This window comes from Bacillus sp. JK62 (genome assembly GCF_053663455.1).
This window is the reverse complement of sequence record NZ_JBSJQA010000001.1, coordinates 346030-403700: the sequence shown is the minus strand read 5'-3', so window position 1 is coordinate 403700 and position 57671 is coordinate 346030. Positions and strand designations below refer to the sequence as shown.

The window sequence follows — 57671 nt, the reverse complement described above, 5'->3', positions numbered from 1 at the left end:
ATATTGGCGCCGCCGAGCGATGCCTGATGATAAAACATGAGCGACAGGCCGAACCCGATCAGCGCCCCGCCGCAAATCGCCCCGGCAAGCGGTGAAACAGAGACCGGCGGCAGCCAGTGATCCGCGCCGGTAAACAGAGTCAGCACTGTGACTGCAAAAACGGTGGATAGAGTGAATTTGATTCCCATTCTGATGAGAGAAAATATATAAAACGGGATATTGATCAGAAAGAAGATAATCGCAAACGAGGAATGAAACAAGTACGACAGGCTTAGTGACAGTCCCGCTGTGCCGCCGGTTAATACATGAGAATGTCTGAGTGTCAGGACGCCGGCGCTTGTCATCAGACAGGCGGCTAAAATGAGGAAAATCCGCTTCATTCTTCACTCTCCTTTTGTTGAGGTTATTTCCAAATAAAACATAACAGGAATCCCCGCCGCCCAGCCATTACCTTGGCAGAAAATATCTTATGTTTTTATTTTCTCACCATAAAAAATCCCCCTCTTGCAGGGGGATTTTTACGTGCGTTTCCGATAGACAACATAGCTGCGGGTCAAATACTTGAGGGGCAGGCTGAACACGTGAACCAATCTTGTAAACGGCCAGAGGATAAAAACGACGTACCCTATGATGATATGAAACTTAAACCATAGCGGGACACTCTCCATCAAAGAAGCGTCAGGCCGGAACAAAACAATTTCCCTGAACCACGGCCCGACTGTTGCCCTGTAATCAAATCCTTTCGAGTCAATGTTGAGAAACGTGGCCGCAACGCCCGACAGCATCATGAACAGCAGCAGAATAAGCGTCAGGATATCCGATGGCGAGCTGGTTTTGCGGATTCTTTTGTCAAACAGCCTTCTGTATGTCAGGATCACTAGTCCGGCACAAGCCGCGATCCCCGCCGGCAGGCCCGCGCCGATCGCCATTTTGTGATACGTATGCTCTGAAATGCCAAGTGCAGTATACACGCCTTCCGGGATCAGAATTCCCATGACATGTCCGCCGACAACGCACAGCAGTCCCCAATGAAAAAGTGTGCTGCCCGCCGCGAGTTTTTTCTTTTCTAACAGCTCGCTTGATTTCGCCGTCCAGCCGAATTGGTCATGCTGATAGCGGTAAATATGCCCGCCGATAAAGATCGTCAATACAATGTACGGCATAATCCCCCACAGGATCTGCCCGCTCATGCCTGAACAGCCCCTTCTTCAGTGCTTTCACGTACACCGATGCTTTCCAGCGCGGCCTGCAGCACGTGCAGCAGCTCAGCATAGAGGCTGTCATTTTTTTCGAGGCGGGAAGCCAGCTCCCTCACATTGGACAGGTATTTCTCAAACACGCTTCTCACCGCTTCAATCTCCGCAACTGCGGCGAATTCCAGCATCAGCGGCAGGTAATCAGGCAGTTCTTTCTCTGTCGGCAGGAAACCGGATTGCTGGTAGGTGTTTTTTAAATGCAGCAATTCGATGCCGCGTTCCCTTTGTTCGCCTGAGTTAAAGTAGGTGACGTACATATTCGTTTTTTTTCCGAAATCGAACGTATACACATAGTGTTCAATCAGCGCTTCTCGAGAAAACCTGGCTGCCGCCTCGAAAAATTGCAGCAGTTTCTCACGGATTTGCTGATTGGTGACGTCATGGATAAGAGCCTTCCAATCAGGAAGCCCGGCTCTCCACTCTTCATCCGGATAAGAGAGAAGAATGGAAAGAGCTGCGAACGTCATTTGCCGGTCTGTGGTGTTCATCTTGTTCCACCTCATTTATCAAAAGTTAGAAACAAGAGCCGGGGCCGCCTGAAAATGACAAGCCGCAGCTTCCTTGTTCAGCGTATAAATCAGACACTTCTTCACGATGGCTGCTCGGGATCACAAAGCGGTCATCATATTTGGCGATTGCCAGCAGCCGATACATGTCTTCAATTTGCTGTTCTGTTAAACCGACACCGGAGATCAGTGCCGGGTCGATGGATTTATTCGTCTGAACCGCCCTCATATACTGGCGCATGACGGACATTTTCTTTAACGTTGACCGAATATGATCCGTATCACCGGCCGTTAATAGCTGCGCCAAATAGTCAATCGGAATTCTCATTTGGTCGATAGCCGGAAAAATCGCTTCCGCCGTTTGCCGGCTCCCTTTTCCTTCAAAGAGATTCATAATCGGGCTGAGCGGCGGAATGTACCAAACCATCGGCAGCGTACGGTACTCAGGATGAAGCGGAAGCGCAATCTTCCAATCGATGATCATTTTATAGATCGGCGATTGCTGCGCGGCATCTATCCATTCAGCCGGGATGCCTTGTTCTTTTGCCAGTTTGGCAATCTCAGGATCATTCGGATCAAGAAAAACGTCCAGTTGAGAATGGTAGAGATCCTTTTCATTTTCAACGGAGGCCGCTTCCTCCACTTTGTCCGCGTCGTACAGCATGACGCCGAGATAGCGGATTCTGCCCACACACGTTTCGGAGCAGATGGTCGGCATCCCCGCCTCCAAGCGCGGAAAGCAGAGTGTGCATTTTTCCGCTTTGTTCGTCTGCCAGTTAAAATAGACTTTTTTATAAGGACAGGATGAGACGCAATATCTCCATGAACGGCACGCGTTTTGATCAACGAGTACGATGCCGTCTTCCTCACGTTTGTACATGGCGCCGGACGGGCAGGATGACACGCATGCCGGATTGATGCAGTGCTCACAAATACGGGGCAGATACATCATAAAGACCTCATCGAATTCTGTTTTGATCGATTCCTCCATTTTTTGAACGTTTGGATCTTCAAGCCCTGTAATATGGCCGCCCGCGAGATCATCCTCCCAGTTCGGGCCCCATTCGATATTCATAAAATCGCCCGTCAAGGACGATTTCGGCCGCGCCACCGGCTGGTGCTTTTTCTGCGGACTGTTTGTTAATGTTTCATAATCATAGTTCCAAGGTTCATAGTAATCATCAAGCGTCGGCTGGTTCGGGTTATAGAAAAGGCCTGCAAGCCGATTCGTTTTCGGGCCTGATTTCAGTTCAAGCTTTCCTTTTTTCAACGTCCAGCCGCCTTTATATTTGTCCTGGTCCTCCCATTGCTTCGGGTAGCCGATGCCGGGCTTTGTTTCTACATTATTAAAATACATATATTCCGCACCGGAACGATTTGTCCACGTGTTTTTGCAGGTGACACTGCACGTGTGGCAGCCGATGCATTTATCCAAGTTCATGACCATCCCGATCTGCGCTTTAATCTTCAAGCCAATCGACCTCCTTCAGCTTGCGGATGACGACATTCAGATCGCGCTGATTCCCCGTCGGACCGTAATAGTTAAAGCCGTAACTGAGCTGTGCGTAGCCCCCGATCATCTGGGTCGGCTTGACGTGAATCCTTGTCGGGCTGTTATGGGTGCCTCCGCGGTTATTCGTCAGTTTTGTGCCGGGCACGTTGATGTGGCGGTCCTGGGCATGGTGCATAAACGCCATTCCTTTAGGAATCCGGTGAGACAAAACCGCTCTCGCCACGACAACGCCGTTTCGGTTGAAGCATTCAATCCAATCGTTGTCTTTGATATCCGTGTCCTCTGCGTCATCTTTATTCATCCACACGGTTGGTCCGCCGCGGAACAGCGTCAGCATTGGCAGAGAATCAAAATACATGCTGTGGACAGACCATTTATTATGCGGCGTCAAATAATTGAGGACGATTTCTTTTCCCTCTTGATCAGGCCGCTTGCTTAGAAACGGGCGATGCTGGAGGATCGGTTTGAATGTCGCCATCGTTTCACCGAATTCCATCATCAGTTCATGATCGACATAATAGGATTGTCTGCCTGTCAGCGTCCGCCACGGAATTAATTTTTCAACATTCGTCGTAAACGGCGAATACCTGCGCCCTCCTTTTTCAGAGCCGGTAAACGCCGGAGACGTGATCACCGTTTTCGGCTGGGCTGTAATTTGCTCGAACGTAAAGCATTCTTCCTCGCGTTCTTCCGCCAGGTCTTTCAGCTTCAGGTTTGTGATGTTTTCAAGCGATTCCCATGCTTTTACGGCGACCTTTCCATTTGAGGTGGACGACAGGGTTAAAATCGCTTCCGCCGCCTGCTTTGCTTCACTTATATTCGGGCATCCTTTGGCAACGCCGTATGAATCGGTTTCTCCCAGTCTCTTTTTGAGTGATTCATATTCATCCGCAATCGACCAGCTCATCCCTTTTGTTCCGCTCGGTTTTAAAGCCGTATGAGGGCCGAGCGCGGTCATTTTATGAAAAATGTGTTTGTAATCCCGTTCAGCGACATGGATGTTCGGCATCGTTTTTCCCGGAATGGCTTCACATTCGCCCTTGCTCCAGTCATTGATTTTTCCGAACGGCTGGGCCAATTCCTGCATCGTGTCGTGGAGGAGCGGCGTCGCGACTACCTCTTTCACCGGCTCCATCTCGACTTCTTCCGCCAGATCGGAAACGGCTTTTGACAGCGCCTTAAAAATATCCCAGTCTGACCTCGATTCCCACGGCGCCGAGATCGCCGGAGCAAAAGGATGAATGAACGGGTGCATATCCGTGCTGCTGAGATCGTGTTTTTCATACCATGTTGCCGCCGGCAGCACGATATCGGAATACAGCGCCGTACCGGCCATTCGAAAGTCGAGATTGATTAACAAGTCGAGCTTGCCTTCCGGCGCCTGTTCCCGCCATTTGATTTCTTCAGGGCGGATGCTGTCGCTGTCGTCATTCATCAGACCGTTCGTCGTCCCCAGCAGATGCTTGAGAAAATATTCATGCCCTTTTCCTGAGCTTGAGATCAGATTTGCCCGCCAGACGAAGAGATTCCTTGGGAAATTCACTTCATTGTCCGGGTCTTCAATCGCGAATTTCAGCTTTTTGTCCTGAAGCTGTGAGGCTACATACGCACCAACGTCTTCAGGTGTCGCCGCCCCCGCTTTTTCAGCTTCTTTGTACAGGTCAATGCCGTTTTGATTGAATGTCGGATAGGACGGCAGCCACCCTAATCGCGCTGCCAGCACATTGTAATCGGCGTGATGCTTGTAGCGGGATGACGCGGCTATCGGTGAAGCCAAGTCACTGATCGGCTGGTCTTCATAACGCCACTGGTCTGTCGCAAAGTAAAAAAATGAGGTGCCGTTTTGCAGTTTAGGCACGCCTTCCCAGTCCTTTGCGGTTGCAATCGTCTGCCACCCTTCAGCAGGACGGAGCTTTTCCTGCCCCACGTAATGGGCCCAGCCTCCGCCGTTTACGCCTTGGGCGCCGACGAGTAAAACAAGATTTAACACCGCACGGTAAATCGTGTCGGAGTTGAACCAGTGGTTGATTCCCGCCCCTACGATAATCATCGATCTGCCGTCTGTATCGATCGCATTTTGAGCAAACTCCCTGGCAATCTGTATAACGGCTTCTATTTTAATTCCCGTGATCTGTTCCTGCCAGGCAGGTGTGAACGGACGGGGATCATCATAAGATGCGGCTGATTGTCCGCCGATGCCCCGGTTCACGCCGTAGTTTGCCAATATCAAGTCAAACACGGTCGTGACGTACGTCTCTTCACCATTCAGATCCAATTTTTTAATAGGAAGATCCCGCTCAAGCACTTTGTTTCCGTCATTTGAAAAATACGGAATGCGCACCGAGCCGATTTCGTCCTCTATTCCGAGCACGGAGAGACGGGGTTCAATCGGTTCCCCAGTGTCTTCATCGATCATATGCAGGTTCCATTTTTGCTGTCCGTCCCAGCGGGAGCCCATTGTTCCTTGCGGTATAGCAAATTCGTTTGTTTGTTCATTCCAGACCGCAGGCTTCCATTGATCATGCTTTGTCTGCCGCCCGATGTCCTTCGCATGCAGAAACCGTCCCGCTGTGTATACGCCATTTTCTTTTGACAGGGTGACGAGGAATGGAAAATCCGTGTATTGCTTTGCGTATTCAATGAAACGTTCCGTCTCTTGATTCACGTAAAATTCCTGCAAAATGACGTGACCCATCGCCATCGCCAGGGCTCCGTCAGTCCCTTGGCGGATACTGAGCCAGTCATCCGCGAACTTTGAGGACTCCGCAAAATCGGGACTGATTGAAATCACCTTGGCGCCTTTATAGCGGGCCTCCGCCAAAAAGTGCGCGTCAGGCGTTCTCGTTAACGGAACGTTGGAACCCCATGTGATGATATAGCCTGAATTGTACCAATCACTGCTTTCCGGAACGTCCGTCTGGTCGCCCCAAATTTGCGGGGACGCCGGCGGAAGATCCGCATACCAGTCATAAAAACTGAGCATTGGGCCGCCGATTAAAGACATGAATCGCGAACCTGATGCATGGCTGATCATGGACATGGCGGGAATCGGAGAAAAACCGACATTCCGGTCAGGCCCGTATTTCATCACTGTATACAGCAGAGAGGCTGAAATCAGCTTCAGCACTTCCGGCCATTCCGCGCGGACAAAGCCGCCTTTCCCTCTTGCCTGTTTATAAGACTTCGCTTTTTCAGGGTTTTCAACGATCGCTTTCCAGGCATCCAGCGGATTTTGATGCGCCTGCAACGCTTCCCGCCACAAATTGATCAGCACACCTCGCACATATGGATATTTCACACGGAGCGGGCTGTAGATGTACCATGAAAAACTGGCCCCCCGCGGACAGCCTCTCGGTTCGAAATCAGGCATATCCGGGCCTGTTGATGGATAATTCAAGTTTTGTCCTTCCCACGTGACAATTCCGTTTTTCACATAAATATTCCAGCTGCAAGAACCCGTGCAGTTGACGCCGTGGGTGGAGCGAACGACTTTGTCGTACTGCCATCTGTTTCTGTATACATTCTCCCAATCACGATCTTCGCTTGTCGTTTGGCTATGATGATTTGAATGATGTTCGATAGGAGAAAAATAGTTTAATCTCCTGAGCAACGGACTCATTTTCTTTTTCTTCATGATCGTTCACTCCTTCCGAGTCAGGTGATGCTATGTACACTATAAACAGAGACGGCGCATCACCTTGTGAACTATGTCACACACTCTGCTTTTTTCACAAAACGTTCACACAGAGCAGCAGGAAGGATTTTCAAACGATATAGGGACGCCCGCGTCATCAAAAAAACCGGTTCTGTTTAAGAACCGGGTTCGGCGTTTTCATCCCGTGATGTATGCAGATACCTCAAAAACAACTGATAGGAACAGAAGACATTTTGCTGAAGCATCGCCAAAAAGTTCATTTGCAGCCGCGGATGGTAAGACATCATTTGCTTAAATACGGAATATGGAATATGGAGTACCAGAATATCCGGTGAGGCATTGACTGAGATAAAAGGCGATAAAGAGAGCCCGCCTTTTTCATCAATCGGAAACACATCGCCTTTTTCCCACAGCGCAACGGTTTGCGACCCTTCAGGGAGCCTGCTGTCCGTAAAACGGATATTGCCTTTTAATACAATATAAACGGATTGTGAATGAAGAAAGGATGGAGATTGGTCAGATGAGCCGCGGATAAACGTCCCGTTTTTCAGCAAGGTTTCGACAATGGACAGAGGCACTTCATTAAACATAGGAAGTTGTTTCAGAAATAATAAATAGTCACACTGATTCATAGGAAAGCCTCCTGTGCTATTGATAGCTTTAGTGTAGCCCGATTGAGCCCGCGCGGCAGTGATGTATTTCACAGCTTGTATGATAAAGGTCACTTATCAGGAGAGTGTTTGCACTTATAATGAAATAAAAAGGAGGGTTTCGATGAAAGCGATGATTCCGAAGCAGCACGGCGCATGGGCGATGCTGCTGATTCCATTTTTACTCGGCATGGTTAAGGGAGGCCCGGTTTTCTGGCATATTCCGCTCTTTCTGGGCTGGCTGTTCCTTTACTTGACGGTTTATCCCGTTTCGCTCGCTTTGAAAAAGAAACAGCTTCAGCCCTATCAAAAGTGGATATGGTATTACGGTTTTCCGGCCTGCTGCTTTTTGATCATTTCTGTCTTTCATAAGCCGCAGCTCGTCTGGATCGGCGTTTTTTTATTGCCGCTGTTTCTCATACATACGCATTATGCCCGCCGAAAAAACGAACGGGCGCTTACGAATGATATTGCGGGTGTTCTGTTCTTTTGTTCGGGCGGACTTGCGAGCTGCTGGCTGGGAACGGGAATCCTTGACGGCTGGGCTTGGTTTCTATTCTTGCAATCCGCTTTATTTTTTGTCGGGAGTTCTTTTTATGTGAAATCGGTCATAAGGGAGAGAAAAAACAGAAGGTTTGCTTACTGGTCGTGGGGATATCACCTCTTGCTCCCCTTTTTATCGGCCCTTCTCGGGGCAGGCTGGGCGTTTCTCGCTTTTATCCCAAGCAGTCTGCGGGCCTGGTTTTTTCATGGAAGAGACTGGCCGGTGAAAACGATCGGCATTCTGGAAATCGTAAATGCCGGCTTCTTTTTCGCCGTCATGTGTATATGTATCACAAGCTGAAAAACAAGGACATCGGCTGCCCTTGTTTTTTCAGTCAATATTGCAGATCTCAAGCGGACAATTTTCACACTCGATCTCGCATCGTAAATAGTCCCGCTTGTGCAAAATAATTTTTCCGGTTTCGTCTATCGAAATAACCCCTTGTTTGCGGAGGTCTCCCAGCATGCGGTTGACGCTCTCCCTTGCCGCCGCGCAAAACTTAGCCAAATCCTGATTTGTCAGCACAATGTTAATCAGAATCCCGTCGCTTCGTTCCACCCCGTAGCTGTTTGATAAGCGGATAAGGGTGGAATAGAGCGCCCCTTTTTTGCCGTGAAGAAGCAGATCCCTGATCTTAGACTGGATTTTTCGCAGATGGGTGCTCATCCATTTCATAAATTCAAACGTCAAAACACCGTTTTGGATCAATTCCTTTTCCAGCCTGTTTTTATTAATGACGAGCACCTCCCCGTCCTCTAACACTTTCGCACTGAGCATATATCTCGGCTCATCTGTGAATAGCGTCAATTCTCCGACAATATCGTGTTTTTGGCAGATTCTAAGTGTCAGGTCTTTTCCGTCAGATGTCAGCTTGCCGATTTCAATGAGTCCTGATTGAATCAGATAAAGCTCTTCTGCATCCATTCCTTCTTGAAACAAATACGTGTGTTTTTTCATTTTCCTTTTCGTACTGATCGATTCCAGCAATTCATGCAGTTCGCGGGAAAGAAGTTCTTTATCAGATTTTCGGACAGAGAGAATATTCATGAGCTCACCTCGAAGAAAGTCACGTTGCGTATGTATATTGTAACGTGACTTGATTTGCACTCGCCCAGAAAAAATTAACAATCTTGTGAATGGATCATTATGAATCAAGGCTATGACTGTTTCTCTCCGTATGTGTTTTCATTCTTTCCTGCCAATACATCCAGATCACAAGGACAAAGCTGGCTAACGCAACCTCTGAAAGCGCCATAAACCCGATCGCGTATTGGCCTGTCGCCTGAAATACACTTGCCAGAATCAGCGGAGGGAAAAAACCGCCCAGTCCGCCCATGGCAGACACAATACCGTTGGCAATCCCCGCTTGCTTCGAAAAATAGAAAGGCACCAGTTTAAATACCGTCCCGTTTCCAATCCCTGAGCAGACTGCCACCGTCAGCGATCCGAACGCATAAAGGCCGATCGCCGGGGAGAATGACAGCATGACGCCTGACAGCGTAAGCCCTGCGAAAACAAACATCAGAATGCGGAGCGGGCTCAGTTTATCTGCAAGAAACCCTCCCACAGGCCTGAGCAGCGTAGAGACCGCTATAAAGCCGGCCGTCCGCAGACCGGCATCCGCAGGGCTCAGCCCAAAATGCTCAACCAAAAAATTCGGAAGATAGATGGTAAAGGCGACAAAGGCGCCGAACGTAATAAAATAAAACAGGCTCAACATCCACAGCACATGATTTCGGTAAACGGCTTTCATTTGTGTCTTTATGGAAACTTTGACTTTCTTCTCATGCCGGTCGCCGAACAAAACGTGCAGTAATGCGAAAACAGCCAGCAAAACAAGATACATCTGCACGGTTGCTTTCCATCCCGCGGCTTGAGCGATAACCGGCGCCGCAAAGGTAGTAACGGCGGTCCCGATGTTTCCGGCACCGTAAATCCCATTGACGACACCGTGCTTTTCTTTCGGATAATATTTCGGTAGGGACGTCACTCCGATGGAGAATACCGCTCCGCCGATCCCTAAGAAAAAGCCGCCCGTGATTAAATCAAATAAAGAATCCGCGATACTGATCCAAAATACGGGAAACAAAAGCAGGATGAAGCTGATCATAAACATCAGCCGCGCGCCATACCTGTTCGTTAAATATCCTAAAGGAATACGGAGAAGCGATCCGAGAATAACGGGAATCGCCGTCACCAATGAAATCTCGCCTTTGCTTAAATGAATATCTGATGTCATTTGAGAAATGAGCGATGAAATCAGCACCCACACCATAAACCCTGCCACTAAGCTTAAAGACTGCAGCGATAATTGAATATGTTGACGATTGATCATTCGGCTTGCCCCTTTCACTGATTCAATATCAGTCTTATCATACAAAAACTCAGTGTGCGGGATTGTGAATTACATCACACGCTTTATATGCAAAAAAAAAGAACAAAGCCCGAAGACTTTGTCCTTTGATCATCATTACATTTTTTCCGGAGCGGATACGCCGATCAGCTGAAGCGCATTGTTCAGCGTAATTTGCGTCGCCTTCATTAAAGCGAGACGCGCGCGGCTCTTCTCTTTATTTTCCGGATCGATGACTTTCTCCGCATTGTAGAAGCTGTGCAGAGCGGAAGCCAGATCATAAATATAGTTTGTGACACGGTGAGGAATGCGTTTTTCCGCCGCTTCTGCCACTGCCTCAGGGAAGCCGCCGATTGTTTTCAGCAGGTCATATTCTTTTTCTGATTGAATATGGCTGAAATCAAGATCTGCCGCCGGTTTAAGTCCCTGCTCCTCCCCTTGGCGAAGCATGCTGCAAATACGTGCGTGTGCGTATTGCGCATAATACACAGGGTTTTCGTTAGATGTGGATACGGCAAGATCCAAGTCAAAATCCATGTGCGTATCAGCGCTGCGCATCGCGAAGAAATAACGGACCGCGTCAAGGCCGACCTCTTCAATCAGGTCGCGCATCGTTACGGCTTTCCCCGTACGTTTGCTCATCTTCATTTTTTCGCCGTTTTTGTATAAATGAACGAGCTGAATGATCTCAACTTCCAATGTGCCTTTCTTGTAACCGAGCGCTTCAATCGCCGCTTTCATACGCGGAATATACCCGTGGTGATCCGCGCCCCATACATTGATGAGCTTGTCGAATCCGCGGTCAAGTTTGTCTTTATGGTATGCGATATCCGGCAGCAGATAAGTGTATGAGCCGTCTTTTTTGATCAGCACACGGTCTTTATCGTCGCCGAACGTTGTGGAGCGGAACCATGTCGCGCCGTCCTCTTCGTATACATGGCCCTTTTCGCGAAGCGCCTCGAGCGCCTGATCAATTTTTCCGTTTTCGTACAGTGACGTTTCAGAATACCATACGTCAAACGGCACGCGGAAATTTTCCAGGTCGGAGCGAAGTTTATCAAGCTCGTACTTTAAGCCGTATTCACGGAAAAACGCCTGACGTTCGCTCTCCTCTTCATGTACGAAACGGTCACCGAAATCTTCGGCAAGTTTTTTCCCGATGGCGATAATATCCTCGCCGCGGTAACCGTCTTCCGGCATCGGTTTCTCGAGGCCGAGCGCTTCAAAATAACGGACTTCAACGGAAAGCGCCAGGTTGTTAATCTGGTTGCCCGCATCATTAATATAGTATTCACGGCTCACATCATAGCCCGCTTTAGAAAGCACGCTGCACAGCGCGTCACCTACCGCTGCGCCGCGCGCATGGCCTAAGTGAAGATCTCCCGTCGGGTTGGCCGATACGAATTCGACCTGAATCTTTTCGCCTTGTCCGATGTTTGTCTCTCCATAATGTTCACCCGCTTCAAGCACGGACGGAATCAGTTTTGTTAAGTAGCTGTTGTTCATGTAAAAGTTGATAAAGCCGGGTCCCGCAATATCCATCTTTTCAATGGAAGCTTTGCCTTTATCAAATGACGCCACGATCTCCTCAGCGATTTGGCGCGGCGCTTTTTTTGCGATTCTCGCCAGCTGCATCGCCATGTTTGTGGAATAATCACCGTGTGTTTTGTCTTTCGGCGTTTCTAACAGTACGCTTGGAATCTGGCTTTCGTCCGCCAGGCCCGCTTTCAGAACGGCCGCTTTGATCTCTTCCTTCAGCACGTCCTTCATTTGTTCCGCAATATTCATGCCTTTGTTTCCTCCTTATATTGGATCGTCATGTTATGTACATGTTCTTGGTTTTCGCCTACAGTCATGTTATATGTCAGTTTGACGGAGCCTTCCGAACCGCCGACATCAGATTGAATGTTTTTCGTTTCCGTACGGAGCTCCATTTGTCCGAACGGCAGTTTATATTGAGTGAGTGTCGATGCCCCCGGAATGAACCGCTGTTTCATTTGGATGGCGCCCGATCTCATTACGAGAATCTCTTTTTCTGTGATCTTGACGACCGTTTTAATCTTGCCCAAATCATGCTCTTCGTGATAGGAAAGATACGTTTTGCCGTTTCTCACGTAATAGAATCCACTCGATGTAAATTCAACCGACTCTTCTTCAGAGCCGTTATGAATGAATGATTGCACATGAATGGCTACTGGTGTCTCCTGTCTCATGCTGACACTTCCTTTTCATCATCCCGCTTAACCTGAATAGTATAAGTTTTCAAGGGAAAAAGTTCAACCGCTTCCTCCTATCTTACCATCTTTGCTGATTGGTTTTGAAGATAAACATGATTTTTAAGGAAAATGAAAAAACCGGAAATCCTAGGCTGCGGGATAAATGCGGTTCCTTCGGCGGACGGCTTTGTCAAAGGGGAAAAGTTTGCGGTATTTTTGCGCTATCCTTCCGAATGAAAATGATAAAATATGTCATATACATAACGTGGAAGGGAGGGATTCGGAATAGTGGCGAGTGTTTTATCGTCTTCAGCGATTGGAGAAAAAATCAACGAATGGTATATGTACATTCGAAGATTCAGCATCCCGGACGCCGAGTACTTGCGGAGAGAAATCAAAGAAGAACTTGCAGGCCTGGAAGATGACCAGGATCTTCACCTGTACTATTCTCTCATGGAATTCCGCCACAATCTGATGCTCGAATACCTCGAACCGCTGGAATCGCAGCGGATAGAAGAACAGCCGAGACTATCGGATCTGCTCGCGGATATTGATAAAAAGCAGGCCCGGCTGACCGGACGGCTTGATTATTATTTTAATTTTTTCCGGGGGATGTATGAGCTGGAATGCCGTGAATATCTTTCAGCGATTCAGTTTTTTAAGAAAGCTGAATATAAGCTGGATTTTGTCAAAGATTGTATCGAGAAAGCTGAATTTTATTTTAAGATGTCAGAGTCCTACTATTATATGAAGCAGACTTATTTTTCTATGGATTATGCCCGGCAGGCTTATAAAATTTATCATAAGCAGGAGGCATATAATATAAGGGTGCTTCAGTGCCATTCATTGTTCGCTACCAACTTTCTTGACTTAAAGCAATATGATGAAGCAATTCAGCATTTTAAAAAAGCTTATGCCATGGCAGAGGCAGAACAGCAGCCTCAATTAATGGGCCGGACTCTATATAATATCGGACTTTGTTTTAACAGCCAAGGAAATTACAAACCAGCCATTGATTACATAAAACGGGCAATAGCTGTTTTTGAAGATGGGAACATTATCACTTCTCTCCCGCAAGCCTATTTCTTAATCACACAAATACATTATAAAATCGGAAATATGGCCATAGCCAGACAATATCATGACAAAGGGGTATCTTATGCAGAGGAGGCAGAAGATTCCCTATATATAGTCGAATATGAATTTTTAGAATCTTTGTATGTCGGTGAGCCTGATGAAGAAGCAATCATGGAATGTTTTGACTTTCTCAGAGATAAAATGATGTATGCTGATCTTGAAGATTTTGCCTTAGATGTGGCAAAATATTATCATGAAAGAGAGAATTTCGAGAAGGCTGCTGCATATTTTTTAAAGGTGGAAGAAACAAGACAGCAGATTCAAGGAGGTGTGAAGTTGTATGAAATTGAAGTATAAATTAGCACTTACTTGCTTGGCAGTAAGCACTGTTTTTGTTTCAGCCGACATCGCAAGTGCACCGGAACATCAATTTGAAATTGCTCAGCGCGGAATGATTTAAATGATAATTACTTTTAGGCTTGCAGGTTAAACTGCAAGCCGTTTTTTATATAAACAACTAATTTACAAAAACAAAAAACATACCTTAGAACTCAAATGTGTAAAAAGTATTTGACACTTATACATATATTATTTAAAATAAATATATATAAATTTGAAAATTTAAAATAAAAAACAAAATAAGTTAAGGAGGGTTTTAGTGGATAACAATATAAAAAATCTTAGAACAGCAGCTGATATTTCACAAAATGATCTGGCTAAGCTCTGCAATGTGACCAGGCAAACCATCAATGCAATTGAAAATAATAAATATGACCCGACTTTAAGTCTGGCTTTTTCGATAGCTCACGCTTTAAATACGGGAATAGATAAAGTATTCAACTATAACGCCAAAAAAAATTAAGGGAGCGGTTCTTATGAAGAAAATGGATGAGATGCAAAAACACCAATCGGGTACAGCCGCCAGAATAGCATTTAGTTTTTATACTGTCGCTTTACTGATATGGTCATTAATAGATTATTTTAAAAACGGAAATACAGGATGGCAATTTCCGATTCTTTTAATAGGCTGCGCGCTCTATTTATGGATTCAAGTTTATCAAAATCGAAAAACAAGGTAACGATTCCAATACACTTCCGGAGGATTATACAGCAATGTACGAATACAAGTTCATAAAAGCAGAAGTAAACCGATGGAAAGGAAAACCTAAAGAAGACTATAAATAAATTATTGAAAAGTATTCGCAACAAGGGTGAAAGCTGGTTCAAATATTTGCTCCTGCTATTTCAGGCTATGGGGCAGCCGATTATTTTGATATTATTTTTGAAAAAAAAAGTATAATGTTTCAGTACCAAAGAAAGCCGGATCATATATATGGTCCGGCTTTCTTTGTACGAAATAAGCCAGCAGATACTTTTACGGATTTCACCTCTTAACTATTATTTTTTCGGAAATCCGCAATTCAAATAGATTCCAATATATTTTATTATTTAACTTGCTGGGGATATTGAAAAAATTGGAGGAAAAAATGAATCTACTTTTAAAAACACAAAATAGTAAAGCGATTTTTACATTAGTAGCATCAGGAATCATTGTTCTCGCTCTTTTCAGTATGAAACATAATCATTTAAGCATGGATGTTATCGATATTTTAAACAGAGCTGGAATTATCGCTCCTAGTTGGATTGTCAGTGCTATCACCGCAACGGGTTCAGTTCTGGCTATCATTACTGTTTTAGGATCTCTTGGTGCGGGCTTACCATTGGCCGTTTTAGAACAATTGGCTGCAGCAAGTACAGCAGCAGCATAATATAAAACATTAAATTCAATATCCCTGGCAGTCCCTTTAACGAATGGATGAAAATACATTGTTTAAAAAGAATGTTTTAGTCAAATTGTACATACTCTGTCTGATCTTATTTTTAATTGCTTTATTTACAGCATATTTTTATACAGATTCCGCTTCAAATGTAAATAATCTAAATCGAAATATCCGTCCGGATTTTTTTCAGATTTTCTTTAATAATATTAAAGTAGCGAGTCTGCTTGTTTTTTTAGGCCCGTTGACGCTGTCGCTTGGCACGGTTGCTGTTTTAATTATTAATGGATTAATTTTAGGAAATGCGATAGGAAACATTAAAGACAATTTAAACCTTTTACTGCTTGTTATACCCCATGGAATAATTGAAGTGCCGGTATTGCTTCTTGCAGCCTCTGTAGGAATGAAATTAACTTTAGATTTATTACTCCTCAAAATAAATTTGAAATTCACTTTTAAATATATTGGTATTATATTTCTCGGTTTAATGATAGCAGCTATGTTAGAAACATTTATTACACCTATCTTTATAAAAGGAGCCTCTTAGGATTATGCAAATTGAATTATCTTCATTTAAGGAACGAAACATTAATTTTTTGCCCTCGTTTTTGTTTTATATTATCGGGTTAGCTTTTTATTTAAGTTCCCTTTTACCTTTTATGAAAAGTTTAATTCCCAAAAACATCCCTATACAAGTTGTTGAGCAAGTAAAACATTTAGATTACATCATTGCAATAGCCGCACTGTTTCTTTTAATGTTCGGGGTCATTTTTGAAGGATTCGTATTATTTCTCATTATAAATTTTCTTGGCGCTCAAATTAAGATCAAAACTTTTTATTCCCTATTTATGTTTTCTAACATCCCGGTCGCAATTAAGTTTTTTCTTATATCATTCAAAAATATTTTCGCAGAACATCCAAACACTAGTTTATTTTTCACAAGTAATCATTTGATTTTTTCTATCTTTGATTTGTTCAATATTGCATATTTATTTCTTTTGTTTATTCTTCTGAAATGGAGAACAAATTTGAACTACCTGACAATCTCAGTTTTTATTTTTACGGCATTCCTGTATAGAATGTTTTTTTAGCATATATAAATAAACCCCCTCAATAGGGGTTTTTCTTTCATTTCGTTCACTGTATACAATTCCTTTTATATGCTTCCGAAACAATACCGACTCTAGTACTCACATTCCACTTTTTACAAAGACCGGCTATGATATATTCGACATTACGCTGCGAGTAGTTTAATGACTTAGCGATCTCTTTATTAGGCTTTTCAGCAATTATCAGTTTAATTACTGAAATTTCAATCTTTTTTAATTCCAATTCATTTTCTATTGCTGTTTTCATTCTAACTTCCTTTCTAAAGATGTATTTACTAAATAATACCCTATTATATAATTTTTATCAATAACATCAATTATTAATAGTAAAATAATATAGCTTTTACTAACTTCTAAGTAGTTTATATACAATATAAAAATCCCCCGCCATGTTTCAAGCGGGGGAAATTCTTTCTATTTCACAAACCCAAGCAGCATTTCACGGATCATCTTGCTTGCCGTGTTTGCGGTTTGTTCTGAGTGGTCATAGACCGGTGCCACTTCTACGAGGTCGGCGCCTTTTACGCTGACTTCTGAGCGCGCGATTTCATGGATGGACGCGAGCAATTCTTTAGACGTGATGCCTCCCGCGTCAACCGTGCCCGTTCCCGGCGCATGAGCGGGGTCAAGAACGTCGATATCGATCGTGACATAAACAGGGCGTCCCGCAAGCTGCGGCAGCACTTTTTTCAGCGGCTCAAGCACTTCAAACTTAGAAATGTGCATGCCGTTTTCTTTCGCCCATTCAAATTCTTCCTTCATTCCGGAGCGGATGCCGAATGAAAATACGTTTTGCGGCCCGATGAGCTCGGCCGCTTTGCGGATCGGAGTAGAGTGGGAAAGCGGTTCGCCTTCATAATCCGTGCGCAGGTCGGTGTGCGCGTCAAAATGAATGATGGCAAGGTCCGGAAACTTCTTATACATGGCTTTTATGACAGGCCATGATACAAGGTGCTCCCCTCCCATGCCGAGCGGGAACTTGCCTTTTTCTAAGATGCCGTCCACGTATTCTTCAATCATATCAAGGCTTCTTTGCGGATTGCCGAACGGAAGCGGAATGTCGCCGGCGTCAAAGAAATTCAAATCAGCCAAGTCACGGTCGAGGTACGGGCTGTATTCTTCAAGACCGATAGACACCTCGCGGATTCTCCCCGGGCCGAACCGTGAACCCGGACGGTAGCTGACCGTCCAATCCATCGGCATGCCGTAAAGGATGGCGTCCGCCTCTTTCCAGTCGGGGCGGCTCGCGATAAATACTTTTCCTGAATAAGCTTCATCAAATCTCATCAATAATACCCTCGCTTTCCTGTAAAAAAGCGCAAGATTCGCTCCTGCGCCGTACGTTTTTATTTGATTAAGTCGCTCACAAATTTCGGAAGAACAAATGCCGCTTTGTGAAGCTCTTTCGTGTAATATTTCGTGTCGATGTCAAAGAAACGGCTGTCCTCCACTTCAAGGGGATCGTACTTTTTAGAACCGATCGTAAATGTCCACAGGCCGCTCGGGTACGTCGGGATATTAGCCGTATACAGACGGGTGATCGGGAAGATTTCTTTCACGTCACGCTGTACGTTTGTAATCAGTTCCGGTGTAAACCACGGGTTGTCCGTCTGCGCGACGAAGATGCCGTCTTCTTTTAACGCCTTGGAAATTCCGGCATAGAAGCCTTTTGAGAACAAATTGACGGCCGGTCCGACCGGTTCTGTTGAATCAACCATGATGACGTCATACTCATTTTCTGATTTCGCGATGTGCATGAAACCGTCATCGACTCTCACGTCGACGCGCGGATCATCAAGCTTGCCCGCAATGGACGGAAGGAATTTTTTAGAGTATTCAATAACCTTGCCGTCAATGTCGACAAGCGTCGCTTTTTTTACGCTTGGGTGCTTCAGAATCTCTCTGATGACACCGCCGTCTCCGCCGCCGACAACGAGAACGTTTTCCGGATTCGGGTGCGTAAATAACGGGACGTGCGCAACCATTTCATGATAGACGAATTCGTCTTTTTCAGAAGTCATGACCATTCCGTCTAAGAACAGCATGTTGCCGAATTCTTCTGTCTCCACCATTTCCAGATGCTGAAATTCCGTCTGTTCCGTATGTAATGTTTGTTTCACCTTTAATGTAATGCCGAAATTCTTCGTCTGCTTCTCCGTATACCAAAGCTCGCTCAATTGTCATCTCCCTTTCAAGGCTTATTTCATTTATTGTAAGCGTCTGTATCGCTTTTATTCCGGTTAAAATCTCATTTTCACCTAAGGAAAAAGTATAGAGGATGGAGGGGAAAAAGTAAAGAAGTGTCCGGTTTGATATGTTTAAAAAACCCCCTTTTTTCACATAATAATAGAATCATGAAAAAGGGGGTTCCCAAAAGTGGATAAAGTATCTGGAAAACAGCTCAGAATCACGTTCAAAACCATCCGCGCCTGCATCTTTCTGACACTGATCGGCGGAATGCTGGCCGGCGTCTGCTTCACATCCGTTCTTCTTGCAGCGAAATGGCAGGGCGCCCCCTCCGTCCGGGTTCCTCAGTCTACGATTCTTTATGCAAATGACGGCTCAAAGCTAGGTGAGACCGATTTCGGGGAAAAGCGCTACTGGGTCCGGTTAAAAGATATCAATCCGACAGCGGTGCAGGCCGCGATTGCGGTGGAGGATCAAAACTTTTACAATCACCACGGTTTTGATTACCGGCGGATGGCCGCCGCCGCGCTGGCTGACATAAAGGCAATGGCCAAGGTTCAGGGCGCCAGCACCATCACCCAGCAATACGCGAGAAATCTCTACCTTGAGCATGATAAAACATGGAAACGAAAATGGAACGAAGCATTTTACACGATCCGCCTTGAACAGAACTATTCTAAAAACGAGATTTTAGAAGGTTATGTAAATACGATATATTACGGCCACGGCGCATACGGAATTGAAGCCGCCTCCCGCCTGTATTTCGGCAAACACGCCAAAGATCTGAACGATGCGGAAGCCGTGCTTCTGGCGGGCATACCGAAAGGCCCGTCCGGCTATTCGCCATATGTCAGTGAAAAGAAGGCCAAACAGCGCCAGGAAACCATTCTCCGTCTGATGGCCGGACAAAAAATGATCTCAAAAGAAAAGGCGGAAAGGATTAAGAAAACGCCGCTTGCCTATCAGCCGCTGAAAAGCAGAACCGCGGCGAAAACGGCTCCTTATTTTTACGATGATGCGATGAAAGAACTCGAGAAAAAGCTCGGCATGACGCGCGAACAGCTCGCAACGAGCGGATTGCGTGTTTATACAACGCTTGATAAGCGCATGCAGCGGATTGCGGAAAACACTGTGGCACATACGATCCGTACCGGCTCTGACATTCAGGTCGGCTTTTCCGCGATTGATCCGGCAACAGGGCGCGTGCTTGCGCTTCTCGGCGGACGTGACTACGAAAAAAGCCCGTTTGACCGGGCGACACAGGCGAAACGGCAGCCGGCTTCCACGATCAAGCCGCTTTTGTATTACAAAGCGATTCAAAGCGGCTTTACACCGGTCACGCTGATGAAAAGCGAAGCCACTGAGTTCCAGATTGACGAAAACGGAGATACCTATTCTCCAAGCAATTACAACGGCTACTACGCCAATAAACCGATTACGCTGCTTCAGGCGCTTGCGTTATCAGACAACATCTATGCCGTGAAGACCCATCTCTTTCTCGGCATGAATAAGCTCGTGTCGGCGGCAAAGGAATTCGGCATCAGCGAACATTTAAAGCCCCTTCCGTCTCTGGCGCTCGGAACTGAACCCGTGCGCCCGATTGAGATGGTTAATGCCTATGCGATGCTCGCAAACGGGGGAAAACAAATCTCCCCTTCCTTTATCACAAAAGTGACGGATACCGCCGGCAACATCTTGTATGAACAGCCGCGCGGACATCAGCAGACGCTTGATAAAAAAGCCGCTTTTGTGACGGCGAGCATGATGACGGGCATGTTTGATCAGGATTTAAACGGCTATACTTCCGTCACGGGACGCACCATTTCTGACCGGCTGACCCGAACCTATGGCGGTAAATCAGGCACGACCAGCGCAGACAGCTGGATGATCGGCTTTAATCCCGCTCTTGCCGCCGGTGTGTGGACAGGCTATGACAAAAGCAGCACGATTGATTCAGTAGAAGAAAAAAGCTATGCGAAGACGATTTGGGCGGACTTTATGGAGAAGGCGCTCGAAGGAGAACCGGAAATAGCGCTTAAACCGCCGAAGGGCGTCACGGGCGTCTATATCGATCCCGCTTCCGGCTACACTTCGGGACCCGGATGCGCCGCAAAGCATTATACGTATTTCATCGCAGGCACTGAGCCCGCGGATGTGTGCTACGGACCGGAACCGTCTAAAAAAGAAAAGGAACACGTCCCCGCCCGTAAAGAAGCTCCGCGCAAAAAGTGGTGGGATAAGTGGCTCGGCAAAAAAGACTGAGCCCGGTGCATTGCGCGCCGGGCTTTAATCCGAGTCTTCCTCAAGCACCCACGGGAGCAAGAGTGAAAAGTCGAGATGGATAATAGGGTCAGGAAAACCCTTCGGTATAAAAAATGTTGCACTAGGCAAAGAAAACGAAAAGCGGGTATCTCCCGCTCTCTCAATATGAAACTTCGGCCAGCCTTCCCTAAGCATGCCGACAATCGGATAGCTGCCCGCATAATGATGCAGGCCGTTTTCCTTTCCATGCTCCCCCAAGTCGTGACAGACAGCCGGACGAATCCCAAACTGCGTAAACAATCTTGTTTTCTCGGCGGGAAGGAGATTCACCGCCTCGGAAAAGTTCCGGCAGCTCCCGCAATCGCAGGGATCAGGCCATGATTTTTCATATTGTTTTCTCGTTTCCGCCGTATCTGCTTCAATGACCCAAGGCCCGATGTCAAAGACGGTGAACATGATGAATCCTCCGCGTAAACATGAAAAACCCCGAGTCTTGGTTCGGCTCGGGACTTTCCATGTCCTGATTCTGTATCAACAGTTTACTCAGTACAATTGCGAAATAGTGCAAATATTTATAAAGTTCATAAAAAGTTCACAAATTATTTTTCGCCCGGAAGCAGACCCGTTTTCAATTCATCGGATGAACGTTCCCAGAGCCCTTGGTCATGCTTCTGCAGAAATTCAGCAAGCACCTGCTTTGAGCTGGCGTCCATTTTGTCCACGATAATGCGGCGCTTCATTGATTTATCCATTAAATTCACATGCTCCGGCAATGACTTATAGCCTCTGCGGATACTTCTGTCCACGGTCATTTCACAAGCCGTCACACCCGCGTAATAAGGGCCTTCTTCTTTTCTGTCGATGGTGACCCACACGAGCCAGTACGGTTTTCCGTTCGGCACTTCATCTTTGTTCGGCAGGAATTTGATGCCTTTTTCAACGACACTGCGGGCATGCATTGCGCCGATGTCAACGAAAGCTTCCTTCTCTTCCACATCAACAAATACCGGAGAAATATTATCAAGGCTCAGCGACCCGGCGCCAAAACCGCCATGTCCGTCGGTCGGATCACTTTTAATAATATTAAATCCGATTGTTTTCTTCTTTTTTTCTTCCATGAAAATACCCTCCTACAAAAGCGGTTGAAATATAATGGCAAATGCCTTAAGAATCCAGTCTCTCCCCTCGCTTAACAGCGGCCACACGACATAGGAGCCGACCGGTGTCACAAACAGCACGAGAAACACGATAATCCCGTAGCTCTCAAACTGAGTCATTTTGGCGCGCACCCGCGGCGGCACGAGATCCTCAATAATCCGGTAGCCGTCAAGCGGAGGAAGCGGCAGCAGGTTGAATAAACACAGCGCGAGATTCAGCTGAATCCAAATAGAGAAAAAGCGGTCAAGCCCCATGCTGAATGCAGAAAGCAGCTCCATTCCGTAAGCATGCATCAACACTAGCAAAAAGAAACCGATAAAGGCAAGAAGCAGGTTGCTTACGGGCCCGGCGACGGAAACCAGCACTCCCGCCAGCCGCGGTCTTTTAAAGGCGCGGCGGTTCACCGGCACCGGACGGGCCCAGCCGAAACCCGCGACCAAAATTAGAATCGTTCCGAAAACATCAAGATGTTTAATCGGATTGAGCGTTAATCTGCCCTGTCTCGCCGCGGTATCGTCTCCGAACCGATACGCGACATACGCGTGCGCCAGTTCATGCATCGTAAATGCCACGATCAGCGTAATCACGACATAGGGCATAAGCTCCAGCGGATAATATAAAAATCTGTCCAAATGTCAAAATCCCCTTTTTTAAAAAATGCAAGATTGTCCTTCATTCAGTATACTATAAGTGATCTCTCTTCCAAAGAGAGGAAACGATAAAGGAGGATCAGCACCATGCCGCTCGTAACCGTTAAAATGCTTGAAGGCCGCACAGATGAACAAAAACGGAATCTGGTTGAAAAAGTGACCGAAGCCGTAAAAGAAACGACAGGCGCTGCCGAAGAAAAGATCATTGTCATGATTGAAGAAATGAGAAAGGATCATTACGCCGTCGCCGGCAAACGGATCAGCGATACGGAGTAATCCTTGATAATGGCCGGCGCTGCTATGTCAGGCCGGCTTATTTCACAACCTTTTCAACCAGGCTGAAAAAGATTTTCTTTTCTTCCTCTGTCAATGCTTCGAACAGTTCGTCAATGAGCAGCTGCCGGTTTTCAATCATTTGCATGGCCGCCATTTTTCCCGATTCGGAAAGCGTCATCCATACCGTGCGGCGGTCTTCGTTGTTTCTCGACCTTTCCACGAATCCTTCTTTTTCTAAATGATTGAGAGCGGTTGTCGTGGCGGAAGGCGATAATGTGACCTCCTGCAATATATCTTTAATCGTGCACGTGCCGTGCCGGTAAATAATCCTCAGAATAAATCCTCTGATATTGTTTATACTCTTCGGAATTGTCGCCTCATCAAGCTTTTTCGTGCTCTTTAAATATTTCGTGAGCGCGTAATCCAGTACATTTGCTTGCAAGTTATCGTGCTTCATGCAGAAACTCCCCATTTCAAGATGCATCCATCATCATTTGTTTGTTTTTTATTACATTTTACTGATACCTTACGGAGAAAGTCAAAATTCCGGCCGGAATGCCCGCAACTTTTATCCTGCCCTGCACAGGCTTTTGTCTCCCTCTTTTTTACCATATCCTTTTATGCAATGCTGGTTTTATAGACACGATTCAGGTAAAATCATTAAGGGTGACTGCGTTTGACGGAAAGGATAATCTGATCGGATGCGGCAGACAATATGATTGGAAAAGAAAAGAAACGGAACAGACGGGGAAACAGAACACAGGATTGTCGATTACACAGAAGATGTGACACGGGTAAAAGCCAAAGAGTCCCTCTTGGCTTTTGCTTTTGGATGGAGGGATGCGTGTTGCGGAATATCCTACAAAAAAAAGACATCACCCAGCTGCTTGAACAAAGCAGAAACAGGCAGACTGCCAAAACAATGGGTGGATTTGATTTAACATTACTGGGCATCGGCGCCGTCATCGGGACGGGCGTCATGGTTCTTACAGGCATTACGGCCGCGAAAAACGCCGGGCCTTCCGTAATCTTTTCTTTTATCATTGCAGCCGTTGTCTGCAGCCTTGCAGCATTATGTTACGCCGAAATCGCTTCTGTTCTCCCGGTTTACGGAAGCGCCTATATTTACTCTTATACCACCATGGGAGAAATTGTCGGCCATTTAATGGGCTGGACGCTCTTATCCGTTTATATGGTGACGGCGTCGGCGGTGGCAAGCGGCTGGTCAAGTTATTTTAATAATCTGTTAGCCGAAATCGGCACGCCTTTGCCGGACAGTCTGCTGCACGTGCCGAGCCAGGGGGGCATCGTCAACCTTCCTGCCATCATCATTACTCTATTAATTGCCGTCGTTCTGTCACGCGGCTCTAAAGAGAGCAAAACCTTTAATAATATAATGGTTCTCGTAAAAATCGGAATTGTTTTGCTGTTTATCATCACAGGAAGCTTTTTTGTAAAGCCGGGCAATTGGCATCCTTTTATGCCTTTTGGAATCAAAGGCGTCATTACGGGGGCTTCTGCCGTCTTTTTTGCGTTTCTCGGGTTTGACGCGATTTCGGCTTCGGCTGAAGAAGTCAAAAAACCGCAGCGCAACCTGCCGATCGGTATTATCGGTTCACTGGTGATCTGTACATTGGTATACGTCATCGTCTGTCTCGTCATGACGGGTATGGTTCCGTATTCACAGCTTAATGTGCCGGAAGCCATGTCTTATGTGCTGCAGACTGTCGGACAAAACGCGGTGGCGGGCATTATCGCTGCCGGTGCGGTGATCGGACTGATGGCCGTCGTTCTCGCCCATACCTATGCGGCGACCCGTATATCTTTTGCGATGGCAAGAGACGGAATGCTGCCGAAAGTCTTTACCATTGTCGGAAAGAAATCGGGAGCGCCGATCTTTAATACGTGGCTGATCGGACTGATCAGCGCATGCATCGCGGGTTTTGTTGATCTGAAAGAGCTGTCAGATCTCTCAAACATCGGCGCGCTATTGACATTTGCCATGGTCAGTCTGTCCGTGCTGATTCTGCGCCGCACCCATAAAGATCTTCCACGGGGATTTAAAGTGCCTTTTGTACCCGTACTGCCGATTTTGGCCATTATCTGCTGTTTGTTTTTAATGGTCAATCTGCCGCTGAAAACGTGGCTTTATTTTGCCGTCTGGCTGATCATCGGCGTCATCGTTTACTTTTTATATTCGTACAAGCACAGCAAATTGAGACAATAAACAAAACCAGGCCCGCTTCATCGCGGCCTGGTTTTTTCATAAAAAAAGACGAAAGCCATCGCCTTTAACAAATGTGTTTCAGCTCTTCTATGTAGTGAAGCGCCTCATCATATTCTTCATCCGTATATTTCTGTTTGCTTTTTATCGTAAACACTTTCTCTTTCTTTTCCTCAGCTTCAAGGCCGTCAAAATACAAAATCGTAGACACCAGCTCCAGAAACCGGGATGAGCGGCTGTTGACGCTGTCGATGTACTTCTTCATATCCGGCATCGTAAGCTCCGCATGATGTAAAAACTCGGCTCCCGTCTCCGTCAGCGAGTACCGGTATTGAAAGTAGCCGCCCTTTTTTTCCTTCACCTCATCCAGAAACCCAAGATTGCACAGCTCTTCAATTCGAAGCGTCAGTTCTTCGGAATACGGGCCGTAAAAATGAAAATCATATTTTTCGTAGAAAGGATACTGCATTTTCTTCGCGATATAAATGATTTTCTGCAGCTTTTTCCGCCCGATGATTTCTCCAGAATCCGAGAACACCTTCATCAGTTTTGCATGTTCTTTCAACAAATTCCCGACATCTCCTTTTCCTTCTTTACCAAAATCCTTCTATGTCAGTCCCAGCAGCTGCCGGATTTTTAATTTTGCTTCAGGGTTTTCTGAATCGTCGCAAATGAGGTCCATCGGATAATAGAGCTTATGGTCCGTCCGGCGTTTGCCCGAAATGGATTCGACAATGGCGGACTGCCTGGACAGCTCTTTGATCTGGCCGTTCTGTGTTAACAGATGAATCGGCAGACGCTCCTCCTCTTCACCCGGCCGGTAAAAATCATACGGCAGATCCGATGAAGAATCGACCACTAAATAGTAATTGGGATCAATTCCCGCCTCTTTAAAGAGAGCGGTCAGTTCAAAATAAGCCGACATTTCCTCATTGGGGTTAAATTCGGCGTATTGAAACAGCTGGCGGTTAATGAAGCGGCGGCACAAGTCGGACAGAATCGGGTCCTCTTCTTCCTCCCAAGCCTGGAAATAATATAAAATGATGGCTTCATCAAGCTTCAGGTAATCCGCAAGCGTCAGCTTCCCTTCAAAAATGGAATAAAAATGAACGGGAGCATGAGTGAATATATACCCTTCTTCATGGAGCTGCTTCGCGCGGTGGAGAATTTTCGTCAAAATGACTTCTGCGCTTCTCGTCACGGGATGAAAATACACCTGCCAGTACATTTGATAGCGGCTCATAATATAGTCTTCGACGGCGTGCATGCCGCTTTGCTTAATGACGATCTGGTCCTCTCGCGGACGCATGACCCTTAAAATCCGTTCCATATCAAAATGTCCGTAGCTGACGCCCGTATAGTATGCGTCCCGCTGAAGGTAATCCATCCTGTCGGCGTCAATCTGGCTCGAAATCAGGCTGACCACCTGTTTGTTTTTGTATGTTTTGGCAATGACTTCGGCAACATCCTGCGGAAATCCCGGTCCCGCCTTTCTGAGAACCTGATTCACCTCGGTGTCGCCGAGAATGATTTCCCTCGTATAGTCTTCATGATCCAGATGAAAAACCTTTTCAAAGGAATGCGAAAACGGCCCATGTCCCAAATCGTGCAAAAGCGCGGCGCTGAGACAGAGTTCGCGTTCATTGTCATCCCATTCAGGACGCCCTTTAAAAACATCATCAACCATTCGTCTGACAATCTCATAGACGCCGAGAGAATGGTTAAAACGGCTGTGTTCCGCGCCGTGAAACGTCAAATACGTCGTACCGAGCTGTTTGATCCGGCGCAGCCGCTGAAATTCACGGGTGCCGATCAAATCCCAGATCAGCTTGTCCCGCACATGAACATAGCGGTGAACGGGATCTTTAAACACTTTTTCTTCTGATAATTTTCCGTTTGGATACGCCATCGTCATTCCCTCTTTTTTTTAGCCGTGATTCTATTATATCGGCTCTGTAATTTGAAAACATCCTTGAATTTGTCCGGCGTTTTGTTCCAGTTTTCAACCATTGATTTTTTGAAGCAAAAAAGCCTGACCCATCGGGCGAGGCTGTCGTAAAAATGCACATTTACTTTTTGATCTTCTTTTTCACTTTCTCAATCAGCTCGTCCTCAGTCGGCGCCGACAGCGGGCGGTTGTTTACGAAAGCAAACGATTTTTTGCGTCCGGGCCCGCAATATGACTGACATCCGACCTCCACTTTTGCATCCGGGTCAGCTTCTTTCAAACGCGGCAGCAAAGTCTTAATATTGGTGGCCTGGCAATCATCACACACTCGGAATTCATTAGCCATGATGTACGCTTCCCTTCATTCAATGTGTTCCTCTATGTTAAATCTTAATTTTAAAAACGAAAAAAATCACATCACGTTTTATTGTACAAGGATTCATCTTATCCTGCAAGGCTCTGCTTATCTCTCATTCTTTCAGCCAATTTGTATAAATATTTTCCAATCTGGACATTCTAATACCATCAAGATTATTGGGGGTTGAGAACATTGACAAAGCAAAGACAGGACGCCTGGTCGGAGGAAAATGACCTGCTGCTTGCGGAAACCGTGCTCCGGCACGTCCGGGAAGGGAGCACGCAGCTGAACGCCTTTGAAGAGGTAGGCGATAAATTAAACAGAACGTCGGCAGCGTGCGGATTCAGATGGAATGCCGTCGTGCGCCATCAATATGAAAAAGCGCTTCAGCTTGCAAAAAAACAGCGGAAACAGCGGATGCGCGCGCTCGGAAACGGCCAGCCGGCCAAGAAGAAACTATTATACCAGCCGCCTGCACCGGATGCGGACATCATTCAAGAAACCGCAGCCGAAGAGACGGTTCAAACGGAAGCGCCAAAAGAGGACCGGCAAGCCGTCATGTCCGGCGAACACATGCCTTATGTCGATGAAAGCTTCAAGGAAGAGTTAGCTAGTTTATCACATTTGCTGGCGCCTCAGCAGCCGAGCCAAAAGGCGGAGCTCACAATGGCAGACGTCATTCAATTTCTGCAGAGCTATGAAGGCAGCGGAAAGCAAACTTCCGCCTTGCAGATGGAAAATGACCGTTTAAAACGGGAAAATCAAGAACTTCAGTCTAAAACCGAGCAGCTGGAAGCGGCCGTCGAAAAGCTTGAAAAAGATCAAAAGACCATTCAGGAAGACTACGAAACCTTGGTGAAAATTATGAACAGAGCCAGAAAACTAGTTTTATTTGAAGACGACGAGCATGCCTCTTCTCCGTCCTTTAAAATGGACCGGAACGGCAATTTAGAAAAAATGGCCGAATAACGCAAAAAACCCCTTTCCTTGTCATGGAAAAAGGGGTTTTTGCCATTTGTCAATGACGCGCATCCTGATCTATATTAATGTAAACATTGTTCAGGAGGCCTTCTTCCCGCAAGGGCTGCGCATCTCGGTCCCCGCCCTTAAGCAGGCCTAAAATTTCAATAAATCACCCCATAATAATTCTTTAGAACTATTGATCGATCAGCTACTGTGCAATACACTGTATATATAATACAATTATTAGATATGATGGGAATGATAGTAAAGTGAATAGCCAATTACGAAAAGGAGCATTGGAACTTTGTGTGTTGTCCCTGCTTCTTTATGAAGATTTATATGGTTATGAATTAATCAAGATCATAAGTGAAACGTTCCCTGTATCGGAGGGCACCATCTACCCCATATTACGAAGACTTACGAAAAATAACTATTTAAAAACGTATACAGCAGCTTCAGATCAAGGCCCGTCACGCAAATATTACAAAGTAACAGAAGAAGGCGCCTTTTATCATCACACATTAAAATCGGAATGGCTTGACCTGTCCGAAAAAGTGAACAGCATCATTAAGGAGGGAAAATGAATGTGTAAAGACCAATATTTAAAACATCTCCGGCGGGAAATAAAAGATCTGCCGGAACTTGAACAAAAAGAGATACTCGCCGATATCGGCGAAATATTCCAAATGGGCGGCGCTGAAGGAAAAAGCGATGAACAAATCGCCGGCAATTTAGGAAACCCCAAAACACTTGCGCGCGCCTTAAAAGCGGATATTTTCATCAGTGATGCCGAGGAGCAGAAAACATGGCGCTCCTTTTTCAAAGCGTTCGGCCTGATGCTGGGTATGGGCATGTTCAACTTCATGTTTATGCTGACACCGTTTCTTTTTGCCTCTGTTGCGGTGTTAAGTTTGATGGCAATCGGCCTGATGCTGATGACCGGATCATTCTTTCTCCTCGTAAAAGTGCCGATTGTAACAGCCATTTTTAACGGATGTATGGTCCTCGGAGCGGGTATGGCGGTGTTTATGGCCGGATTTGATCTTTCGAAACTGATATTCCGCATCTTTTTGCGCTATTTCAAATGGAATGTCAGCGTTGTAAGGAGGGAAACCATTGAATCGAAAAATGTGGTATAGCATTGCTTTCATTTTAATCGCTGCCGGCCTGATCGGAAGCATGTTCTTCGGTTTTGACGGCTTTTACCCTAAATCATAAGGAAGGTGTGCCAGTAGCATGAGTGAACCAGCCCTGATATTAAAAGATGTCTCTAAAACCATCAATCATACCCCTATTGTACAGTCAATTTCTTTCGATGTGAGAAAAGGTGAGATTTTCGGCCTTTTAGGGCCGAACGGCTCAGGTAAAACCACTATTTTCAGAATGATCGTACAGCTTATTAAAAAAACAGAAGGAGCCATTTCATTCAGAGGCAGACCGGACAGCGACTTTGAATATTTTATGAGACATATCGGGGTTATCATTGAAGCAAAAAAGCCCGGACTCAGTCCAAGCTTTCCTGCGTGCCGAACACCTTCTCATTCCGTTCCAGCATTCGGGTCAGATTTTTTTCAAATACCATTTCCTCTTCCGGCGATAATCCGGCTGCATACAGGCGTCCGCTGAGTTCCTTCAGTTCAGTCAAAAGCGCCAGCATTAAGTCCTGCACGGTAATGTCCGTTTGCAGCAATTCGCTTAATGAAGCCATCGTTTCGGGCCGGATATCGGGATATACGCCTTTTGTATCGTTGCTTTTGTCTTTTAAAGCGGCTTGATAGAAACGTCTGATCAGATCGGCGCGTTCGCTTCCGCTTTTATCGGCGCAGAGGTAAATCTGAACCGCGGTTCCGCCCCGCAGGCGTCTTTGTGAGATTCCCGCGAATTTTCGGCCGCCGATGCTGAGATCATAGCTGCCCGGACAGTACGATCCTTTAATTTCATATGCTTCAATTTCGGCATTGTGCGGACGCAGCATCCGCCGCACCAGCTCTGTCATCGCCTCGTAGCCTCTGTCAATGTCGATGCCTTTTTTCTCATCTTCAAAAATAAGCGAGATATTCAATACGCCTTCATCGAGAACGACCGCTAGGCCTCCTGAATTGCGGACAATGACACGGTAGCCTTCGTCCTCCAGCAATTTCACGCCGTCCTCTAAAAACGGCAGGCGTGTGTCCTGAATGCCGAGCACGATCGTCCGGTGGTGCACCCAAGAGCGTGCCGTCGCAGGCGATTCCCCTTTGCCTACGGAGGCGCACAGCGTATCATCCATTGCGAATGACTGCTTCGCATCAAAATAAGGGCCGAGGCTGGATTGGTCAATGATTCTCCAGCTCGGCTGCATCAGTAAATCAATCGGTTGCTTTCCCATCTATATTAAATCCCTTTCGTCATAGGCTTTCCATGCATTTATTATATCACTCCGCTTGAGATGATTGAAATTGGCTTTTCAAAAGAGCGATGAAGATTTCTTTGTTTTTTGTGTTCTCCATAATGGAAGATTGGATGATAGACAGTTTCCGTTTTAAGGAGAATCCTTTTATCTCAAGCACGGAAATGCTGCCGTGAAGCAGATCCTTTTGCAGCACGCTTTTTGACAGAACGGAAAGACCCATTCCGCTGATCACGGCTTCCTTGACGCCCTGGTTGCTGCTGATCGTCATCATGGATTTCGGCCGCAGTCCGTTTGATTGAAGGACGTGGTCTAAATATTCCCTCGTTCCCGAACCCTTCTCCCTTGTCACCCACGCTTGATTTTGCAATTCGGCAGCCGGGATGTTTTTTCTGCCGGCGAGCGGGTGTCCGTTCGGTGCGGCAATGCACAATTCATCCTCCATAAACGGCTGAATGTCGAGCTCGTTTTTCCCCGTATGCCCTTCAATTAATCCGATATCGGCTTGAAGCATCCGAACCGCTTCGCTGACCTCCTCCGTGTTTCCGATCATGACATCCAGGTTCAGTTCGGGATACTCGTTATGAAGCTTTGCGAGAAGCGGCGGCAGAATATATTCGCCGATGGTAAAGCTCGCGGCGATTTTGAGCTTCCCTTTGACATAATGATGGTGGGCGTAAATTTCGGATTTCGCCTGTTCGTACAAAAAGACCATCTGCTTGGCGCGCTGATAGAGAATGTCCCCCGTCGGCGTCGTCGTAAAGTGCTTCGGAGAGCGGTTCAGCAAGGCAGTTTGAAATTCTTTCTCCAGGTTTTTAATGTGAAGGCTGACGCTTGGCTGAGAAATCATCAGCTTCTGCGCCGCCTTTGTAAAGTTTTTTTCTTCCACGACGGCAATGAATGTTTTCAGTTCCCCATAATACAGAAAGCATCGCCCCTAATCATTATTTTTCCTAATCGTTTAGATCATATAAATATATTTTACTAATGATTAAGACCGCAGTAAAGTGGAGTTATCAAGATAATGGGAAGTGACTGAGATGAAGATGATAAAGGGTATTTCAGTTACCGCAGGAATTGCGTTTGCGGCTTTCTATGTCAGCCGCCTGCCGTTTTTGCATATGCTCGGAATGCTTGTCCTTGCCATGCTGATCGGCATGCTCTGGCGCGCCGTATTCGGACAGCGGGAGGCATTAGAGCCGGGGATCGCGTTCTCAAGCAAATACTTGCTGAAAGCAGGCATCATCCTGCTTGGCATGAGACTGAATCTGGCGGATATCTATCATGCGGGCTGGCACGTATTTGCAATTGCCGTCTGCTGTATGATGTTTGCGGGTGCCGTTGTATACGGACTGTCCCGGCTGTTCCGTATAGATCAGACACTCAGCACGCTGACAGCCTGCGGCACAGCGATCTGCGGAGCGGCTGCCATTGCCGCGATCGCGCCGCAGATCAGATCAAATGAAAATGCAGCCGCCATCAGCGCGGCCGCCGTTTCGTTATTAGGAACCGTTTTTACTGTTGTATATTCTCTTGCTTATCATGGATTGGGCTTCTCTCCTGCGGCTTACGGAGCCTTTTGCGGGGCAACGCTTCACGAAGTGGCGCATGCGGCGGCTGCCGGCAGCGCCGGAGGAAAAGCAGCAGTCGAGATGGCGGTGATCGTCAAACTGACCCGGGTCGCGCTGCTCGTCCCGGCCGCATTCATGCTCGGAATGCGGACGCGCCGCAGCGGAAAGTCAAAGACGGCTTCTGCCGCTTCGCTCCCCATCCCTTGGTTTATCTTCGGATTTCTCGGAATGAGCGCCATCCATACATCAGGCGTTATTTCAGCTTCGTTTTCCGCGTTTCTTGTTCAAGTGTCTTATGTTTTAATCGGCATGGCGATGGCGGGTCTCGGTTTGAAAGTCCATATATCGGCGTTTCGTCATAGCGGCTGGCGGGCGCTCGCAGCAGGCTTGATCGGTTCTCTCTGTTTGTCCCTGTTCGGCTGGGCCGCAGTGACGTTCTTTCTATAAAAAAAGCCGGACCTCGTAAAGGCCGGCTTTTGCGGATTACAGCGCTTGAACAGCCGTAATTAACGCAAGATTGTAGACGTCTTCCGCATTACATCCTCTGGAAAGATCGTTTACAGGCATATTCAATCCTTGCAGAATCGGTCCGACCGCTTCAAAGCCGCCTAAGCGCTGAGCGATTTTGTAGCCGATGTTTCCTGCTTCAAGGCTTGGGAATACAAATACATTCGCGTCTCCTTTAATGTCGGAGTCCGGCGCTTTTTTCTCCGCGACAGACGGCACAAATGCAGCGTCGAATTGGAATTCGCCGTCAAGCGTAAGCTCAGGCGCTTTTTCCTTCGCAATTTTCACGGCTTCAGCCACTTTGTCCGTCTCGTCTGATTTCGCCGATCCTTTTGTAGAGAAACTGAGCATGGCAACGCGCGGGTCAATGTCAAACATTTGAGCCGTATTGGCGCTTTCAATGGCGATTTCGGCAAGGTCCTGGCTGTCAGGTGCAATGTTGATCGCGCAATCAGCAAATACATATTGTTCGTCACCGCGGGCCATGATGAAGACGCCTGATGTTTTTTTCACGCCTTCTTTTGTTTTAATGATTTGCAGTGCAGGGCGCACCGTATCGGCTGTAGAATGTGCAGCTCCGCTGACAAGTCCGTCTGCGAGACCTTTGTACACAAGCATCGTGCCGAAATAGTTTTCGTCCAGCAAAGCTTTGCGGGCCTGTTCTTCCGTCGCTTTGCCTTTGCGGCGTTCTACGAAAGCCTGAACGAGTTCTTCCATGCCTTCATATGTATGCGGGTCAAAAATGTCCACGCCGTCAAGCGTAAGATTTAATTCTTTCGCTTTTGCTTGAATGTCTTCTTTATTGCCGACCACAATCGGCTTTAATACCTTGTTGCCCGCCAAGTTGTTGACCGCAACCAGGATACGTTCGTCCAACCCTTCAGGAAATACGATTTTCACATCTTTTCCTGCGACTTTTTCTTGTACTTTTGTAAATAAATCTGCCACGATATTCCCTCCTCTATGTTGACAAAAAACGCTTACTTTTACAGCATACTCTTCTTCCAGCTAAATTCAAATAACCAACTTCTATTATAGCGCTTTCAAAAAGAAATCTTATTTTTCTAACTAATTTAATTGACGGTTTGTTTCACGGCTTAGTTTCTGACACAAGGCTTCGGATTATTCAAGGTTTCTCCACAGCCGAAACGGTTAAACTGTGATATAGTGAAGGCATCAATGTAATGAAAAGATATAGGAGTGAAGATACATGAGTGAGCAGCAAAAAACGAACGAAGCCGCCCAAACGCTTGACGGCTGGTACGCGCTTCACGATTTCCGCACAATGGACTGGACGTCATGGAAGATGTTATCCAGCGATGAGCGCCTGTCGATTATTCACGAATTTACGGGACTGCTTGAAAAATGGGGTGTCGCCGAAAAAGAAGGAAAAGGCTCGCAAACGATCTACAGCATCGTCGGACAGAAAGCTGATTTCATGCTGATGATTCTTCGCCCGACAATGGAAGAGCTGAACGAAATCGAGCTTGAATTTAACAAATCAAAGCTTGCTGAATTTACAATCCCGGCTTATTCTTACGTGTCCGTGGTTGAGCTGAGCAACTACCTCGCAAGCGGAGAAGGCGATCCGTATGAAAATCCGCATGTCCGCGCCCGCCTGTATCCTGAGCTGCCCGAAGCGAAATACGTCTGCTTCTATCCGATGGATAAAAGAAGAAGCGGCAATGACAACTGGTACATGCTTTCTATGGATGAACGCAGAAACCTGATGAGAAGCCACGGCTTGATCGGACGGAGCTATGCCGGCAAAGTCAAACAGATTATCACGGGATCTGTCGGTTTTGACGATTACGAATGGGGCGTCACGCTCTTCAGCGATGATGTGCTTCAGTTCAAAAAGCTTGTTTATGAAATGCGCTTTGATGAAGTCAGCGCGCGCTACGGCGAATTCGGTTCATTTTTTGTCGGAAACCGCTTGTCTCTCGACACGCTTCCGAAGTTTTTGCACGTGTAACACCCACCCGCCTGTCCGGCGGGTTTTTCTTTGTCAGAATTTAAATAAAATTTGCTATTTTTATCATTTTTTTTTACGATGTAAAGGAGATTCCATTTTGGTAAAGGGGTGCAGACAGTTGTCAAAACGAACCGCATTTATTATGGGAGCCAGTCAGGGGATCGGCAGAGCGATCGCTCTGAAACTGGCGGACAATGGCTTTCATACCGTCATTAATTCACGAGTTCCCGAAAATATCGAATCGGTAAAAGAAGAGATCCTCGCCAAACATCCGGATGCGGGCGTCACCGTTCTGGCCGGGGATATGTCGGACCAGAAGACAAGAGCCGGCATTTTTGAAGAGATCAGATCACAATGCGGACGGCTTGATGTATTGATCAACAACATTCCGGGCGGCTCGCCGGATACCTTTGAAAACTGTGATATAGAGGATATGACAAATACCTTTACGAATAAAACGATCGCCTATATCGACTCTATGAAAACGGCCGCAGCAATCATGAAACAGCACGAATTCGGCAGAATCATTAATATCGTCGGAAACCTATGGAAAGAACCCGGCGCCAATATGTTTACCAACAGCATGATGAACGCCGCTTTAATTAATGCCAGCAAAAACATCGCCATTCAGCTTGCGCCTTTTCACATTACTGTCAACTGTCTGAATCCCGGATTTATCGCCACAGACCGTTATCACCAATTCGTGAAGAATGTCATGAAGCAAAACGGCATTTCTAAAGCGGAAGCGGAAGAACGGATTGCCTCAGGCGTCCCGATGAAGCGTGTCGGAACTGCGGAAGAAACCGCGGCGCTGGCTGCCTTTCTTGCCTCTGAAGAAGCCTCTTATATTACCGGGCAGCAAGTGTCAGCCGACGGCGGCAGCATGAAAAGCATATAATAAAAACATCCCGCTCTCAGCGGGATGTTTCTTGTAATGAAGGAAAGGACAAACCTAGCTTTTGAATCCGCAGCACGAATTCCCTTAAATCGCCCTGTTTTGCCACCATTGATATTCTGACATAACGCTTTCCGCCGCTGCCGAAAATCTCGCCGGGCGTCACGACAACATGGGCATGCTCCAGCAGATAGTCCGAAAACTGGTGTGAAGACTCGAATTCATTCGGAATTTCAGCCCAGACATAAAAAGTCCCTTTCGGTTTTTCAATGCTCCAGCCTAATTCCTTTTCACATAACGCCGTGAAAAAATCAATCCGTTCTTTATATGTGCGCTTCAGACGCTCCGTATGCTCAGGATTTCCTGACAGCGCCGCCGCTGCCGCCTGCTGAAGGCCGCCGAACATGCCGACGAAGACGTGATCCTGAAACTCATTGACCGCCTGAATGATTTTCTCATTCCCCACGGCAAATGCCATTCTCCAGCCTGCCATATTGAAGGTTTTCGAAAATGAATATAGCTCCGCGCCGACCGTTTTTGCTTCCTTCGCCTGAAGAAAGCTGGCCGGGTTCTGATCAAATTCGAACGCGCCGTATGCAAAATCGTGAATAAGATGGATGTCATGTTTTTTTGCAAACGCAGCCGCTTTTTCATAAAACGCCTGATCCGCAGTCGCGCCCGTCGGGTTATTCGGGTAATTCAAAAACATCAGCTTGGCTTTTTTCAGGACGGCGGGATCAATCTCCTCAAAATCCGGCAGATAGCCGTTTTCCGGATGAAGCGGCATCTCATGCAGCTCCGCTCTGGCCATTGTGATTCCCGATAAATACTCAGGGTAGCCGGGGTTCGGGACTAAGGCGATATCGCCGGGGTTCAGCAGGCATTGCGTCAAAACGTACAAACCAGCTTTCCCTCCGCCGAACAGCGCGACTTCTGTCTCCGGATTGACCGATACCCCGTACTCTCTCTCATAAAATTCCGCGATGGCTTCTTTCAGAAACGGATAGCCTCTGAACGGGCCGTATCCGTGATACGAAGGATTCAGCGCAGCCTCCCGCAATGTTTCAACGATATGCGGCGGAGTGGGGAGATCGGGATTCCCCTGCCCGAGATTAATGATCTGGGCTCCTGTTTTCTCCATCTCTTTTACCTTTTGAAAAACGAGCGAAAATTCCTGTTTCGGAAGTGTCTTGATGACGTCGGACGGTATGATTTCCATCTGAAAGACTCCTTATAAATGGATTTGCTCTGATTCGTTATTCCGTTCTGAAAAGGATTTATTGACCAGTTTTGTATGCAGAAACAGCCCGCTGACCAAAAGGACGATAAACGCCATGATGACTGCCGCGTCTACAATGTTGATCAGCATGGAACCGGCGGCGATGCACAATCCGATGGACGCCTCCGCCACCGAAAAGATCCGGCCCTGAATCTGGTTCGCCGCGTTCTCCTGAACTTTGACCTTCGCCAGCACCTCACCGTATTCCATTGCGATAAAGAAAAGAATGGCGGCAATGACTGACACGGCGAAAATCGGGGTAAACAAAAACAGCGCAAGCGAGACGATCGATAACACTGTAAAATACATCAGCCCTTTATTGTTGTTAAAGCCCCATTTGCTGACAAGAGCGGCGCCGATAAAGCCGCCGAAGCCGATACAGAACGTCAGGATGAAATTGCCGATTTCCCCGTCGCCTAAAAAGCGGCTGACAATCGGGAAATAGCTGTAGACGACACCCCACAAAAGCGCCATCGTAATCATCGTGAACATGGCGTTTAACACAAAAGCATTTGTTTTGATTTCCTTCAGGCCTTCTTTAAACGACTGAAAAGCTTCTCTTACGTTTTCTGACTGAATCGGCACGTATTGAAGCTTAATGCGGCTGATGAAAAACGCGGAGACAAGATAGGTCACCCCGTTAAACGCGACGGCAAGCTCCACAGAACCGCCTAACAGAAAAAGTCCGCCGGCTGCAGCGCCGACAATAATCGAAATCGTCGTGGCTTTTGCAAACAAAGTGTTGATATTTTTAATATCCGCTTCTAAAGACGACATGACCGCGAGACGTGCCGGGTTAAAGAACACGCCGCTTCCGTAAGAAATAAACAGCAGCGCCAGAAAAAGCAGCGGATATTCGCCTTTCGGGAGAAATGTCAGCCCCAAAAAGATGACACCTCTGATCACATCCGTCCACAGCATGATTTTCACCCTGTCGAGCCTGTCCACGAGCACGCCTAAAAACGGCTGAAACACCATCGGAATGCTGCGGACCGCGATAACGCCGGACGTCACCCAGTAGTCATGATAGTATGTAGACAAAATGAGCAGGGCCGGGAGAACGCAATAGTCTCCCATAAACGAAAGCGCCTGCCCGAAAAGCAAATACTTCGAGTTCGGTTTCAGCTGTTTCATACCGGTAACGCATACTTTGCAGTCAGCTTCGCCTGCTGCTGAATTTGTTTGATTGATTCGGCCACGTCACCCGAATTGCTTCCTTTCAGCTCAAACGCCGCAATGCTGTTGAACGCTTCGAACACCCGCAGATCCACGGATGTACCCGCCTCGGCAGCCGAGAAAGAAACGAGTTCGGTGTCTCCCTTTAAGACGCCGTCGGGAATGTCAATGCTTTCAATGACGAAATCGACAGCTGTCTCAGGCAGCTGGCCGTTCTCTTTGAAATGCTGAGGATACAAGTGGCAGTCGGCGACATAGCATGGCTCCTGCTCCAATAATCCTTTCGGCAGATCGGCTTCTTTTCCGAAACAGAGAACATCCAATAACAGTTGCGCCATGTCGACGCCGAAGACCTTTTTAATATTCGGAATCATGTTCCAGCCCGCAAATCGTGCCGCTGATTCAATCAGTCCGGCTTCCCGGTTTTTCATTAATTTAATTTCTGTATGTGTCGCGCAGTTTTCGAGGCCGAGTCCTTCATTCGCCTTTTTGGCTGCTTCGACGATTTTCCGCTTCGCGTCATCATCCAGGATGGACGGCGTAATATGCGATGTCTCCGTGAATCCGATTTGCGGTGTTTTATCATGAATCGCCACAGGGAAGTATTCCCCGTCGGCCATGATGCCTTCTATGCTGATATAGTCGGAATAACCGCTTGTTTCGTACCAGTCGTCATACTCGCCCTGCAAAAATTCTTCCGCGATAAAAGGCGCTTCAAACGTGACCGCTTTCGGTACGTTAATCGACTTCAGGTATTCATTGACTCTGTTAAATTCGGCTTCTGCCGTTTCTCTCTCTTTGATGAGCGTCACGCCGATGGAGCTCGCCAGATATGTAGGCTTCAGAATGAGCGGCGTTCCGATTTCCTGAAGCGCGGCGCGGAAATCTTCCAGCGTCGTCACCCGTTTGTTTTTGATGGACTTGACGCCGGCCCGGTTGAAGGCGGCTCTCATTTTGTTTTTATCTCTGGCATTTTCAGCGGCCTGTACGCCCGCTCCCCGCAGGCCGAGACGTTCACACGCTTTTGCCATCGGAGCGATAAACAGTTCATTGTTGGTCGTAATGGCGTCAACCGCGAACATGTCAGCCACCTTGACGATTTCTTCGACGACTTCTTCCTCAGGTTTGTCATGATCTTCATGAGCCCAGTAAATCGAATCGGGATGCTCAAAATCAGCCAGACTCTTAAAATAGTCTTTATCTTTAATGACCGCAATCGAGTATTTTTCAATTAATGCCGCATGAGAGGCTGTAATTGAAAAAGGTCTCGGAATAAAGCTGACGAGATTGTATTTTTCAGCTGCGCTTTTGTAAAACATATGCGGCGGGCATCCCCCAAGGTCAGCGATAACCAATACTGTTTTTCTCTCCATATGTAAACACTCCTTCTCTATTGTGCGGTGTATCCACCGTCTGCGGTGATCGCGCTTCCGGTCATATAGCTTGATAAATCCGAAGCGAGAAACAGCATGACGTTCGCTATTTCTTCAGGCTTGCCGAGTCTCAGCAGCGGATTGACTTTCGCTTTTTCTTTTTTGATTTCTTCAAGCGTGCCTTCGTTGTTTTCAAGGAACGACTTTTCATTCAAAGGTGTGTCAATGATTCCCGGGCACACGCAATTGACACGGATGTTGTGTTTGGCGTAATCGACGGCCATCGAACGCGTCAGCTGCAATACGCCGCCTTTAGAAGCGTTATATGCGGGAATGTCGGGCCATGCGACGACTCCTCCGACGGAGCACGTGTTAATGATATTGCCCTTGCCGCTTTTGAGCATATACTTGAGCGCGTGCTTGCTCATAAGAAACATGCCCGTCAGATTGACGTTGAGCACTTTGTCCCAATCGCTCAGCTCCATCTCATGAATCGGGGCGACAATTTCGATGCCGGCGTTATTGATTAACACATCCAATCCGCCGAACTTATCAACCGCTGACCGGATGGCATTTTGACATGCCGGTTCATCTGTAATATCCGTCCGGACAAAATGCAGCCTGTCATTGTTTTCTTTCCGGATCATCGCTTCTCCCTGCGTCTCATCAATATCCGCGACGACCACATTTGCCTCTTGATTCAGAAACGCCTGAACCGCGGCATAACCGATGCCTGATGCGCCCCCTGTGATGAGGACGGTTTTATCCGTCAGGTTCATGACTCTTTCGCCTCTAATTTTTTCGCTTTTGCTCTGTTATAGCGCGGAGGGAAAAAGATATTGACTGATTTTGAATCTTTTTCAAATCTGTTGATGGCGCCGTGATCTTCTCTCGGATCGCAGAAATAAGCTGTGCCGAATGTCATATCCACTTTGCAGCCTTCAATGGTCATATCATAGCCGCCGCCGATGCAGATGCCGATCTGTTCATTGCGGTGTTTATGGAACGGCATTTCTCCTCCGTTTCCCGGAATGTTGGCAAGCATGATTTCCACCCAGTCTTCCACGAAGAACGTGACTTCCATCCCAGGCAATAAGTCTCTTGTTTTAAAAATATTCAAAAAATAATCCTCAGGGCTTGTATAGGTTTCACCGGCTTTCAGGCGTTTAATATCAATGGCGATCACTTCTTGATCCGTCTCATTTCTTGCGCCGTGAGGCACGTTAGGAGGCGCGATATAGGCTGATTCCACCGCTGTCATCTTTCTTGTGACATCTCCGACAGTCATGGACAGCTCGCCGGAAACGACAAGGCCGATTTGGACTTCCTTATGCTGATGCGGTTCCACGTTTGTATGCGGCGGAACGTAAGAAAGCAGAACTTCCGTATCGCCTCTGACGGACGAATATTGTCTTACTCCGTTATCCCATTCTATTAATTTAGGCGTCGGGAAATAAAGTTCCTGCAAATCTTGTTCAGTTTTCATCATGAATCTCTCCTTTTCCGAATAATGACCAGCTCATGGGAATGCTTTTAAATGTTTTGACAAAGTGAAGGCCGTACTTTTGTCTGGCCAGCTCATTTGTCAGCGCGATGTCGGACAAACCGTCCTTCACTCTTTTCGCGGCTGCGCTCGTTGAGTTCACCAGATCAAACGTGACATCTTTACGGGTAAAATACTTAATCAAATTGATAGGAGACGGGTGGGATACGATGACAGTCTTATCAAGCATGTCATCTGTATATTCAAAACCGGGCCGGACAGCCAGGCCGTACATCGGGGTGTCGCACCTGAAAATTTGCAGAAGCTGCAGATCCGGTCTCATGTAGAAGTGCTTAATGCCGTCATACGCGTGAGGCACAATTGTGTATTCCAGCGGACTTTGAAGCGTTTTTTCAATGCACGATTCAAATGTATCATGCAGTGATAATTTGCTGTTCACCCCTTGGAGAAGGGTGAAATTGGTGATGAAGTTTTTTGCTGCGTACTCACTGCTTGTCCCTTCAGGACCGAGCGTGTTGATCGTAATCAGTTTAGATATTGAATAAGCCTTGCTTTTTGTTTGAATGCTATTATCCAATATAATCATGAGCACCAACCAATCTGTTAAATTTTAAGTAAATATTATCCATAGACGTTCAAGCTGTCAATATTATTTGAAAATATTGATAATTATTCCTATATATTAGAAAACACCTTATGATATAAGGTGTTAAAAATTAACATTTACAAAATTATAGAAACTTTATTTTACCGATACAATGATTGGTCGGTCTTATGCTCATATTTTCCATACCTTCTGTATGCGAAAACGCTGAGGACAAAGCCGATGAGGGTGACGGCCGCACAGATAAATCCGACAGCTGCATATCCGTATCCGACATAGACCGGACCCATGACAGCAGAACCCAAGGTGACGGCCAAATTGGACGCCAGACTGTAAAATGCCATGATTTTGCCCCGGCGGCTCTGTGAGCAATCACTTAAAATAGTGCTGAGCAAGGTCACCGTCAGGCTTTGCATCAATCCCCAGACGAATAACCCGATGACCAAAAACGGCATTGATGACGGCGCATAGGCGAGACAGGAAAGCCATATGCTGATCACGGCCAATGCCGCGATCAAAGAGCGCATTTTTCCCGCCTTATCTGCGATTTTTCCGGTGAACACGCTCATGGAAAAACCGATTCCGTACACCATGATCAGCAGCCCTGAAGCTGTATTCCCACCCGGCATCACGCGGTGAAGATATGTACCGAGAAAGGAATACATGCCGTAAAAACCGATCATGTTGCAAAAAGTGATCGTGAGGTATACAGGGACACGGGGCACCTTCAGCGCATCCCGGAAAGTGCCTGCCTGCCGTCCGTTTTCCTCTTCTGTTTTATTCCCATCCGCCGTGCTGCGGCGCGCCTCAATGAAAATGAGCGAAGCAACGAGGACAGACATCAGGGCGAAAATCCAAAACGTCCACCGCCAATTCAAAACGCCGCCGATAAAAGAGCCGATCGGAACACCGAAAATCAAAGCGAGCGACCAGCTTGACACGATCAGACCCATCACCTTGCCGCGGTACGCGTAAGGCACACGGTCGCCGACCACCGCATATGCTGTCGGCACAAACGCACCCGCCGCAAGCCCGGAAAGCGCCCTGCCCAGAAAGAAGAAAAAGAGATTGTGCGCCAGCGCGCAGATCACCGTGCCGGCCGTAAATATAAGCAGTCCCGCCAGCAGACTGAGTTCCCGGGAATATTTATCTCCCAGCGGAACGAGAAGCGGCGCCCCGATAAAAATCATCACTCCGTAAATACTGATGGAAAGCGCCAGCACACTGACATCCGAACTGAAAGCCCGCGCTAAATCCGGAAGCAGCGGAGAAATCACCAGCTCTTCAGAACCCGCGGCAAATACGCCTAATGTCAAAGCAAGCGCGAGACAGACCGGAAATCGGCGTTTCGTTTCGATGTGATCGGTTTGTTTGCTGTTCATGCTCTTTGAACACCTCTTCCGTAAAACTTTTCTACCTTTTGTTGTTTTATAGTTTAGCATCCTTATATTTCATTTTACATTTCACATGAAAACTAATTCTGATTTTTTATTTACATTCAGATTTTAAATAAAATATTTAGTTTGTATTCAATAAATGATATAAAATACGCCGTCCGCTTATGCTATAGTGATAGAATCATTTGTTAAGGTGGGGGGTTATGAAATGAATAACGCTGATTCAAAGGCCGCCCGCGCAGGCCTCGGCATGGTACTGATTCTCGGGACGCTCGCTTCATTCGGGCCGCTTTCGCTCGATATGTATCTGCCCGCTTTGCCTGAGGTGGCGGCCGATCTTCATACGACAGCGTCACTTGCGCAGCTGAGCCTGACGTTTTGTCTGTTGGGGCTGGCGGTCGGGCAGATCGTTGTCGGGCCGCTCAGTGATATGATCGGGCGCCGGAAGCCGCTGATTCTGTCATTGCTGCTTTATACGCTGTCTTCTTTATTATGCGCCTTCAGCCCTTCTGTTTCGTTTTTAATTGTCATGAGGTTTATTCAAGGATTCACCGGGGCGGCCGGAATCGTCATCGCACGGGCTTCCGCACGCGATATGTATTCCGGAAAAGAATTGACGGCTTTTTTCTCATTACTGATGCTCGTCAATGGGGCGGCGCCGATTTTAGCGCCGATTACAGGGGGATTTATCCTTCAGTTCGCCGGCTGGAAAATCGTATTTATCGTGCTGGCGGTGATCGGCTGTATCATTTCTGCCGCCGTGCTTACGGCGTTGCCTGAATCACTCCCGCCGGAAAAGCGGACAAGCGGCGGACTCCGGGAGACGCTGATGACGTTTCGCGGCCTGCTTGGCGACCGGATGTTTATGGGATTTGCGCTCAGCCAGGCATTTGTGATGACCGGCATGTTCGCATATATTGCCGGGTCGCCGTTTGTACTGCAAAACATCTACGGCGTATCGGCCCAAATGTTCAGCCTGCTGTTCGCCGTAAACGGTGCGGGAATCATATGCGCCACCCAAATCACCGGACGGATGGCCAAAACACATGATGAACGGAAGCTGTTTGTCTCCGGTCTGATGATTGCCGTCATCGGGAGCATCGCTTTGCTTTTATCACTTGCGTTTGGTTTAGGCCTGGCGGCGGTCTGCATTTCTTTATTCATCATTGTTTCTTCTGTCGGGATCGTCACGACGACGGGATTTTCTTTGGCTATGCAGAAACAGGAGAAAGGCGCGGGAAGCGCTGCGGCTCTTCTCGGACTCCTGCCCTTTATCGGCGGTGCGGCAGCCGCTCCCCTTGTCGGTATTGCCGGAGAAGAAAATGCCTGGCCGATGGCCGTCAGCATTTTCGGTTTTCAGTTCTGTGCCGTTCTATCCTATGTTCTGTCGGCCAAACGAAACACAAAGTAAAGCCCGCCGCTTTAAGCGAAGGGCTTTTTTTCTTATCCGGCAGCGCCTTTTTCCGAAGAAGCCGGCTCACGCTTCAGGCGTTTTTTGATACCGAAGTGATAATACGCGTAACAGATGATCATCAGCGGGACGCCGCAGTACAGACCGATACGCTGGTCGGGGATAAAGATGAGACTGATTAAGATAAGACCGTAAACCGAAAATCCGAGAATCGGCACAATCGGATAAAGAGGCGTTTTAAATGCCAGGTCTTTCAGATTTCCTCCTTCAGCAAGAAAGCGTCTCCGGAAAACGAATTGTGAAGCGCAGATTGACATCCACGCGACGACGGTAATCATACCGGAGATGGAAATGAGCCACACATACACCGTTTCAGCCGCGACTACACTTGTCAGCAGGGATAAACCGGAGATGGCGATGGTGATGAAAAGAGCTTTCAGAGGCACGCCTTTTTTCGTCAGTTTCGTTAAGGAAGCGGGGCCCATCTTAGTTTTTGACAGGGACCACATCATTCTGGACGAAGCGTACAGCCCGGAATTCGCCACCGACAGCATGGCGGTCAGAATGACAAAGTTCATGATATCAGCCGCATAAGGAACGCCGATTTTATCCAGCACAGCCACAAACGGGCTTTCGATGACGCCTGCCGTTTGATACGGCAAAATGGACACGAGAACAAACATCGCCAGCACGAAGAAAAAAAGCGTCCGCCATATGACGTTTCGGATCGAGCGGGGAAGCGTCTTTTCCGGATTTTCGCTTTCTCCCGAGGCGATTCCGACCAGTTCGGTACCCTGGAATGAAAAATTCACCATAACAAGGGTAAACAGCACGGCTTGGGCGCCGTTCGGAAAAAGCCCTTTGTCCGTCGTAAAGTTTGACAGATACGGAGCCGTCTGCCCGCCGTTAAAACCGACAAAGCCGAATACCGCAGCGCAGCCGAGAATAATAAACAATACAATGGCCATGACCTTAATGCTGGAAAACCAAAATTCCATTTCCGCAAAACTCCGCGCAGACAGCGCGTTAATGGAAAAAATGACGACGCCGAATACCAGGCACCACACCCAAATCGGAACGGCCGGAAACCATCGCTGCATTAAAATCCCCGCCGACGTCAGCTCAAGCCCCACTGTATTGGCCCAGCTGAATGCGTACATCCATCCGATCGTAAATCCCGTCGACGGCCCGAGAAACTTTGCGGCATACGCCTGAAATGATCCTGCGACCGGCATAGCGACCGCGAGCTCCCCCAAACAAAGCATCACCAGGTACATTAAAAATCCGCCGATCACATAAGCCAATATCGCGCCGATCGGTCCCGCTTCACTGATCGTAAAACCGGAGCCCAGAAAAAGCCCCGTCCCGATCACGCCGCCGAGGGCGATCATAAACAAATGCCGGCCCTTCATCGTGCGCTGCAATTCATTTTGATTGGTATCTCCCTGCATATACATCCCCCTTATTCCGTTATGTCAGCCATTTGTGCGTATGTCTAATCGGCAGCTGTGCAAAAGGTGCATTGTCGTCTGCTGAATGAGTTCCGGCAGCACATGGAATGTGTACGGTTTGTACACGCGTTCCGTCCATTTATGGCCGTCCTTTCCGTATACCCCTATATTGACCGACGGAATATTCAATTCCCTGATTTCATTAAAAGGAATCGTCCCGATGACATCCCAGCCCGGAAAATTATCGGTAAAGGCGGAGACCTCCTCATCTGTTTCATGCAGCGATAAAAAGCTTCCGTCCGCTAAATAAGGGAAAAACTTTTTAAAGACGAATGTTTCTCCGGTTGATGCCGCTGTTTTATCGACCGCTTCTTGAATGACATGCTGCAAAAGCCGGTCCCGTGTGCTTTCTTCCTTCAGATAATTGTGCGGAAGGTAAGGCGGCGCATAGAAAATAATGACCTTGGCTCCCTGCTCAGGATCGAGTTTTTGCAGTTCTTCGACGGCTTTAAAACATCTCATCCGCAGTTCAAGATGTTCATATGTTTTAAATGCCTGCCCGATACACTGTGCAGGGTCTATCCCGCGGCTTCTCAGCCTTTTCAGGTAATCTTCCAGACTGTACACTTGAACGTTCCATGACATCTCTTTTTTCGGCAGGCTCGTTCTCTCACAGTATTCGTCGTAATAATCAGATAATTTTTGTTCTGTCTCTTTGCAGGCTTCGTCAGCCACGGCGGTCAGCTGATCCATGACTTCTTTGGCGGTTTTCTCGTAAATAAAATAATTAAAATAGACATAGCTGCTGACGGCGGTCTGCACGTTATACGCTTCCTTATTGTCACGCTGGTAGAGGCAGGTCGGCGGAAGCACAAGCTCCCCTTCAATGTTTTCCGCCATATGAATATTGTTGTGAATTCTTCTGGTGATTTCTGACGCGATCAAATTCGGATCGATGCCGGACAGCGTATCTCCGACATGCACCTCCCGCCCGTAAATCGCAAAGCAAGGCAAAAGCTTCCCTGCCGCGCCCGTGTATATGTACCTTGTCGTGTCACCCTCATACAGCGGCGTGATAAAATCGTTATTAATCGCTGCTAAATAACGAAGCTGCTTTTCTTGTTTCAGCCGTTTTAATTCAGAAATGCTGGTTAAAATGCCGGAATGCTGGCTTTCTTCATCCGGGTTTGCCATGAACAGAATATGGCCCGGCAGCTGATCGCGCCGTTCAGAAAAGTGAAGCAGATTGGCGAGATGAACGGCAATACCGCTCTGCATATCAACCGAACCCCTTCCGAACATCCACTCGCCTGAGCGGGCGTCCCGCTGCACATCCCGATCAAATTCATAGTTTGAGAAATATTCCGCGAGACGGTCGGAATCAAAAGCGATATCTTTTAAAGGGCCGAAATCCTCGATGCCGACCGTATCAAGATGAGCGTGATAAATGACCGTATTCAGGCTTTCGCCGTTTCCCTCAATAAATGCGAAAATATTTTTGCGGCCGTAAGGGTCCTCAGGAATCGCCTGCTCCCACACATGTGACGGATTCTCCTGAAAGTAGGGAAAGCTCTTGATCATATCTTTGATATAGTCGGCTTTTTTTCCTTCTCCCAATGTGCCGTTGATGCTGTTTAAGGCCACCAGTGATTTCGTAATGGCTTCTATTTTCTCCTCCGGAAGCATTTTGCTGAGCTGCTGATACATATTCCATCCTCCTTACCCTCATATAGAGAAAATAGCGCGACTCTTTTTTCATCGCGCTATTTCCGAAAGATTAATAGGCTTCAGACGTTGTTTTTGCCTGCATATGAAGAATCAGATAGTCAGGTCCTCCGGCTTTCGAATCGGTTCCTGACATATTGAAGCCGCCGAACGGCTGGTATCCGACAATCGCTCCCGTACAGCCGCGGTTGAAGTATAGATTTCCCACGTGAAAATCTTCGCGGGCGCGTTCAATGTGCGCGCGGGTTTTCGATAACAGAGCGCCCGTCAGTCCGTAATCGGTATTATTGGCAATCTCAAGCATATGGTCGAAATCACGGGCTTTTGAGATCGCGACGACAGGCCCGAAAATTTCCTCCTGCATCAGGCGGGCGTTTTCATCAACATCCGCAAAAATGGTCGGCTGAATAAAGTATCCTTTTGAATCATCACCTTCGCCTCCCGTCAGGAGTTTTCCTTCTGTTTTGCCGATTTCGATATAACTCATGACTTTATTATAAGATGCTTCGTGGATGACTGGCCCCATGTATGTATCAAAATCTTCCGGACTTCCGACGGTGAGTGATTTTGTTAAAGCGACGGCTTTTTCAACAACTTCATCATAGACGTCCTGATGAATGACCGCACGCGAACCGGCTGAACATTTTTGTCCTGAGAATCCGAAGGCGGAATACACGATTGAGGAAGCGGCAAGATCAAGATCAGCATCTCTGTCTACAAGCACCGTATCTTTCCCTCCCATTTCGGCAATGACCCGTTTCAGCCACTTTTGGCCCGGCTGTACTTTTGCGGCGCGTTCATAGATGCGGCATCCGACCGCGCGGGAGCCTGTAAACGACACAAATCTCGTCTTCGGATGCTCAACCAGATAGTCGCCGATTTCTCCTCCGTCGCCCGGTATGAATTGGAGCACGCCGTCCGGCAGGCCCGCTTCTTTCATTACTTCAACGAATTTCGCCGCCACGACAGGCGCCGCATCCGCCGGTTTCAGAAGTATCGTGTTGCCTGTTACGATGGCTGCCGCCGCCGTTCCCGCCATGATCGCAAGCGGGAAGTTGAATGGAGAAATGACAATTCCCACCCCAAGCGGCTCATAGTGATACTGATTATATTCTCCGTCACGGCTCTTTACAGGAGAACCGTCTTTCAGTTTCAGCATCTGACGGGCGTAATACTCTAAAAAGTCGATCGCTTCCGCCGTATCCGCATCCGCTTCCTTCCACGGTTTTCCCGCTTCTTTCACTAGATACGCGGAGAATTCGTGCTTTCTTCTGCGGATGATCGCCGCCGCTTTAAACAGCACATTCGCGCGGTGTTCCGGCCGTACTTTTTTCCATGTTTGAAATGCCTGCAGCGCAGCCTGCATGGCCTTTTCCGCAAGTTCTTTTCCGGCTGCCGATACAGAACCGATCACTTCTTTTTTATCTGCCGGATTGACGGAAATGATCTTTTTATCCGTTTCAATCGCTTCACCGTTAATGATAAGCGGATAATGCTTGCCGAGCTGTGAATTCACATAAGCCAGCGCTTCCTGAAACGATTGTTTATTTGTCTCTTCCTGAAAATTTGTAAATGGTTCGTGTGCGTATGAAACTGTCATTAGAATTCCTCCCCGTATTTTGTAATGTGTGCTCACGCTTAATAAAGATGCAAGAAGCATACCAGCATAGCAATTTGTGATAAAAATAGGAAAATCTTTGCCGAAAGCGGACGAAGCTTGTCCGAATCTGTCAGCTGCAATCTGAAAACGCAAAGAAATTTTGCGATCCGCTATATAACTGATGCAAAATCTCTTTGCGGATAACACTTATACCCAGCCGCGGAACCGGGCCGCTTCAGCCGACTTTCTGATGCCTGTCATATAGGCGGCCAAACGCATATCGGCTTTGTGGGTATGCGCTGTCTGATAAATGGATTCAAACGAATTCACCATGACGCTGCGCAGTTTTCCGGCGACTTCCTCTTCAGACCAGTAAAAGCCTTGATTATTTTGCACCCATTCAAAATAAGACACCGTCACGCCCCCGGCGCTTGCCAAAATATCCGGCACGAGAAGCACGCCTCTTTCATTCAGGATTTTCGTGGCGTCTATCGTTGTCGGGCCGTTCGCCGCCTCCACAATGATTGAGGCTTTAATGTGATGGGCGTTTTCAGCCGTTATCTGATTGGAGATTGCGGCAGGCACGAGAATATCACAGTCCTTTTCCAGCAGCTCCCGGTTCGTTATGACATCAGAGAAGAGATTCGTCACCGTGCCGAAGCTGTCCCGCTTATCCAGCAGGTAATCAATGTCAAGGCCGTCAGGGTCATACAAAGCACCGTGGGCGTCTGAGATACCGATCACCTTGGCGCCGGCGTCATGCATAAATTTAGCGAGAAAGCTCCCCGCATTTCCGAACCCCTGAATGATGATCCGCGCATTTTCCAATGGAATCCCTTTTTTCTTAACGGCTTCCTCAATACAAATCGTGACGCCTTGCGCGGTCGCCGTTTCCCGCCCCTGTGAACCGCCGAGAACAATCGGTTTGCCCGTAATGAATCCCGGTGAATCAAATTCTCTCAGGCGGCTGTATTCGTCCATCATCCATGCCATAATCTGCGAGTTGGTATATACGTCGGGAGCCGGAATATCCTTTGTCGGGCCGACGATCTGGCTGATCGCGCGCACATATCCGCGGCTCAGCCGTTCCAGCTCTCCGAATGACATCGTCCGCGGATCACAGATGATGCCGCCTTTTCCGCCCCCGTAAGGAAGATTTGTGATGCCGCATTTTAAAGTCATCCAGATGGAAAGCGCCTTAACCTCTTCTTCACTGACTTCCGGATGAAACCGCACGCCCCCTTTTGTCGGGCCGACTGCGTCATTATGCTGTGAGCGGTAGCCCGTGAAAACCTGTACTGAACCATTGTCCATTTTGACGGGGATGCGTACGGTCAAAAGCCGCATCGGCTCTTTCATCAGTTCATACATATTGTCAGGATAGCCCAGTTTGCGCAGGGCCTCTTTTATGATCGATTGTGTGGACAAGAACAAATTAAGAACTTCTTTTTCTTCATCTTTCTGATTGCTTTTAGAAAGCGGGTTGGCTGACATGTTTTATCACCTCATCGTATTTTACGTGTAAGCTTCAATTACCGGCAGAACGAAATGTAAGCGCTTTTACACCAAAACCCATCAATCCCTTTCACATTGTCGTTACACCCCTTTTTATATGCAAGATTCATGCCAGGATTTTGCGCATAAAAAAAGAGGCTGTTGTCAGCCTCTCATATGAAGAGAAAGTGAGATTTGAAGACGTCTACAGAAGAAACCTTATTGCTTTATTAGAACCTAATACGTTTTAGACGCACAGAAAAGATTGTTTTTTGAAATGGGACGCTATCTAAAGATATACTTCCTCCCATTTGCTCTACTAATCTCTTAGTAATCGTCAGCCCCAATCCGCTTCCCTGATAATTGGTGTTTCTCGAGTCCTCCAATGTATACATTCGTTCAAAGACACGGTCTTTATGCAATTCATTTATCCCTTTTCCTTTATCTGATACTTCTACAAAAACATCATTATCAGCTATCCTTATCTTTAAACCCACCACCTTACCATCAGAACCATATTGTATCGCATTCGTAATCAAATTATTTAGAACCCTCTCAATTGCATCTTCATCTCCGCTAACAAAGACAGGATCTTCTGGTATATCAATCACTACCTCAAATTCTTTGCTGATTAAAATTTCGTAGTAATCCAAAATTATTTTTCGGCTGACTTCGCATATGTCAATTCGTGAAGAATTTAATTTCTTATCTCCTGACTCTAATTTTACAAGTTCAAAAAAACGGTTTATTAACTCTAATACCTCGACCGTTTTTAAATTAACTGTTTTTAGTAAACCCATAATATTTTCAGAAGTTAGACTTTTATCGTTATGTATAATTTCAATATAACCTAGTATCACTGTTAATGGGGTCTTTAAATCGTGTGAAATATTTGATAACATTTTTCGCATTGACAGTTCTATACTATTGTAGTTTCCTATGATCTTTTGATTATGGTCTAAAAGATTGTTTATTTGAATTAACAAGGATTTTATATATTTATCATCCGTGGAAAGCAATAATCTTTCGCCTGTTTCCTCATGAACAATTTTTCCGAGCTTATTCCCTATATATTTAATTTCAGTCTTTAGATTTAATCGAGTTCGGAAAAGAAATATATTTACTGCCGCAGAGCATATGAATAAAATAACCACTAGATAAAACATTTAAAAATCTCCCAACTTATAACCGATTCCCCACAAAGTTTTTATGTACGTTGGATGAGATGGATCGTCCTCAATTTTCTCTCTGAGCCGTCTAATATGAACATTAATTACATTCTCATCTCCATGATACTCATCTTCCCATACGGACTTATAAAGTTGAGATTTAGTATATACTTGTGAAGGATTAGAAATAAAAAGTTTTAAAATATTAAATTCTTTTGCTGTGAGATTAATCTTTTCATTGAATTTTTCAACGGAAAAGCCATTCAGGTCAACACTTAAATCACCTATTTTAATGATTTTTTCTTCCTTAGCGGGCAGGTATCCCATATAGTGTTTCTCTCTTCTAATAGTTGCTTTAATTCTGGCTATTACCTCCAGCATAGAAAAAGGTTTAGAAATATAATCATCAGCTCCGAGGCCGAGACCAAGTGCCTTATCTACATCTTCATCTTTTGCAGACATGATAAGAACTGGAACCATACTTTTGGAACGAATCATTCTTAAACATTCCATACCATCTATCTTCGGAAGCATTAAATCCAACAATATAACCTCAAACTTTTGGTTGTTCAATATGTCTAAAGCTTCTTCACCATCAAAAGCTGCTGTTACTTCAAACCCTTCTTTCGTTAAGCTTTCGCTTACCATATCGCTTATAAATTGGTCGTCTTCTACGATTAATATTCTGTGACTCAAAGCTCTTCACTCCTTAAACCTTTAATATAAAGTGATATTCTTGATTCACTGATTATTTCAATTTTCACACTAGTAAACCCATCTTTATTATAATTCTTTTTCATTCAAAAGTAATAAATATTTCATGATGTTTTAAAATTAAATAAATAAGACAACCATACTTCACTATAGTGGAAATTGGTTGTCTAGTGTTCTTCTCTTTAAATCATAAAAAGGTTGTAATAATATTGACTTTAATTCCTTGGAAAAAGACATTCCAATTCTCGAACTACTTTCCATGCACATTCAGGACTTAAACATAACTGGCCCTGCAAAAGGGATAAATTACGTTCTGAAGCTTCACCGGTAACTACACATCTACTATAAGGCGCATACTTCTTTAGAACAATCTCTTCTCCTCTAATAAATATTTCCATTAATGTATTTACTTCTATACCACTGGCATCACGCAGCTCTTTTGGTAATACAATTCTTCCCAAACGATCTACTTTTCTTGCAATTCCGGTAGATTTCATTTTAATTCTTCCTCTCAATTCCCAAAATGACTTCGCAAGCCACATAAACGCATTTTTCAAGTTGAAGAATAAGGCGTTTATAAAATTGATCTCTTTAAAAAGGTATGCAATTCAAAATTCCCCAATCAATTCAACAAACTAATAAAAAAGTGCTGTGCTTAGAAAAGACAACAGCTCCCAGTGGTATGGTTTTCGCATAAGCATCTTAATAATTAATTTATAACCTTAATCGAACCATCTTCACTTGATACGCTTACCTTATTACTTCCTGCTCCAATTTCACCTTTTTTCACCTTTACGCCATCGTGGCTTTTATTAAGCCCATCTAGATCAAGCGTTATATCAGAATTACTCTCAGCAAGAACTTCAAGGGATGTTGGCGCTTTTTTATAAGATATACCTATATCTCCTGATTTCGTATTTACTGATAAAGATTTTCCCTCTGTTATGTCCTTGATTGAAACCGTCCCATCTTTAGAGGTAATCTTTACATTGGAACTATCTATTTCCTTCATCTCCGTATCGCCGCTTGCTGATGTTATATTTAATTCCTCAAAAGAACTATTTTCCATACTTAACGATCCATCCCTGGATGCGAATTTTCCAGTATGAGCTGAAACATTATTGATTTTTTCATCACCGGACTTATTATCAACGACAATATTTTCAGCCGAAATCTCACTTAATTGTATATTCCCATCTTTATTAGTTATTTCAATATTGTTCATACCTGACTCGGGAACATTAATATAAATTGTGCCGCCCTGCTTCCCAAAAGTAAATCCATCCAAAAAGCCGCCATTCTTCTGTTCTTTTTGAGTAACGACCAAATCTCTCCCATTTTCTTGAAATGTAACTGGAGCTTTCTCTTTCTGTCTCCCCTCTGCAGATACTGTTACCTCATTTGAAGTACTCTTTTTAAACCTCACATCCCAAGTATCAGTATATACTTTTAAAGCATCAATATTTTCCGCATTGTAAGAAGTGTTCTTTTTAAAGTTTTTTGTATTTAACAAATTAAAGCTCAAAGAAATTCCACCAATTACTATGAGCAATACTATCGTTGCTATAATTTTCTTCATTTTATAAATCCTCCTTTTGACTATTACAATAATAATGTTTATACCAAGTCTTTTTGATCAACCTTATGGTAAGAAAGATAACCCACTAAAAGGCCGAATAAACAAAATATAGTCGGGATGATAATGAATTGACTTAAACTGACTGTTTCTCCTCCGTCGGAAACTGTTGCATTAATAAAGACCCCAATTATGACAGCCCAAGTGATTGTAGCAGCAGTGGATTTTCTTCTCATACCAAAAAATAAAGGAATTAAACTCACTCCTGCCATCATAAGAGAAGTGATAAGAGTCGATGGAATGGTGGAAATAACTTCACTCATTTCAACAGGCTTATCAAATAAATATAAGTGTGGGCTGATGAAGAGAATTAACAAATTAATAACAAAAGTGGCAATAACAATACTTACAAAGCAGAATAAGAAAACAATAGCTAGTTTAGCTTGCATTAATTTTTTTCTTTGTAAAGGATAAGTAAACAGTAATTGTATTGTTTTATTTTTATATTCATCAATAACTAAACGGGATAAAATCACAGCAGAAAAACTAATAAATACAATTCTAATAAATATATTAGTTAGAGACATAAAATCTGCATAAGCAGGAAACATAGGCTCAATTTCATTTCTAGATCCCCACCCCATAAGAGCGACCAAGGCAAAGATAATTAATATCCAAAGAGCCACCCCTTTAAAATACTGTGACAAGTGATGTTTTCTGTACTCTAATTTCATAAGTTTTAACATTTCAAATAGCCTCCAGCGAAGAATTTAAGACAAAGTAAATAAGTTTCTTTCCTTCTAGGTGCATAAACCTAAATACAAACGGGCAATCCATTTAATGTTAAGTGTGTATACCCTCCCTATTCATTGAACTTAAGAAGTACTCTTCTAAAGAACTGTGTTTTTTATTTATACTTTCTATACCAACATCATTCATAATGAATGCCTTAGAGATTTCTTGTTGTGTAACTGCTGATTCATATATACGAATTATCTGTTTATCAATCATTTTAAAATTTCTTATCCCCAGATTTTGTTCTAAAATATATAACGCTTTTTTTAAGTTATGAACCTTCACCTCTATATATTCCGTTTGTTTTCCATTTATGCTCTTCATAGAAACTTCTTTTATTAACTTGCCATTTTGTATAATTCCAACAGTGTCTGACATTTGTTCCATTTCGGCTAAAATGTGACTAGAAATTAATAATGTGATTCCATACTCTCTGCATAGTAACTTAAAGAGATCCCTTAACTCTTTTATACCAATTGGATCAAGACCGTTAATTGGCTCGTCTAAAACGAGAAGTTCTGGTTTCGTAGAAATGGCTCTGGCTATTCCCAATCTTTGTTTCATCCCTAAAGAAAATTCTTTCACCTTTTTGTTTTCAATATTATGTAACTTTACAAGCTCGATTGCATGATCAATAGATTTTTTATCGTAGTACCCCATATATTCACAATGGAAGTATAGATTTTCTCTAGCAGTGAGGTTGTCATAGAAAATCGGATATTCAATAATGGTTCCCATTCGCTTTAACACTTCAAATGACGTATCTGTTAATTTTTCACCAAAAATTTCGATTTCACCACTTGTTGGTTTAACTAAATTAGTAATCATTTTCATAATGGTTGTTTTACCTGCACCATTCGGCCCCAAAAATCCATAAATTTCTCCTTTTTTCACATGCATATTAACTCCGGAAACAACTTCTTTTCCTTTAAATGATTTTGTTAGCTGGTTAGTTTTTAAAATGTACGTCATTCTCTTTCCCCTTTCCAATAATATTCTTATTATATAAACCAAAGTTCTCTTTTCCCTTAAGCAAATATTACTTTTTTCTTAAGATTTTCAACTACTAATTAATTTATTTTTAAAAAAGGAAAGAGCTATCTAAAGTATCTAGATAGACTCTTTTCTTCTTCATTAGTTATACTGATGCTTTATCAGATTTCTTAAGTCAACATATAAAACTTGAAAAATTACTAGGATAGATTAAAAATAGCCTTGTTTACCCGTTCCAACTCACATTCATTTAATTCATTTTCAAGTGAGTGTTTGTACCCCATTAGAAATTCTAATTTGTCCTCACGTTGGTCGTTTTCACTTGTTAAAAAAGGAAAATCTTCTTTTATGAGATTTCTTATCGCCATCATAGGGACTTCGCAAACTAAAGGAGTAAATTTGGCACTATATAGTCCTGATTTGCTATTAGTGGAATAAAAGTCCCCTATCATCAATCCCTCATACACAAGTTGACGTTTAAATTCCCTATGCACAGTAGCGAGTAAGTTATCGAGTGATTTATTATTTAAAAACACAATTAACAGTGTTTTATATTTCTCTACCTTTTCTGATTTCATTTTTAACTCTTTAAACTGAACTGCTCTTTCCTTAATGATGTCTCTCATTTGCTGCACACCCTCTATATATTGTTCTATAAAAGAACAATATATAGTATCTTCTTGAATAGCAAAAGGAAGGAAAGGACAAATTGCTCCTTTAGCTCCCTTGTCTGGATGAGGTTTTGAACAGAAATCTATATAATCTAAAACAATTTTTATTTCTTCTCTTGTAACATTATCTTGTTTTTCTATAATTTGTTTTAAACTAACAGGATTATTCTTGAAATTCAACATAAGATCACTCTCTCTTCTTTAAATAGTTATTTACACACAATCACAATAATTTAAATTAAGAACATAAGTTTAAAGAATTTTAGCAAGTTCAACCAAAATCCCTTCAATTTATCTTTAACTAAGATAATGTTTCTTATTTACTTAAAGAAAGAAACACTGAAATTATAAATTTCAACTAAAAAAATTATGAGACTCAGATTTCAAATTAAATTCTTTAATCTCACTCTCCACACTTTCGAAGAACAAAAAGTTTAAATCTATTTCAAATATTTCGTCTATAAAGTTAAATTTAGTGATTTACACTTGTTTTTTCATATTAGTTTTATTAATGGTTCCTTTCATGTGTTTCAACTTAAACGCATGAATTTATTAGAAAAGTTCTCTAAATGATTTTGCATGGTTTTAAATCATTTCCGTTATGTTATTATGTGAATTAAGAACTTAATTAAGTTATTTTCTAAATTGGTCATTCAATTAAATAACCTCGTTTAATGAATATAGTCTATAAAAAGCACCTTCATTTTTAACTAATTCAT

The 57671-nt window shown here is 45.5% G+C and carries 59 protein-coding genes and 1 pseudogene (2 of these 60 only partly in view); 18 read left to right on the top strand and 42 right to left on the bottom strand.

What is annotated here, in order from left to right; genetic code table 11:
• The 6 genes from ACWJJ4_RS01955 to ACWJJ4_RS01930 all read right to left on the bottom strand — a co-directional run.
• A protein-coding gene (locus ACWJJ4_RS01955; protein WP_077722981.1) for a YitT family protein crosses the window boundary here: on the bottom strand, positions 1–380 show its 5' portion. Its footprint begins 250 nt before the window's first position; the window shows 380 of its 630 coding nt (coding positions 1–380); the start codon lies at positions 378–380; its stop codon lies off the left edge, out of view.
• Between the two features lie 138 nt (positions 381–518).
• Entirely contained in the window at positions 519–1190 is a 672-nt protein-coding gene (narI, locus tag ACWJJ4_RS01950; RefSeq protein WP_369614462.1) for a respiratory nitrate reductase subunit gamma, read from the bottom strand.
• A complete protein-coding gene (gene narJ / locus ACWJJ4_RS01945) occupies positions 1187–1744 on the bottom strand; it encodes a nitrate reductase molybdenum cofactor assembly chaperone (RefSeq protein WP_454021389.1) in 558 nt (185 codons plus the stop codon). The genes narI and narJ overlap by 4 nt, the downstream gene beginning before the upstream one ends.
• A 25-nt stretch (positions 1745–1769) precedes the next feature.
• The gene (narH, locus tag ACWJJ4_RS01940; protein ID WP_454021388.1) at positions 1770–3233 is read right to left on the bottom strand and encodes a nitrate reductase subunit beta; all 1464 of its coding nucleotides are present in this window, start codon (positions 3231–3233) and stop codon (positions 1770–1772) included.
• Positions 3223–6909 (bottom strand): nitrate reductase subunit alpha, encoded by a 3687-nt coding sequence (locus ACWJJ4_RS01935; protein WP_454021387.1) that lies wholly within the window; start codon positions 6907–6909, stop codon positions 3223–3225. Before ACWJJ4_RS01935 ends, narH begins: the two co-directional genes overlap by 11 nt.
• A 176-nt stretch (positions 6910–7085) precedes the next feature.
• Positions 7086–7562 carry a cyclic nucleotide-binding domain-containing protein gene (locus ACWJJ4_RS01930; RefSeq protein WP_007407629.1) on the bottom strand — a complete coding sequence of 159 codons (477 nt, stop codon included), beginning with the start codon at positions 7560–7562 and terminating at the stop codon, positions 7086–7088.
• 142 nt (positions 7563–7704) lie between these two features.
• Between ACWJJ4_RS01930 and ACWJJ4_RS01925 the strand changes: the two genes are divergently transcribed.
• Positions 7705–8424, top strand: a complete 720-nt coding sequence (locus ACWJJ4_RS01925; RefSeq protein WP_017418714.1) for a YwiC-like family protein — start codon at positions 7705–7707, stop codon at positions 8422–8424.
• A gap of 30 nt (positions 8425–8454) precedes the next feature.
• Here ACWJJ4_RS01925 and ACWJJ4_RS01920 read toward each other — a convergent pair whose 3' ends face one another.
• The 4 genes from ACWJJ4_RS01920 to ACWJJ4_RS01905 form a co-directional block, all read right to left on the bottom strand.
• Positions 8455–9171, bottom strand: a complete 717-nt coding sequence (locus ACWJJ4_RS01920) for a Crp/Fnr family transcriptional regulator (RefSeq protein ID WP_014306017.1) — start codon at positions 9169–9171, stop codon at positions 8455–8457.
• Between the two features lie 97 nt (positions 9172–9268).
• Positions 9269–10459, bottom strand: a complete 1191-nt coding sequence (gene narK / locus ACWJJ4_RS01915) for a nitrate transporter NarK (RefSeq protein WP_003151073.1) — start codon at positions 10457–10459, stop codon at positions 9269–9271.
• 135 nt (positions 10460–10594) lie between these two features.
• Positions 10595–12265: an arginine--tRNA ligase gene (gene argS / locus ACWJJ4_RS01910; protein ID WP_043020956.1), complete on the bottom strand. Its 1671-nt coding sequence runs from the start codon at positions 12263–12265 to the stop codon at positions 10595–10597.
• On the bottom strand, positions 12262–12690 hold the full coding sequence (locus tag ACWJJ4_RS01905; RefSeq protein WP_003151069.1) for a DUF1934 domain-containing protein: 429 nt from the start codon (positions 12688–12690) through the stop codon (positions 12262–12264). Before ACWJJ4_RS01905 ends, argS begins: the two co-directional genes overlap by 4 nt.
• A gap of 291 nt (positions 12691–12981) precedes the next feature.
• Between ACWJJ4_RS01905 and ACWJJ4_RS01900 the strand changes: the two genes are divergently transcribed.
• The 6 genes from ACWJJ4_RS01900 to ACWJJ4_RS01875 all read left to right on the top strand — a co-directional run bounded on the left by ACWJJ4_RS01900 (position 12982) and on the right by ACWJJ4_RS01875 (position 16095).
• On the top strand, positions 12982–14127 hold the full coding sequence (locus tag ACWJJ4_RS01900; RefSeq protein WP_077722992.1) for a response regulator aspartate phosphatase: 1146 nt from the start codon (positions 12982–12984) through the stop codon (positions 14125–14127).
• Positions 14111–14230, top strand: coding sequence for a PhrC/PhrF family phosphatase-inhibitory pheromone (locus ACWJJ4_RS01895; RefSeq protein ID WP_069473622.1), 120 nt, complete (start codon positions 14111–14113; stop codon positions 14228–14230). Before ACWJJ4_RS01900 ends, ACWJJ4_RS01895 begins: the two co-directional genes overlap by 17 nt.
• A gap of 198 nt (positions 14231–14428) precedes the next feature.
• Positions 14429–14632, top strand: coding sequence for a helix-turn-helix transcriptional regulator (locus ACWJJ4_RS01890; protein ID WP_454021386.1), 204 nt, complete (start codon positions 14429–14431; stop codon positions 14630–14632).
• A 13-nt stretch (positions 14633–14645) separates the two neighbouring features.
• Entirely contained in the window at positions 14646–14849 is a 204-nt protein-coding gene (locus ACWJJ4_RS01885; RefSeq protein ID WP_069473623.1) for a hypothetical protein, read from the top strand.
• A 408-nt stretch (positions 14850–15257) separates the two neighbouring features.
• A complete protein-coding gene (locus ACWJJ4_RS01880) occupies positions 15258–15539 on the top strand; it encodes a hypothetical protein (protein WP_014306021.1) in 282 nt (93 codons plus the stop codon).
• Between the two features lie 43 nt (positions 15540–15582).
• The gene (locus tag ACWJJ4_RS01875; RefSeq protein ID WP_032859656.1) at positions 15583–16095 is read left to right on the top strand and encodes a stage II sporulation protein M; all 513 of its coding nucleotides are present in this window, start codon (positions 15583–15585) and stop codon (positions 16093–16095) included.
• 590 nt (positions 16096–16685) lie between these two features.
• Here ACWJJ4_RS01875 and ACWJJ4_RS01870 read toward each other — a convergent pair.
• The 3 genes from ACWJJ4_RS01870 to speE all read right to left on the bottom strand — a co-directional run bounded on the left by ACWJJ4_RS01870 (position 16686) and on the right by speE (position 18834).
• Positions 16686–16904 carry a helix-turn-helix transcriptional regulator gene (locus ACWJJ4_RS01870; RefSeq protein ID WP_071182043.1) on the bottom strand — a complete coding sequence of 73 codons (219 nt, stop codon included), beginning with the start codon at positions 16902–16904 and terminating at the stop codon, positions 16686–16688.
• Between the two features lie 167 nt (positions 16905–17071).
• Complete coding sequence (gene speB, locus ACWJJ4_RS01865; protein WP_003151054.1) at positions 17072–17944, bottom strand: agmatinase; 873 nt, start codon at positions 17942–17944, stop codon at positions 17072–17074.
• 59 nt (positions 17945–18003) lie between these two features.
• Entirely contained in the window at positions 18004–18834 is an 831-nt protein-coding gene (gene speE, locus ACWJJ4_RS01860) for a spermidine synthase (RefSeq protein WP_003151052.1), read from the bottom strand.
• A gap of 199 nt (positions 18835–19033) precedes the next feature.
• Between speE and ACWJJ4_RS01855 the strand changes: the two genes are divergently transcribed.
• Positions 19034–21106 (top strand): transglycosylase domain-containing protein, encoded by a 2073-nt coding sequence (locus ACWJJ4_RS01855; protein WP_252206636.1) that lies wholly within the window; start codon positions 19034–19036, stop codon positions 21104–21106.
• 24 nt (positions 21107–21130) lie between these two features.
• On the opposite strand, the gene ACWJJ4_RS01850 is transcribed toward ACWJJ4_RS01855, so the two are convergent.
• From ACWJJ4_RS01850 to ACWJJ4_RS01840, 3 genes are all read right to left on the bottom strand, one after another.
• Positions 21131–21562 carry a hypothetical protein gene (locus tag ACWJJ4_RS01850; RefSeq protein WP_166705902.1) on the bottom strand — a complete coding sequence of 144 codons (432 nt, stop codon included), beginning with the start codon at positions 21560–21562 and terminating at the stop codon, positions 21131–21133.
• A gap of 143 nt (positions 21563–21705) precedes the next feature.
• A complete protein-coding gene (locus tag ACWJJ4_RS01845; protein ID WP_015387555.1) occupies positions 21706–22224 on the bottom strand; it encodes a YwhD family protein in 519 nt (172 codons plus the stop codon).
• 12 nt (positions 22225–22236) lie between these two features.
• Positions 22237–22896, bottom strand: a complete 660-nt coding sequence (locus tag ACWJJ4_RS01840; RefSeq protein ID WP_071182045.1) for a site-2 protease family protein — start codon at positions 22894–22896, stop codon at positions 22237–22239.
• Between the two features lie 105 nt (positions 22897–23001).
• On the opposite strand from ACWJJ4_RS01840, the gene ACWJJ4_RS01835 reads away from it, so the two are divergent.
• Complete coding sequence (locus ACWJJ4_RS01835; RefSeq protein WP_003151042.1) at positions 23002–23190, top strand: 2-hydroxymuconate tautomerase; 189 nt, start codon at positions 23002–23004, stop codon at positions 23188–23190.
• A 37-nt stretch (positions 23191–23227) separates the two neighbouring features.
• Here the strand turns inward: ACWJJ4_RS01835 and ACWJJ4_RS01830 are convergent, their stop codons facing one another.
• Positions 23228–23647, bottom strand: a complete 420-nt coding sequence (locus tag ACWJJ4_RS01830) for a MarR family transcriptional regulator (RefSeq protein ID WP_003151040.1) — start codon at positions 23645–23647, stop codon at positions 23228–23230.
• Between the two features lie 390 nt (positions 23648–24037).
• Between ACWJJ4_RS01830 and ACWJJ4_RS01825 the strand changes: the two genes are divergently transcribed.
• Positions 24038–25417: an amino acid permease gene (locus ACWJJ4_RS01825; protein ID WP_032862558.1), complete on the top strand. Its 1380-nt coding sequence runs from the start codon at positions 24038–24040 to the stop codon at positions 25415–25417.
• A gap of 64 nt (positions 25418–25481) precedes the next feature.
• Here the strand turns inward: ACWJJ4_RS01825 and ACWJJ4_RS01820 are convergent, their stop codons facing one another.
• The 3 genes from ACWJJ4_RS01820 to ACWJJ4_RS01810 form a co-directional block, all read right to left on the bottom strand.
• On the bottom strand, positions 25482–25982 hold the full coding sequence (locus ACWJJ4_RS01820; protein WP_007407653.1) for a YwgA family protein: 501 nt from the start codon (positions 25980–25982) through the stop codon (positions 25482–25484).
• Positions 25983–26021: 39 nt separating this feature from the next.
• A complete protein-coding gene (locus tag ACWJJ4_RS01815; protein WP_003151035.1) occupies positions 26022–27323 on the bottom strand; it encodes an HD domain-containing protein in 1302 nt (433 codons plus the stop codon).
• A 160-nt stretch (positions 27324–27483) separates the two neighbouring features.
• The gene (locus ACWJJ4_RS01810) at positions 27484–27708 is read right to left on the bottom strand and encodes a DUF1450 domain-containing protein (protein ID WP_003151034.1); all 225 of its coding nucleotides are present in this window, start codon (positions 27706–27708) and stop codon (positions 27484–27486) included.
• A gap of 204 nt (positions 27709–27912) precedes the next feature.
• On the opposite strand from ACWJJ4_RS01810, the gene ACWJJ4_RS01805 reads away from it, so the two are divergent.
• The 4 genes and pseudogenes from ACWJJ4_RS01805 to ACWJJ4_RS01790 form a co-directional block, all read left to right on the top strand.
• A complete protein-coding gene (locus ACWJJ4_RS01805) occupies positions 27913–28689 on the top strand; it encodes an RsfA family transcriptional regulator (RefSeq protein ID WP_025649388.1) in 777 nt (258 codons plus the stop codon).
• A 302-nt stretch (positions 28690–28991) separates the two neighbouring features.
• The gene (locus tag ACWJJ4_RS01800) at positions 28992–29267 is read left to right on the top strand and encodes a PadR family transcriptional regulator (RefSeq protein ID WP_016937583.1); all 276 of its coding nucleotides are present in this window, start codon (positions 28992–28994) and stop codon (positions 29265–29267) included.
• Entirely contained in the window at positions 29268–29822 is a 555-nt protein-coding gene (locus tag ACWJJ4_RS01795; RefSeq protein ID WP_012118697.1) for an HAAS signaling domain-containing protein, read from the top strand. It begins immediately after the preceding gene.
• 97 nt (positions 29823–29919) lie between these two features.
• Positions 29920–30207 (top strand): annotated as a pseudogene (locus tag ACWJJ4_RS01790) (ATP-binding cassette domain-containing protein); the annotation flags it as partial.
• Here the strand turns inward: ACWJJ4_RS01790 and ACWJJ4_RS01785 are convergent.
• Together ACWJJ4_RS01785 and ACWJJ4_RS01780 are read right to left on the bottom strand one after the other, a co-directional pair.
• Positions 30188–31051: a lipoate--protein ligase family protein gene (locus tag ACWJJ4_RS01785; RefSeq protein ID WP_025853620.1), complete on the bottom strand. Its 864-nt coding sequence runs from the start codon at positions 31049–31051 to the stop codon at positions 30188–30190. The pseudogene ACWJJ4_RS01790 and the gene ACWJJ4_RS01785 overlap by 20 nt on opposite strands.
• Before the next feature lie 46 nt (positions 31052–31097).
• A complete protein-coding gene (locus ACWJJ4_RS01780; RefSeq protein ID WP_007407666.1) occupies positions 31098–31997 on the bottom strand; it encodes a LysR family transcriptional regulator in 900 nt (299 codons plus the stop codon).
• 115 nt (positions 31998–32112) lie between these two features.
• Between ACWJJ4_RS01780 and ACWJJ4_RS01775 the strand changes: the two genes are divergently transcribed.
• On the top strand, positions 32113–33090 hold the full coding sequence (locus ACWJJ4_RS01775; protein ID WP_198863928.1) for a YeiH family protein: 978 nt from the start codon (positions 32113–32115) through the stop codon (positions 33088–33090).
• A gap of 36 nt (positions 33091–33126) precedes the next feature.
• On the opposite strand, the gene pta is transcribed toward ACWJJ4_RS01775, so the two are convergent.
• Entirely contained in the window at positions 33127–34098 is a 972-nt protein-coding gene (gene pta, locus ACWJJ4_RS01770) for a phosphate acetyltransferase (protein ID WP_094247414.1), read from the bottom strand.
• A gap of 262 nt (positions 34099–34360) precedes the next feature.
• Here pta and hemQ point away from each other — a divergent pair, with 262 nt between their 5' ends.
• Together hemQ and ACWJJ4_RS01760 are read left to right on the top strand one after the other, a co-directional pair.
• Positions 34361–35125, top strand: coding sequence for a hydrogen peroxide-dependent heme synthase (gene hemQ / locus ACWJJ4_RS01765; RefSeq protein WP_017418694.1), 765 nt, complete (start codon positions 34361–34363; stop codon positions 35123–35125).
• A 118-nt stretch (positions 35126–35243) separates the two neighbouring features.
• A complete protein-coding gene (locus ACWJJ4_RS01760; RefSeq protein ID WP_454021385.1) occupies positions 35244–36023 on the top strand; it encodes an SDR family oxidoreductase in 780 nt (259 codons plus the stop codon).
• A gap of 16 nt (positions 36024–36039) precedes the next feature.
• On the opposite strand, the gene ACWJJ4_RS01755 is transcribed toward ACWJJ4_RS01760, so the two are convergent.
• The 7 genes from ACWJJ4_RS01755 to ACWJJ4_RS01725 all read right to left on the bottom strand — a co-directional run bounded on the left by ACWJJ4_RS01755 (position 36040) and on the right by ACWJJ4_RS01725 (position 43338).
• Positions 36040–37239 (bottom strand): pyridoxal phosphate-dependent aminotransferase, encoded by a 1200-nt coding sequence (locus ACWJJ4_RS01755; protein WP_154303027.1) that lies wholly within the window; start codon positions 37237–37239, stop codon positions 36040–36042.
• Positions 37240–37251: 12 nt separating this feature from the next.
• Positions 37252–38433: an MFS transporter gene (locus ACWJJ4_RS01750; protein WP_032857143.1), complete on the bottom strand. Its 1182-nt coding sequence runs from the start codon at positions 38431–38433 to the stop codon at positions 37252–37254.
• Positions 38430–39848 (bottom strand): ATP-grasp domain-containing protein, encoded by a 1419-nt coding sequence (locus ACWJJ4_RS01745; RefSeq protein WP_454021384.1) that lies wholly within the window; start codon positions 39846–39848, stop codon positions 38430–38432. The genes ACWJJ4_RS01750 and ACWJJ4_RS01745 overlap by 4 nt, the downstream gene beginning before the upstream one ends.
• Positions 39849–39865: 17 nt before the next feature.
• Complete coding sequence (gene bacC / locus ACWJJ4_RS01740; protein WP_128974137.1) at positions 39866–40627, bottom strand: dihydroanticapsin 7-dehydrogenase; 762 nt, start codon at positions 40625–40627, stop codon at positions 39866–39868.
• Positions 40624–41334 carry a cupin domain-containing protein gene (locus ACWJJ4_RS01735; protein WP_454021383.1) on the bottom strand — a complete coding sequence of 237 codons (711 nt, stop codon included), beginning with the start codon at positions 41332–41334 and terminating at the stop codon, positions 40624–40626. The genes bacC and ACWJJ4_RS01735 overlap by 4 nt, the downstream gene beginning before the upstream one ends.
• Positions 41324–41938 carry a bacilysin biosynthesis protein BacA gene (locus ACWJJ4_RS01730; RefSeq protein ID WP_003150997.1) on the bottom strand — a complete coding sequence of 205 codons (615 nt, stop codon included), beginning with the start codon at positions 41936–41938 and terminating at the stop codon, positions 41324–41326. Before ACWJJ4_RS01730 ends, ACWJJ4_RS01735 begins: the two co-directional genes overlap by 11 nt.
• Positions 41939–42099: 161 nt before the next feature.
• The gene (locus tag ACWJJ4_RS01725; RefSeq protein ID WP_043867522.1) at positions 42100–43338 is read right to left on the bottom strand and encodes an MFS transporter; all 1239 of its coding nucleotides are present in this window, start codon (positions 43336–43338) and stop codon (positions 42100–42102) included.
• A gap of 223 nt (positions 43339–43561) precedes the next feature.
• On the opposite strand from ACWJJ4_RS01725, the gene ACWJJ4_RS01720 reads away from it, so the two are divergent.
• The gene (locus tag ACWJJ4_RS01720) at positions 43562–44764 is read left to right on the top strand and encodes a multidrug effflux MFS transporter (RefSeq protein ID WP_014306037.1); all 1203 of its coding nucleotides are present in this window, start codon (positions 43562–43564) and stop codon (positions 44762–44764) included.
• Between the two features lie 32 nt (positions 44765–44796).
• Here the strand turns inward: ACWJJ4_RS01720 and ACWJJ4_RS01715 are convergent, their stop codons facing one another.
• The 12 genes from ACWJJ4_RS01715 to ACWJJ4_RS01660 all read right to left on the bottom strand — a co-directional run.
• Positions 44797–46215: an amino acid permease gene (locus tag ACWJJ4_RS01715; protein ID WP_014306038.1), complete on the bottom strand. Its 1419-nt coding sequence runs from the start codon at positions 46213–46215 to the stop codon at positions 44797–44799.
• A 24-nt stretch (positions 46216–46239) separates the two neighbouring features.
• Positions 46240–47922, bottom strand: a complete 1683-nt coding sequence (locus ACWJJ4_RS01710) for a M20 family metallopeptidase (RefSeq protein ID WP_014306039.1) — start codon at positions 47920–47922, stop codon at positions 46240–46242.
• 70 nt (positions 47923–47992) lie between these two features.
• Positions 47993–49540, bottom strand: coding sequence for an L-glutamate gamma-semialdehyde dehydrogenase (gene pruA, locus ACWJJ4_RS01705; protein ID WP_003150992.1), 1548 nt, complete (start codon positions 49538–49540; stop codon positions 47993–47995).
• Positions 49541–49747: 207 nt separating this feature from the next.
• The gene (locus ACWJJ4_RS01700) at positions 49748–51034 is read right to left on the bottom strand and encodes a Glu/Leu/Phe/Val family dehydrogenase (protein ID WP_077723004.1); all 1287 of its coding nucleotides are present in this window, start codon (positions 51032–51034) and stop codon (positions 49748–49750) included.
• 230 nt (positions 51035–51264) lie between these two features.
• On the bottom strand, positions 51265–52200 hold the full coding sequence (locus ACWJJ4_RS01695) for a sensor histidine kinase (RefSeq protein WP_101562531.1): 936 nt from the start codon (positions 52198–52200) through the stop codon (positions 51265–51267).
• Complete coding sequence (locus ACWJJ4_RS01690; RefSeq protein WP_101562532.1) at positions 52201–52899, bottom strand: response regulator transcription factor; 699 nt, start codon at positions 52897–52899, stop codon at positions 52201–52203. It abuts the gene before it with no gap.
• 233 nt (positions 52900–53132) lie between these two features.
• The gene (locus ACWJJ4_RS01685; protein ID WP_101562533.1) at positions 53133–53414 is read right to left on the bottom strand and encodes an AbrB/MazE/SpoVT family DNA-binding domain-containing protein; all 282 of its coding nucleotides are present in this window, start codon (positions 53412–53414) and stop codon (positions 53133–53135) included.
• A 212-nt stretch (positions 53415–53626) separates the two neighbouring features.
• The gene (locus ACWJJ4_RS01680; RefSeq protein WP_454021382.1) at positions 53627–54496 is read right to left on the bottom strand and encodes a DUF4097 family beta strand repeat-containing protein; all 870 of its coding nucleotides are present in this window, start codon (positions 54494–54496) and stop codon (positions 53627–53629) included.
• Between the two features lie 38 nt (positions 54497–54534).
• Positions 54535–55239, bottom strand: a complete 705-nt coding sequence (locus ACWJJ4_RS01675) for an ABC transporter permease (protein ID WP_454021381.1) — start codon at positions 55237–55239, stop codon at positions 54535–54537.
• A 97-nt stretch (positions 55240–55336) separates the two neighbouring features.
• The gene (locus ACWJJ4_RS01670; RefSeq protein WP_064108088.1) at positions 55337–56260 is read right to left on the bottom strand and encodes an ABC transporter ATP-binding protein; all 924 of its coding nucleotides are present in this window, start codon (positions 56258–56260) and stop codon (positions 55337–55339) included.
• Positions 56261–56481: 221 nt separating this feature from the next.
• Complete coding sequence (locus ACWJJ4_RS01665) at positions 56482–57135, bottom strand: DUF6875 domain-containing protein (RefSeq protein ID WP_101562536.1); 654 nt, start codon at positions 57133–57135, stop codon at positions 56482–56484.
• 474 nt (positions 57136–57609) lie between these two features.
• Positions 57610–57671 carry the end of an ABC transporter ATP-binding protein gene (locus ACWJJ4_RS01660; protein ID WP_101562537.1) on the bottom strand. The gene runs 1627 nt beyond the window's last position, so only the last 62 of its 1689 coding nucleotides appear in the window; its start codon lies off the right edge, out of view — the gene reads right to left on this strand; it ends in the stop codon at positions 57610–57612.

Excerpts from the sequence above, each read along its gene's own strand:
- narI (WP_369614462.1), bottom strand. The coding sequence starts at position 1,190 with ATGAGCGGGCAGATCCTGTGGGGGATTATGCCGTACATTGTATTGACG.
- narJ (WP_454021389.1), bottom strand. The coding sequence starts at position 1,744 with ATGAACACCACAGACCGGCAAATGACGTTCGCAGCTCTTTCCATTCTT.
- ACWJJ4_RS01935 (WP_454021387.1), bottom strand. The coding sequence starts at position 6,909 with ATGAAGAAAAAGAAAATGAGTCCGTTGCTCAGGAGATTAAACTATTTT.
- ACWJJ4_RS01930 (WP_007407629.1), bottom strand. The coding sequence starts at position 7,562 with ATGAATCAGTGTGACTATTTATTATTTCTGAAACAACTTCCTATGTTT.
- ACWJJ4_RS01925 (WP_017418714.1), top strand. The coding sequence starts at position 7,705 with ATGAAAGCGATGATTCCGAAGCAGCACGGCGCATGGGCGATGCTGCTG.
- ACWJJ4_RS01920 (WP_014306017.1), bottom strand. The coding sequence starts at position 9,171 with ATGAATATTCTCTCTGTCCGAAAATCTGATAAAGAACTTCTTTCCCGC.
- narK (WP_003151073.1), bottom strand. The coding sequence starts at position 10,459 with ATGATCAATCGTCAACATATTCAATTATCGCTGCAGTCTTTAAGCTTA.
- argS (WP_043020956.1), bottom strand. The coding sequence starts at position 12,265 with ATGAATATTGCGGAACAAATGAAGGACGTGCTGAAGGAAGAGATCAAA.
- ACWJJ4_RS01905 (WP_003151069.1), bottom strand. The coding sequence starts at position 12,690 with ATGAGACAGGAGACACCAGTAGCCATTCATGTGCAATCATTCATTCAT.
- ACWJJ4_RS01895 (WP_069473622.1), top strand. The coding sequence starts at position 14,111 with ATGAAATTGAAGTATAAATTAGCACTTACTTGCTTGGCAGTAAGCACT.
- ACWJJ4_RS01885 (WP_069473623.1), top strand. The coding sequence starts at position 14,646 with ATGAAGAAAATGGATGAGATGCAAAAACACCAATCGGGTACAGCCGCC.
- ACWJJ4_RS01880 (WP_014306021.1), top strand. The coding sequence starts at position 15,258 with ATGAATCTACTTTTAAAAACACAAAATAGTAAAGCGATTTTTACATTA.
- ACWJJ4_RS01875 (WP_032859656.1), top strand. The coding sequence starts at position 15,583 with ATGGATGAAAATACATTGTTTAAAAAGAATGTTTTAGTCAAATTGTAC.
- ACWJJ4_RS01870 (WP_071182043.1), bottom strand. The coding sequence starts at position 16,904 with ATGAAAACAGCAATAGAAAATGAATTGGAATTAAAAAAGATTGAAATT.
- speB (WP_003151054.1), bottom strand. The coding sequence starts at position 17,944 with ATGAGATTTGATGAAGCTTATTCAGGAAAAGTATTTATCGCGAGCCGC.
- ACWJJ4_RS01850 (WP_166705902.1), bottom strand. The coding sequence starts at position 21,562 with ATGTTCACCGTCTTTGACATCGGGCCTTGGGTCATTGAAGCAGATACG.
- ACWJJ4_RS01845 (WP_015387555.1), bottom strand. The coding sequence starts at position 22,224 with ATGGAAGAAAAAAAGAAGAAAACAATCGGATTTAATATTATTAAAAGT.
- ACWJJ4_RS01835 (WP_003151042.1), top strand. The coding sequence starts at position 23,002 with ATGCCGCTCGTAACCGTTAAAATGCTTGAAGGCCGCACAGATGAACAA.
- ACWJJ4_RS01830 (WP_003151040.1), bottom strand. The coding sequence starts at position 23,647 with ATGAAGCACGATAACTTGCAAGCAAATGTACTGGATTACGCGCTCACG.
- ACWJJ4_RS01815 (WP_003151035.1), bottom strand. The coding sequence starts at position 27,323 with ATGGCGTATCCAAACGGAAAATTATCAGAAGAAAAAGTGTTTAAAGAT.
- ACWJJ4_RS01810 (WP_003151034.1), bottom strand. The coding sequence starts at position 27,708 with ATGGCTAATGAATTCCGAGTGTGTGATGATTGCCAGGCCACCAATATT.
- ACWJJ4_RS01795 (WP_012118697.1), top strand. The coding sequence starts at position 29,268 with ATGTGTAAAGACCAATATTTAAAACATCTCCGGCGGGAAATAAAAGAT.
- ACWJJ4_RS01785 (WP_025853620.1), bottom strand. The coding sequence starts at position 31,051 with ATGGGAAAGCAACCGATTGATTTACTGATGCAGCCGAGCTGGAGAATC.
- ACWJJ4_RS01775 (WP_198863928.1), top strand. The coding sequence starts at position 32,113 with ATGAAGATGATAAAGGGTATTTCAGTTACCGCAGGAATTGCGTTTGCG.
- hemQ (WP_017418694.1), top strand. The coding sequence starts at position 34,361 with ATGAGTGAGCAGCAAAAAACGAACGAAGCCGCCCAAACGCTTGACGGC.
- ACWJJ4_RS01755 (WP_154303027.1), bottom strand. The coding sequence starts at position 37,239 with ATGGAAATCATACCGTCCGACGTCATCAAGACACTTCCGAAACAGGAA.
- ACWJJ4_RS01750 (WP_032857143.1), bottom strand. The coding sequence starts at position 38,433 with ATGAAACAGCTGAAACCGAACTCGAAGTATTTGCTTTTCGGGCAGGCG.
- ACWJJ4_RS01745 (WP_454021384.1), bottom strand. The coding sequence starts at position 39,848 with ATGGAGAGAAAAACAGTATTGGTTATCGCTGACCTTGGGGGATGCCCG.
- bacC (WP_128974137.1), bottom strand. The coding sequence starts at position 40,627 with ATGAACCTGACGGATAAAACCGTCCTCATCACAGGGGGCGCATCAGGC.
- ACWJJ4_RS01735 (WP_454021383.1), bottom strand. The coding sequence starts at position 41,334 with ATGAAAACTGAACAAGATTTGCAGGAACTTTATTTCCCGACGCCTAAA.
- ACWJJ4_RS01730 (WP_003150997.1), bottom strand. The coding sequence starts at position 41,938 with ATGATTATATTGGATAATAGCATTCAAACAAAAAGCAAGGCTTATTCA.
- ACWJJ4_RS01725 (WP_043867522.1), bottom strand. The coding sequence starts at position 43,338 with ATGAACAGCAAACAAACCGATCACATCGAAACGAAACGCCGATTTCCG.
- ACWJJ4_RS01720 (WP_014306037.1), top strand. The coding sequence starts at position 43,562 with ATGAATAACGCTGATTCAAAGGCCGCCCGCGCAGGCCTCGGCATGGTA.
- ACWJJ4_RS01715 (WP_014306038.1), bottom strand. The coding sequence starts at position 46,215 with ATGCAGGGAGATACCAATCAAAATGAATTGCAGCGCACGATGAAGGGC.
- ACWJJ4_RS01710 (WP_014306039.1), bottom strand. The coding sequence starts at position 47,922 with ATGTATCAGCAGCTCAGCAAAATGCTTCCGGAGGAGAAAATAGAAGCC.
- pruA (WP_003150992.1), bottom strand. The coding sequence starts at position 49,540 with ATGACAGTTTCATACGCACACGAACCATTTACAAATTTTCAGGAAGAG.
- ACWJJ4_RS01700 (WP_077723004.1), bottom strand. The coding sequence starts at position 51,034 with ATGTCAGCCAACCCGCTTTCTAAAAGCAATCAGAAAGATGAAGAAAAA.
- ACWJJ4_RS01695 (WP_101562531.1), bottom strand. The coding sequence starts at position 52,200 with ATGTTTTATCTAGTGGTTATTTTATTCATATGCTCTGCGGCAGTAAAT.
- ACWJJ4_RS01685 (WP_101562533.1), bottom strand. The coding sequence starts at position 53,414 with ATGAAATCTACCGGAATTGCAAGAAAAGTAGATCGTTTGGGAAGAATT.
- ACWJJ4_RS01680 (WP_454021382.1), bottom strand. The coding sequence starts at position 54,496 with ATGAAGAAAATTATAGCAACGATAGTATTGCTCATAGTAATTGGTGGA.
- ACWJJ4_RS01675 (WP_454021381.1), bottom strand. The coding sequence starts at position 55,239 with ATGTTAAAACTTATGAAATTAGAGTACAGAAAACATCACTTGTCACAG.
- ACWJJ4_RS01670 (WP_064108088.1), bottom strand. The coding sequence starts at position 56,260 with ATGACGTACATTTTAAAAACTAACCAGCTAACAAAATCATTTAAAGGA.
- ACWJJ4_RS01665 (WP_101562536.1), bottom strand. The coding sequence starts at position 57,135 with ATGTTGAATTTCAAGAATAATCCTGTTAGTTTAAAACAAATTATAGAA.